The following is a 41319-nucleotide window of genomic DNA, read 5'->3' as shown; positions in this document are numbered from 1 at the left end:
CGTCCAAGAAACTCACTGAAAGAGTGAGCGGCACAACCATAAAGATGGGCAGTAGAAAAGCTACCGCAACTTCTTAGTTTGTTGATACATGTCTGTGTAAAACAAGAGAATGTTACTTTCATAATAATAATAATTTAAAAAGTGAATTACAAAAATACAAATCAAAAACCAATAAAAAGAAAGTACAAACCCATTTACAATTAAATAACAGACGAATCTTTGGTATTTAAGTACAGATTATATTAGGTCTATTCAAAATAATAGACAAAGCCGGGGAAAGCAAATTTATTTTATAGTTATGTATATTGCTATCTGCGGGAGACTTTGAAGTTTATTCTTTGAGGATTGATTGAGTACGCTTGCGTGTTATTCTCTCGCAGATCACGCAGAGGAATGCAGCAGGGCTGCATTATTTCGCAGAGAAAGACAGTTTGGTGTGATTAATGTTATTATTATTGTTTCGTCAGCGATTATCTGCGCCATAATATTCACTTAGGCTTACTCAATTAATTTGCATGAACTTCTGACATATAATGAGGGTAGGGAATTTTAGGGGGTGATTATATCAAATTGCTCTTATAATGAATATAATCTTTTCAAAAAGCTTGTATTTCCCTTTTTTATGACTATATTTGCAACCAGAACATTAATTGAAGATAAAAAATAACATTTTGTTATATATATGCTATTTTATTTATCAATTATGTTATGATACAACCTAATTAAGTTAATTCATGATGTTGGAAAAAGAAATATATCTGGTTCTAACGTTATTAAATGCATTGAAATATGAAACGAATTTATTTTTTAGTCTTGTTGTCAATTGTAAGCCTGTCTGCTTTTACGCAACATGTTAGCGGATTAGACAAAAGCGTGAAAAAAATGATGAAGCAAGCTGAAAGCAATATACCAGATTTTCATCGTAAATCTGTCACGGTATTATATCCTATATATAACGTATTTATCAAAAAAGAGTGTCATAAGATGACTTTCTCTCAGATTCCTACTTATAGTCAGTTTGAGAAATACTTGGATTTTGACCATATAAAACTTGATCATATTTTGGCGAAGACTCCTGAAGGTATATGGGATTTTGCAAGCATATGTGATAGTTATAATTCTTTTTACCATTCCAAAAGTGCGAATAGTAGAATATTTGATTATTTGGATAGCATTAAGCCTGATCGTGTGTATAAACTTTTCGGCCGAAGCTATTTGATACTGATAGAAAAAAATGGTCATTGCTATTTAATTAAGGAGATAAACAAGCAGTATCAGCCATGCGAATTAATTGATTTTATTCCTGATATTGCATATTTCAATACGTGGTATTTTCCTAACGAGACAAAAAAGAGTCCAATCAATGCAAACTAAATTCTAATTTATTGTTTCAAGGATAATGTCATAGGATAACGACCTAATGAAACAAAAAAAACGAACTTCATTATGCTTTTGCAACCTAGTTGCAAGAAAGAGTTTGTATATTTGCACAACATAACAAAAATAGTTTGTATAAATAATGAGATTTTTAACAGTCATATTCACCGTCTACATTATGCTGCTGGCAATAGTTCCTTGCCATTGTGATACTGCAAATGGAGATTGCTCGGAAACCAAATTGGTATCAGAGATTACTGTTGACAATCATACAACCTATAAATATGTGGATTTGTGTACGCCATTTTGTATTTCGTCTGGATGTGTACATGCTCCTATATTCTTCTTGCCATCTAGCCATGTTGTATTTAATAAGACAGCAGTAGTGATTGATAAAATGTTTGTTTATCAAGATGAAACGCCTGTTGGATATCATGGCACTTTTTGGCATCCGCCAGTAATGTAATAACAGATACTTTATTGTTATGAACATCCGCATTTATATGATTATAGATGCGTTGATAATTGTGTCGTTATACATAAAAATCTTATGAAATGTTTCAGAAAATAATCGATTATTCAATAAAGAATAAATTGGTTGTTGGCATCATGACGTTAGCTCTCATTGTATGGGGAGTCGTGTCTTTGAGCCAATTGCCGTTTGACTCTACACCGGATATTACAAATAATCAGGTGCAGGTAATTACACAAGCTCCAACACTTGGGGCGCAGGAAGTAGAACAATATGTGACAACACCGCTTGAAATGTCGTTTGCCAATATTCCTGATATTATAGAACGTAGAAGTATCAGCAGAAGTGGACTGAGCGTAGTGACATTGGTGTTTTGTGACAATGTAGACATATACTGGGCACGTCAGCAGGTAAGTCAACAGATGAAAGAGGCTGAGGAACAGATTCCTTCAGGTGCAGGTAAAGTGAGTCTTGCACCAATCAGTACTGGACTTGGAGAGATCTACCAATACACAATTCATCCAAAGAAAGGATACGAAAAGAAGTTTACGCTGACTGATATACGAACAGTGCAAGACTGGATTGTGCGCAAGCAGTTTGCCGGTACAGAAGGAGTGGCAGAAGTAAATGGATGGGGTGGATATGTGAAGCAATATGAGGTGGCAATAAACAGTGATAGGCTGGCTTCGTTTGGCCTTACTGTGAGCGACCTTTATAATGCGATAGAAAAGAACAACAAGAATACTGGTGGAAGCTATATAGAACAAGGTAACAACCAATATTTCATACGAGGAATAGGATTGGCACACACGCTTGAAGACATTCGACAGATACCAGTGAAGACGGTTAACAGTATACCTGTTCATGTGGAAGATGTAGCGGATGTGCGTTTCGGTACTGCCATGAGGTATGGAGCTGTGACGAGAAACGGCGAAGGGGAAGTTGTAAGCGGTATCACACTGATGTTGAAAGGAGAGAACTTTCAGCAGGTGATGAAAAACGTGAAAGCTCGTGTGGCTCAGATTCAGAAAACTCTGCCAAAGGGATTGGTGATAGAACCATTTATAGATAGAACGCAATTAGTGGATAGAGTAACGGCGACGATATCACGCAATCTTGTAGAGGGATTATTGATCGTGATGTTCATTCTTGTGCTATTTCTTGGTAATGCTCGTGCAGGACTGGTTGTAGCATCAGTGATTCCACTGTCAATGCTATTCGCCTTTGGAATGATGAAGGTGTTTGGCGTTGGTGGAAACCTCATGAGTCTGGGTGCTCTGGATTTTGGTATTATTGTAGACGGAGCAGTTATCATTGTGGAATGCGTGAGTAATTATGTAGCCACACATGGGGTGAAGTTCGGGAGAAAGCGACTCTCGCAAGCCGACATGGACAAGGTTGTGACACATAGCGCAGGAAAGATGATGAGTAGTGCTGCTTTTGGTGAAATCATCATCATGACGGTTTATGTTCCGCTCTTCACATTGGTTGGCATCGAAGGTAAGATGTTCAGACCAATGGCAATGACGGTATTCTTCGCAGTGCTTGGTGCATTTATCTTGTCGCTTACCTATGTTCCAGTAGCCAGTTCGCTATTTCTCTCAAAGAACGTGAAGCAAAAGGAGAATTTCTCTGACCGTATGATACAGGCTATACAACGATTCTATTATCCGATCGTTAGAATGAGTCTTAAACATTGCAAGACGATCATTGTTTCTGGTGTGGCATTGCTGGCGTTGTCTTTACTGATATTCAGTAGGATGGGCGGTGAATTTATTCCTAATCTTGAAGAAGGTGACCTGTGTGCCGAACTGAGTATGAAACAAGGTACATCATTAACTAAAATGATAGAGTCGACTACTGCAGCAGAAAAGATTCTGAAGAAGCAGTTTCCTGAAATCAATCAGGTGGTGACACGTATAGGTAGTTCGGAAATACCCACAGACCCAATGCCAATGGAACGAGCAGACATGATGATTTCGCTGAAGCCAAAAGACGAATGGACTAGCGCGAAGACACAGGCAGAGTTGTCTGACAGGATGGAAGAAGCCATGAGCAAGGTTGATGGGTTAAACATAGAAATGTCGCAACCGATACAAATGCGCACCAACGAATTGGTGACAGGCGTGAAACAAGATGTGGCGATAAACATATATGGTAATAGCATTGATTCTCTGGCGAGCATATCAAAACACGTGGCAAAGATCATCAATGATGTTGATGGGGTGGGAACACCGGTAGTAGAAAGAGTTTCAGGATTACCACAATTACAAGTGATTTATGATCGTGCACGTCTTTCAGCTTATGGCATATCAATAGAGGAAGCCAACAATACATTGCAATCGGCTTTTGCAGGTGCAACGGCGGGATCGATATTTGAAGAAGATAAGCGATTTGACATCGTGTTGAGACTGAATAAAGAAATACGTGACAATGTAGAGACCTTACAGAATCTGTTGCTCACTGTGCCCGATGGAAGTACGGTTCCGCTGTCGCAGGTCGCAGAAATAAAATATGTGAGTGCTCCGTCGCAGATTACCCATGATGAAGGTCAACGACGAATTTATGTAGGGTTTAATGTGCGTGGGCGAGATGTAGAAAGTACAATCAGTGATATTGAACATAAACTGGATGCAGAACTGAAGTTGCCGGTGGGGTATCACTATACATACGGCGGTCAGTTTGAAAATCTGAAGGAAGCAAAGTCAAAATTGTCTGTGGCAGTTCCGATAGCACTTGTGATTATACTGTTTCTGTTATTCTTCACCCTTAGGAGTTTGCGCGAAGTATTCATCGTATTCACTGAGATTCCACTTGCTGCAATTGGAGGAATTATGGCTCTATGGTTGCGAGGAATGCCATTCAGTATTTCGGCAGGTGTAGGGTTTATAGCGCTGTTCGGCGTAGTGGTGCTGAATGGTATCGTATTGATAAATCAGTTTGACGAGTTTGAACGTCATGGAATATCAGATATCAACAGAAGAATACTCAATGGATGTATGCTTAGGCTTCGCCCCGTGTTGATGACGGCACTAGTGGCATCGCTAGGATTTCTGCCTATGGCAATATCTACCGGTGATGGGGCAGAGGTGCAGCGGCCTTTGGCAACAGTAGTGATTGGTGGATTGTTGATATCCACAATACTTACCCTCGTCGTTTTGCCGGCAATATATAAACTGTATTCAAAGAAGAACAAACAACTATGAAAAGAATAATAATTATCGCGCTCGCCATTATCGGGATTTCGCAAAGCATGATGGCTCAGGAACGCCGAATGACTCTGAACGAAATACTGAAACTGGCGATGGAAAACAATCTAGGATTGCAAAGTTCGCGCATGGCAGTAGAGAGAGCTAGTGCATTGCAAGGAACGGCATTTAGTCCAGACCCAACATCAATAAGTCTTTCACAGGACCCCACGAGTGGAGGAAGTCCTGATAATGCAATCACAGTGAGTCAGAATATTGCACTTCCCAGTGTTTACTCTGCCCACAAGTCATTACTCAAAGCACAGACAAACGTGGAAAGAAGCCGATTGGCTGTTGACGAGAATGAACTGAGACGCGAGGTGAGCAGTGCTTTTTATGATTTGCTGTATGCCCACGACGTGCTGAATATCTATTCACGACAGAGCAGTATTTACAATGACTTCAATCGTGTGGCAGTGGCTAAGTTCAGCGCAGGCGAAACAGGACGATTGGAGCGGATGAACGCAGAGCGACTGAAACGTGAAAACGAAATAAAAAGTAAGAATGCAGAGAGAGACTTTCGCACAGCACAACTCAATTTGATGAAATGGTTGAATACCGATACGCTGATTATACCGATAGATTCTATTGATGACAAATCTGTGTTTCCGAGTAATCCGTATATCGAGTCGCCGCTTCTGATGCTTGCAAAGGCAGATGTAGACGTGGCTAATCGACAGTTGAAACTTGAAAAGAAAGGATATCTGCCAACGTTTTCAATTGGTGCAAGTGTTCAGGCTGTTATCAAAGGATTTAATCCTTATAATATAGACAGACGAGCCTATTCAAAAGGTGACTTTATGGGATTTTCTGTCGGAGTGAACATTCCGTTGGCATTTGGAGCACAGAAGGCCAGAATGAATGCAGCACGCAAAACTGTAGACATGGCTTCGCTGAATGCAAAGAATCAGGAGTACATGCTGAGAAAGGCTTATGAGGCGGCATATAATGACTACATCAGTGCGCAAAACTCTCTGGAGTATTATCAAACTCAAGGTGTGCCTCAGGCTCGTGAGATGGAACGTATTTCAAAGATAAGTTACGAAAACGGTTCGATAGGTTACGTGGAACTGATGCAGAATATGCAGAGCGCTGTTGACGTGTGGAAAGAATATGCTGACGCAGAGCGCAGATATAATAAAACAATTGTGGAATTAAATTATCTGAAAGGAGACAATAAATGAAAAAAATGAGTAGATATATAGTGATGCTTTTTGCAATAGCAGTGTTGGCATCATGTGGAAATGGTAAGAAGGAAGGTGTTAGCGAAAAGGCTAAGACAGAAAAAGCTGATGACGAGGCTACGGAAGAGAAAGAATCGGCAGATGCAGATCAGGCTCCGGATATAAATAAGACAAGCAATAGCGTGAGGATGACGGGTAAACTGGCATTGGATCCGCAGAATCGTGCTGATATCTCACCAATAGCAGGTGGAGTGGTGCGAAGAATACTTACACGAGAAGGATATCGAGTAGGGCGTGGGCAGATTGTTGCTTATATAGAAAACACAGAGGTTGTGGCTCTGCAACGTCAATATATAGCCGCAGTGAGTGAACGCTCAGCTGCACGACTGGAACTAAATCGCCAGATAACTCTTACAAGTCAGGGGGCAGGTGTTCAGAAAACTCTTCAGCAGGCAGAGGCTGCTTATGCTATGGCAAACGCAAGTGTGCTAGGTATTGGCAGACAACTGAGACAGTTGGGCGTGAATCCATCGTCGGTATCGTTGGGGCGTATCACAACACTGATACCAGTGAGTTCGCCAATCAGCGGAATTGTGGGTAAAATCAATATCAGTATGGGTAGTTATGTAGATATGACAACATCGTTGATGACCGTTGTTAACAATGTAAATCTGCATTGCGACATGAAGGCTTTTGAGAAAGACTTGCCAAAAGTGCGTATAGGACAGATAGTGAATGTATCGCTGACAAATAGTCCAATGGTTAAGTTTCGTGCACGTATCTACGATATTAATTCTACATTTGACGATGGTTCTAAATCAATCACTGTTCATGCAAAGATTATCAAGCAACCAGAATCAAAGTTGTTACCGGATATGTTTGTGACAGGTACCATTGAATGAAGTAAGTGAATTGATGTCTTCATTGTTTTGTGCCATATTTTGATTATGGCACAGAGCAATGGAAGTAATAAGTTTATATGCTATTGCTTGGCTGATGTTCGGCTTCAGCGATAAGAATTATAATAACATGATTAAGCTGCCGGCGGAGATAAACAATGCACCTAGAATGACTTTCAATGTTACAGGTTCTTTCAATATAATAAAAGAGAGTATTATTGTTATTACGACACTGAGTTTATCAATAGGGGCTACTTGTGACACATTTCCGTTTTGTAGTGCCTTGAAGTAGAAAAGCCATGAGAGTCCTGTTGCAGCACCAGACAGAATAAGAAAGATCCAAGTATGGCTTGTAATCTGTTTCATCTCTCCAAAATGATTGCCGATAACAACTATTCCCCAGGTAATAAACAATATTATCGTGGTTCGGATGGCGGTAGCTAAATCAGAATTAATATCCTTGACTCCGACTTTAGCAAAAATTGCAGTCAGTGCAGCAAAGCATGCTGACAATAAAGCATAATATTTCCACATATTTTTATATCTTGTTCCCTTCTTATTAGTTAGGAAATTATCTGTTTTAAAGATAATTTGATGCAAAGGTAGTGCTAAATTATATACTATTGCATGTTTTTTAAAAATTTAATATTACTTTTGTAACCGAATTAATTATTTAGGTATGAAGATATTATTAATGTTGTTGATTAGCTGTGTGACAACATGCAAGGCTATAGCACAGAATGACAGTCTGGAATACAGCAGCGCAAAAACTGTATATGTTGATAACACACATGATTTAAAACTAAAGCATTTTATAGTTCCTACTGTTTGTCTAGGTGTAGGAATATTGAGCATTGGAAGTGATTGGTTGAATCATCAAAACCATGAAATAAACGAAGAACTTCGAGAGGGCATTGATTCTAAATTTAGTATTGATGACTATTCACAATATGTGCCGGCATTGTCTGTCTACGGACTGAACCTTTGTGGAATAAAAGGTGTTCATGACTTTAAAGATAGAACAATGATATTAGCTATGTCAGCTATTATGATGGGCATCGTATCAAATACAATGAAACATACAATCAAAGAGATGCGTCCTGATGGAACAACAAATAATTCTTTTCCTTCAGGTCATACGGCTATGGCTTTTATGGGCGCAGAATTTTTATATCAGGAATATAAGAATGTGTCACCATGGATTGGCGTAGCTGGATATGCAGTGGCAGCAGGAACTGGATTCTTTAGAATGTATAACAATAGACATTGGTTGAATGATATCTTGGCTGGTGCAGGTATTGGTATATTGAGTACTAAATTCTCGTATTGGCTTTATCCTAAAATATTCAAGAATGCAGATTGCATGAAAAAGAAACGTAGTATGCAATTTGTTGCTATGCCATATTATGATGGCAATGGGGCAGGATGTGCCGGCTTAGTTAGATTCTAATGATGAATTTTAACTCAGTTTGTCACCTGAATGTTATAAAAAACGACATACTTGTTTATAGTTTCTTACAAATGTTAATCTGTGCAAAAGCACAGTGCTGTTTAAGTATTTGGAAGTTATATTTATGTACCTTTGCCACTAAATGCAGGATAGACATATAATACGGCATTTTGAACGCATAAATGAAAATTAGAATACTGAAATTTATCAAGTTATATATGGTTCTGGTGGGATTGTTCCTTATCCAGAAACCACTTTTTATGTTGGCTTATTATAAGCGTTTCTCTGACGTTGGCGTTATAGAATGGTTTAGAGTAATGCTTCATGGGTTACCACTTGATTTATCCATGTCGGGCTATCTTTGCGTATTACCTGGATTGCTGCTTATAGCAGCTATATGGACAAGGAGTAATGTACTGAAATGGATAGGACACGTATATATGGGAATAGTGGCACTGTTTATTTCTCTTACGTTTTGCCTGAATATAGCGTTGTATGAATACTGGGGATTTCCATTGGATTCAACACCGCTGTTTTATTTCTTCTCGTCACCTTCTGACGCCGTTGCAAGTGTGAGTGTGGTTACTGTTATCTTTGGTGTATTATTGGCATTGGCAATAGCCGTTGGCATATTCTATGCCTTGCGCTGGACTTTCCTTGAAAGGGATAAAAAACCACTCGGAAGTGGAGCATATAGGGTGAAGAGTACCGTGTTGATGACTGTATTGGTAGGACTTTTGTTTTTGCCTATTCGTGGTGGTATCACGGTTTCGGCTATGAATACCGGAGAAGTATATTTCAGCACTGATATGAAACTGAATCATGCAGCGGTAAATCCTTTTTTCAGTATCATGGAGAGTTTGAGTCATCAGGAAGATTTCGCTGAACAATATAGATTTATGGGCGGTAAGAAGGCTGATAAGCTCTTTGCCAAAATGATTTATACAAAGAGCGATTCCACAAAAGAGGTGATTAATAATGACCGACCAGATGTGTATATCGTAATCATGGAGAGCTTCTCTGAAGCCGTGATGAAAACCAATGCACTGCCGAATATAAACAAACTAAAGAACGAAGGTATATATTTCACCAACTTCTATGCCAACAGTTTTAGAACTGATCGTGGCACGTTGGCTATATTAAGCGGATATCCTGCACAGCCAACAATGAGTTTGATGAAATATCCAAAGAAGACAAACGATCTACCTTCTATATCAAAAAAGTTGGGTAAGGTTGGATATGGTCTCAAATATTACTATGGGGGTGATGCCGACTTTACAAATATGCGCTCGTACCTTACTAGTATGGGTTTTGCCGATATCGTTGCTGACGTTGATTTCCCTATTAATGAAAGACTAGGCAAATGGGGTGTGCCAGATCATCTTGTATTTAATAGATTGGAAAAAGACTTAAAGACAGAGAAGCAGACTAAGCAGCCAATGATGAGAGTGTTGCAGACAAGTAGTTCGCACGAGCCTTTTGACGTGCCATATCATAAGTTGGGTAACAAGGTGCTCAATGCTTTTGCTTATGCAGACAACAGTGTTGGAAACTTTATTTCATTCCTGAAGAAAAGCGGACGCTGGAAGAAGTCATTAGTTATCCTTGTTCCTGATCATTTGGGATGTTATCCTGAGGGTATTAGTAATTTTGAGATTAAACGATACCAGATTCCTATGATTTGGCTTGGTGGAGCGATAGACTCACCACAAAAGATAAATGTATATGGTTCGCAGCAAGATATAGCAGCTACTTTGCTAGGACAGTTGAAACTGAACCATTCTGACATAAAGTTCAGTAAGGATATGCTTGACGCAAAAGCTCCACACTTCGCATTCTTCACAGTTCCAGATGCATGGGGAATGGCGACAGCCGACAATCATATTATATATGATAACACATCAAACAAGATAATGCTTAATGAAGGCAAGCGAAAAAGCCTTCTGCTAAACAGTGGAAAAGCATATCTTCAAAAACTATATGACGATATTTCTAAAAGATGATAGTTGAATTACTAGATATTATGCAGGAACTGAAGTCTGTTGATACTTCAATATTCCTTGCCGTAAACGGTTGCCACAATTCGTATTGGGACACGTTCATGTGGTTGGTCAGCGGCAGATTGATTTGGGTACCACTTTATTTATCATTGCTATACGTGATGTTGCGCAACTACTCGCCAAAAGTGGTTTTTGGTATATTGCTTACTGTGGGAGTGATAATCCTGTTTACTGATAGTTTTAGCTCACATATCATTCGTCCCTGGGCAGCACGTCTACGACCAAGTAACTTGCAAAATCCAATTAGTAGTATGGTGCACATTGTGGACGGACATCGTGGTGGAAGATACGGTTTGCCATCATCACACGCAAGTAACACGTGGGGACTTGTGTTCTTCATGGCTTATCTTCTACGGCGTCATTGGCTGACTGGTTTTCTTGCGGTATGGGCTGTGATAGTCTGTTATAGCAGAATGTATCTTGGTGTACATTATTTCGGTGATCTCGTAATTGGTACTTTGTTCGGATTGGTTGGCTCTTCTATTGTATATTATGTATTTCAGCGACTGAGCGGAAAGAAATATGCACAAGACCTTAAACAGATTTATGTGCCAATATGTGTTGGACTTTCAACTTTTGTGATAATAATCATAACATCTATTTTCTATAGAGTATGACAATAGAGCCAATAGCATATTTTCACTCTCCGTTTAATTCTAAATTTGGTATTCCCAAACAAAGCGGTATTATTGAAAGCCTCAAAGGATACATCGTTTTTGAGCCAAAATTTAGAAACGCTGATGCTTTAAGGGGGATGGAAGGCTTTGACTATATTTGGCTTATATGGGAGTTTTCGGCAAATAAAGATTATTCGTCAAGTCTTATGGTAAGGCCTCCAAGATTGGGGGGTAATGAAAAGGTTGGCGTGTTTGCAAGTCGTAGTCCTTTCAGACCAAACAAATTGGGACTGTCTTCTGTAAAGATAGACTTTATAGATTATGATGACAAAGACGGACCGATAATACATGTTCTCGGAGCAGACATTATGGACGGAACTCCTATTTATGATATTAAACCTTATGTTACTTATGCGGATTCGCATGATAACGCAAGATGCGGTTTTGTTGATAGAAACAAATGGACAAAACTGGATGTTGCCATCACTGATGACGATAGGGTAAAGCTTATCCAAGCAGGAATGAATGAAGAGTTGATTGCCGAACTTACAGAGGTGATAAGTGAAGATCCTCGTCCACAATATCAGGATGATAAAGATAAGGTTTACGGTATGAGTTTTGCCGGACTTGATGTTCACTTTGTAGTGAGTTCTGGTAAGGCTGCACTTATCTGGTAACTATTTTTTTGCAATTTTGTCCTATTTTTACATGCGTTGTAAATGCCCGTTTGAAAAGATTTGTTTAACTTTGCATGTCATAAAAGAAAAGGAAAATGAAACCGATAAATAAGTTCAATAAGTATATAGTTTTGGCTTTTGCTGTGGCTCTTTTCGTAGGATGTAAGGGTGGTGATAATAAAAAGGCAAAGGAAAATACTGTTCAGAGAAAAGATATACCTGTAGACAAGGATTTGCGTAGTAAATTGAATGAGTTTGCTACAAAACCAAGAACAAAGGGTAATTTTGCTTTCTCTGTTTATGACCTTACAGCAGATAAACCTGTTTACGGATATGATGAAAACAAGACATTACCTGTTGCGTCATGCCTTAAATTGCTTAGTGGTGTGGCTGGACTTCATTTGTTGGGTACTCATTATATGTATGCCACGTCTCTTTATACCAGAGGAAAAATAGATAATGGCACTCTTCATGGCGATATTGCTTTTAAGTGTGGACTGGATCCACAACTTAATGAACCTGATTTGGCGATGTTTACAAAGCAGTTGGCAAAGAAGGGTATTCAGAAAGTTGACGGTAAACTTGTTGTCGACCTTGTCTTAAAAGATCCTGTAAAGAGCGAACAGCATTGGTATCCCTGGGATTTGTCGTTCTCTAAATATGGCTTGTTCTATAAAGGTTCTCCAAAGGTGATGAAGGCATTGAAGGCAGCATTGCTGAAGCAAGGCATTCATTTGGCAGATAGTCAGGTTGTGCTTGCTAGAGTTCCGAAAGGCTCAAAGTGTCTTTTCCGTTTCCGTCGTCCTGTTGAACCAGTAATCAGACGTATGTGGAAGAACAGTTCAAACACTCAGGCTACATCATTATTATATACTATCGGTCACCACATCAATCCAAAGGGAGTTCCTACTGTTGTAGGTGTTGAATATCTTAAAAAGTTCCTCAAACAAGAACTTAAACAGACCAATAAAGCGATTGTTGTTCACGACGGATGCGGATTGTGTATTCATAATCATCTTTCTCCGGCTGTACTTGTTGCTGTATTGCGCTATGGATATATCCACAAACCTATTCATAAAGTGTTGATGCGTGAACTTTCTATATCAGGAGTCGACGGCACTTTGCGCAGTGAGATGAATAGTCCTAAATTGAAAGGATTAGTACATGGCAAAACGGGAACACTTTCACACCCTTATGGTATCAGTTCACTTGCAGGATATTGCACGGGTGGAAATGGACATTTGTTGGCATTCTCTATTGTAGACAGCGAAATGTCAGTGCTTGATGCACGAGTGCTGCAAAAACGTCTTTGCGAAGCACTCGTGAATAAGAATAAAGATTAACGTGCGGGATATGTGACAAGTTTAACATTGTCTAACTTGATGTCACAATCGGTGTCAATATCTTTTGCCTTGTTGGTGTAGAAAATTGTAGAATTGCTGATTGTGATGTCGTGAATCATTCCCTTCTCACCATGAGCTGTTATTCCATTTCTTGCGTCACGGCATATAACATTTGATATGTGAATGTCTTCAAAGTTAGGCACAAAATCCATAGCAACTGCCATGCCTGGCTTTTTGCTTCCTACGTGATTATCAAAATAGGTGGTTTCAAAAACTATTGCGTCGTCTTTTATATCGCTCATATAGATGTTGCTGATATAAATGTTTTCGGTGGTTCCTCCACGTCCTATGGCACTCTTGAAGCGAAGCCCTGTATCAGTTCCGCTGAAAGTATTGTTGTTCACAAAGATATTCTTCATTCCACCAGAAAATTCACTACCTATTACAAATCCTCCATGTGCATGATACACCTTGTTATCCTGTATATTGATGTTTTCGCATGGACCGTTTTCAAGTCCAGACTTTCCAGCACCACCTTTCATGCATATACCGTCATCGCCAGCATCAATAGTATTGTTTATGATAAGAACGTTGCTGCAGTTGCCAACGTCTATTCCATCCCCATTCTGTGCATTCCAGGGACAGCGTACTGTTACTCCGTCTATAATCACGTTATTGCATCTTTGAGGAACAATATGGAACTTAGGTGAGTTCTGTATCGTTACGCCCTGAATGAGTACATTCTCACATGCTGTAAGTCTTATAAGGTGAGTGCGCATGTTCTCTTGTGCTTCAGCAGAGTTTGCAATATTATCGAAGTTTTTTAAGTTGTATGGATACCATAGTTCTCCGTTTGCAGAAACAGTTCCACCTAGTAGCTTAAATTGGTTCCATTCAGCATCGCTAACCTTTGAATGTTTCACAACTCTCCACCATTTACCATTACCGTCAATAGTGCCTTCACCAGTTATTGATATGTTCTTGCGATTGCTTGCGTTGATACCAGGAGTAGGTTTGTTGTCAGTCGCTCCGTCTTCAGTCTTGAAATGATCTTTCTTGTCAGGAGAAAGCAGAATCATGGCATTGCGCTCTATGTGAAGATCGATATTATCTTTGAGTGAAATCAAACCAGTGAGATATATTCCCGCAGGAACATTAAGATGTCCTCCTCCAAGTTTGCTTAACTTACTTATTGCTTTTTGGAATGCAAGGGTATTCATCGTTATTCCGTCACCAATACCTCCACATTCTGTAATTGAAACATTATTGTCAGGAATTGTAGGCGCGACAACTGTTTGCATAGGCTTTGGTAATCCTTGATAGTATTTTGCATAATTGTTTCCGCCAAATGCAGCCATACTGATGATTAGAGAAAGACAGAATAAGATGTATTTTTTCATTTGTTTTATTATTAAGTTTGTTTATTGTAAAAATGATATTGCAAATATAGTATAAAACAAATGTTATTATGCGGTAGGATATTATCTTTTAAGAGATAATAACAAACAGACAACAAAAAAGCTCGATACAAAAAATGTATCGAGCTTTTTGTGGTACCACCAGGAATCGAACCGGGGACACAAGGATTTTCAGTCCTTTGCTCTACCAACTGAGCTATGGCACCTTGTTGCTTAATTGCGGGTGCAAAGGTATGAATTAAATTGTAAATTAAAGAATCAAGAAATAAAAATATTCCTGTGATTAGTATTTATTAACATCTATGGGGCTTAATCAATATTTTTAATGGATTACAAGTAATGTTAGGAAACATAATAACGTTAAAACGTAGACTTATTTATATAATATGTTTACGTAATAACGTTACTAAGTATATGTCGTTAAATCAAGTTCTCAATTTAACCATATAACACTATTTCTTGTCACGAATAGGATTCCATCCTTGTGCCTCTAGCTGAAATTCATTGTTGTCGCGAGTAGATAGAATGCATCCTAGACTTTCTTTTGTGATGTAACCTATTTGGCGTATGCCTTTTATATTCTTAATCTTCTCGTGATCTCCAATAGGAACTGTGAATAGTAGCTCGTAATCTTCACCACCATTTAATGCACAGGTAGTGAGGTTCATGTTGAACTGTTCGGCAGCAACCGCAGTTTGATAGTCAATAGGTATTTCTTTTTCATATACACGGCAACCGCAATGACTTTGATTGCAGATATGCAGAAGTTCACTGCTAAGTCCGTCAGAGATATCAATCATTGCAGTTGGCTTTATATTAGCTTTGCGCAATTCATCAATAATATCGCCGCGTGCTTCAGGTTTCAGTTGTCTGTCAAGAAGATATTCCTTTCCTGCAAAATCAGGTTGGAAGTCTTCCACTTCTTTTCTCTGTGCTCTTAGAGCAGCAAGCTTAGCCTCATCTTTTGCAGCTTGAGCTTCGCGTACCTTTTTATTATATTCTTCAATTTGCGAATAATATACTGCTTTTTCTCTTTCAAGAATTTGCAGACCCATGTATGATGCACCGAGATCACCAGAAACACATATGAGATCGGTTTCGTTGGCTCCGTTTCTGTATACGATATCCTCATCAGCAGCTTCACCAAGACAAGTGATACTAATGGCAAGACCAGTCTTTGATGAAGTGGTGTCACCACCGACAACATCTATATTCCATTTGGCACATGCTTCATGCAGTCCTGCATAGAATTCGTCCAAGTCTTCTACAGTGAATCTTTTTCCAAGAGCAATGCTCACCACAATTTGATTCGGTGTGCCATTCATGGCAAATATGTCGCTAATGTTTACCATTGCAGACTTATAGCCAAGAGTGTGCATGTCGATATAAGTTAGATCGAAATGTATGCCCTCCATTAACATGTCACTAGTGACAAGAACTTTCTTATTGGGATAATGAAGTACGGCGCAGTCATCACCTACGCCATACTTAGTACTTGTATTCTTTGGTTCTATATCTTTTGTGAGTCGGTGAATAAGTCCGAACTCTCCAAGTTTAGAAATCTCAGTCATTTAATATTCCTATTCAATAATATAATAATAGTAGTGTTATGAGCGACGAATCATTTCACGCATGATTTCTGTCATCTTTGGCTGTGCAGCATTTGCTGCTTTCTGGACATCCTCATGACTAACTTCAACAGGAACGTCGAAGCCTCCAAGGTCTGTGATGATACTGATACCAAATACCTTTATGCCACAGTGATGTGCAACGATAACCTCAGGAACTGTACTCATACCTACTGCATCGGCACCAAGCAAGTGGTACATTCTGTATTCAGCAGGAGTCTCGAAAGTAGGTCCCTGAACTCCCATGTAAATGCCATGCATAAGGCGAATACCTTTCTCCTTTGCAATTTCGTTAGCCAGTTCAATAAGAGTGTGGTCGTAAGCCTCGTGCATATCAGGGAAGCGTGGACCAGTAGGGAAGTTCTTTCCGTGAAGTGGATGCTCTGGGAAGAAATTGATATGGTCGTTGATAACCATGAGGTCACCAATCTTGAAATCAGGATTCATACCTCCAGATGCGTTGCTGACGAAGAGGGTGTCGATACCCAATTCATACATTACACGCTCAGGGAAGGTTACTTCTTTCATGTTGTAGCCCTCATAGAAATGGAAACGTCCCTCCATAGCCATGATGTCTTTGCCACCAAGTTTACCGAATATCAGTTTGCCTGCATGGCCCTCGACTGTAGAAACAGGGAAATTAGGAATTTCACTATATGGGAATTCGTAACTATCGGTTATTTCTGAAGCTAATTGTCCCAGACCCGTTCCCAGAATTATCGCTGTCTTTGGACTTGTTGTCATCCTTTCCTTTAGCCAGGATGCTGTTTCTTGAATTTTTTCGTACATAGTCTATGATTTTATCATTAAAAACACTTTCTTGGTTGAGCATGAACCTTACTTTGATAGGTAGAACATAAATATGACTTTTCACTTCATCATCAATTCCTTCGATATCTTCAAGTCGGGTTGCGTCTTTTTCCGTTGTTATAATAATCTTGTTTCCCTTGATGTTTGCGAAAGCTTGATTTATTCTTTCTGCATCTTTTGACGTAAACTGATGGTGATCGGCAAAAGACAAAGGAGTTATGCTTGTGACATATTTTTGAATGTCGATGATTATCTGCTTTGGTGAAGCTATTCCTGAAACAAGCAGTACGTTTTTACCTTTCAACTGCTGCTTCGTGATTTTATTTTCTTCCTTATTGAATAATGGATACGGCGTATCATAGTCAATCGTAGAGAAGAACAGACTTTGATATGGATAAAGGTCCATTGACTTTGTCAGGACTCTGAATTCCATAGGCTTCAAGTCTTTTGGGCACTTCGTGATGATAACGATGTCTGCACGGTTCTTTCCTGATAATGGTTCACGCAGTCTTCCAGCAGGCAACAACTTGTCATAGATGATGAGTCGATGATAGTCTACTAAAAGAATGTTTATACCAGGTTTTACATATCTGTGCTGAAAAGCATCATCAAGCAATATCACATCAGTATCCTTACGATCATTGATGATATTCTCTATACCTCTTGTTCTTTTATGGTCAACTGCAACATTTATGCCAGAAAATTTCTTCTTCATCTGAAAAGGTTCATCGCCAATATCTCTCATCGTACTGTTTTTGTCAGCCAAGATATATCCATGTGTCTTTCTTTTGTAGCCTCGTGAAAGTACGGCAATTTTAGCTTCATCTTGAAGAAGCCTTATCAAATATTCCACATGAGGAGTCTTACCAGATCCTCCAACAGTGATGTTGCCAACTGATATAACCGGTATATCATAGGAGTGTTGTTTAAGCACTCCTATTTCAAATAGTTTATTGCGAAAGCCGACTCCTATTCCATAGAGCCAACTAAGTGGCAATAACCAATCGTATATGTGAATAAAATCTCCTTCAGTTCTCATAATAATTATTTAATCTTGATGATATATGGCAGGCGTGCCTGAACTTTGTCCATGTGTTCAAAATCACTAACGATTTTAAATGGCTCATAATATTCGCCAAGCAACATCTGTAAATGTTCGTCCAGATTATTATAATCGTTTTGTTCTGTATTTAATATTTGCTCAAAAATACTTTTTGGTGCAGGATAAGAACATGTCTTATAATCATTATCCTTTGCTAGTTTGGCAGCTTTCGCGATAGCTTTGTCAAGTCCGCCCAACTCGTCGACAAGTTTAATCTTTACAGCATCTTCGCCAAGCCAAACTCTACCTTGTGCAATATTCTCAACTTGATCTAAAGTCATGTGTCTTCCTTCAGCAACTCTTTTCTTAAAGATCATGTATCCATGATTTACATTATTCTGCAATAGTCCCACCTGTTCAGATGTGAATGGATGACCATTTGCTCCAAACACAGAATTGCGATTGGTCTTTACTTCAGCATAGTTTATTCCGAGCTTCTTTGTATATAATTCGCTCATATCTCCAAACAAACCGAAGATACCAATGCTACCAGTAATCGTTGAAGGGTCGGCAACAATCCAGTTTGCAATGCTGCTGATATAATATCCTCCAGATGCAGCAGCACCACTCATGGAAACTACTACAGGCTTAACTTTCTTAAGTTCAGCAATCTGATGCCATATCTGTTCAGAAGCGTAAGCAGAGCCTCCACCTGAATTGACACGTATTACAACAGCCTCTACATTATTATCGTTTGCAAGGTCTTCCAGATCCTTGCACATATCTTTTCCTACAATCTGATGTCCGTTACTGAAAACGCTTTGAGGAGAAGCCTCGTCAACGATGTCACCATAAGCATAATATACCGCAATATGTTTGCCTGTTGCAATATCATCGCTTCCAGCCATATCATCTACACTAACCTGATTGACAGTCTCGTCTTGGTCAATAGCCAGCATCTTCTTGATTTTTGATTTCACCTCATCGTTATACATCAGGCCATCAACCATCTTGTATTTTACAATGTTTTCTGCGTCTTCAAGCATAATAGCTCTGTCGGCATAAGCATTAAGGGAGTCTTTGTTTATGTTTCTGTTTTTTGAAACTGTATTTAGAATAGTACTCCACCATCCATTGATATATCTTTCTGTCTGTTCGCGGTCAGCAGCGCTCATGTTATCAGCGGTGAGAGTTTCGACAGCACTCTTATATTTACCAACTTTAGTAGTGACAAATTTAATTCCGAATTTAGCCAAAAGATTCTTGTAGTAAACTTTTTCGCCACCGATACCAATCCAGTTTACCATGCCCTCTTTGTTCATATAAACTTTATCAGCAGCAGAAGATATATAATAACTCAATGTGCTGAATTGCTCTCCGTAGGCAACAATCCATTTTCCAGATTTCTTGAAATCAAGTAGCGTGTTTTGTATTTCTTCCGCCTGTGCCAAATCAGCACCTAGTTGGCCAGCCTCGATATATATACCTTTGATATTTTTATCGTCTTTAGCCTTACGTATAGCTTTCACTGTGTTTTCAAAACTCAGTCCTGATATACCGTTGATATTGTTCATTATCTTGTCTTCAGACTGTTCTGTCATCTGACCGTCAAGTTTTATTACCAATACTGATTTGTCTTTAATGTCATTCGTGGCAGTAGAAGCAACGCCGATACCAATAATACATAATATCCCAAAGAAAGACATTACAACTCCAAAGAGAAATATGCCTAGCATAGTGGCAAAGACGTTTTTAAAGAAATCTTTCATATGTTTTATTTTCCAGTTTAAATTAGTTATTATATATACTATGTGCAAAGATAAATAAATTAATTTATAAATTACGATTAGTTGTGTTTATTTTAATAAAAATCATTATCTTTGCGCTATGGAAACAAACAAAAAAATACTATTTACATTGTCATTATTGTTGTATTTTGTGTGTTGTAATGCTCAAAACACGACTCGTAATTTTGTGTTGAAAATATCTGAAGATGGCGAGTCTACACTTGCCGCTTATCTTCCGACTAAACCATCTGGTAGGGCGGTCGTTTGTTTGCCTGGTGGTGGGTACACTCATCTTGCAATAGATAACGAGGGAAATAACTGGGCTGATTTCTTTAATCGCAAAGGAATCGCTTTTTTTGTGTTGAAATATAGAATGCCAAAGGGTGATAGAAACATCCCGATATCAGATGCAATGAAATCAATGGAAACTGTAAGAGACAGTGCTGCGTGTTGGAATATAAATCCTTATGATGTAGGTATTATGGGTTCTTCAGCAGGTGGTCATTTAGCATCAGTTATTTCAACAAAAGCTGATTTCTATGCACGTCCAAATTTCAGTATTTTATTCTATCCTGTCATCTCGATGGATAAGAGTAAATCACACGTAGGCTCATGTGATAATTTCTTGGGTAGTGGTGTGAATAATAAAGAACTTGTAAATGAGTTCTCAACTGATATGCAGGTACGTACTCATCTTACTCCAGAGGCTGTGATATTCTTGGCTAATGATGATGGCGGAGTTCCACCATTGACAAATGGACTTGCTTATTATGCTGCTATGCGAAGAAACGGTAATAAATGTTCGCTGCATATATACCCTACAGGTGGACATGGATTCGGATTCAAAAAAGAATTTGCATATCATGAACAATTGCTAAATGATCTTTCTACATGGTTGGATAATCATAAATCTCCGTCAAAGGATGCCATAAGAGTGGCATGTATCGGAAACAGTATAACTGATGGTTATGGAATAGACATGGCAGATGAAAAGGGATACCCTGCTATGCTTCAGGATCAACTTGGTGATAAGTATGATGTGAAGAACTATGGAGTAAGTGCACGCACGCTGATGAAGAAGGGTAATTTGCCTTATGTTAAAGAACTTGCTTGGCGTGATGCTAAGGCTTTCAATCCAAATATTGTGATTGTTAAACTGGGTACAAATGACAGTAAACCAGAAAACTGGCAGTTTAATTCTACTTACCAAAAGGATTTGGAAGCTATGGTAGATACATTGAAATCACTTCCTGCAAAGCCTCAGGTGTATTTGGCAACTCCAATACCTGCTTTTAAAGGAACATGGAATATCAATGATTCTGTTATTGTGAATGGAATTATTCCTATTATAAAGAAGGTCGCAAAGAAAAAAAGATGTAAAATAATAGACCTCCACACTGAATATTCTCAATATGGAGGTCTGGTTCAGGCAGACGGAATACATCCGAATGCCAAAGGTGCAGCCAAAATGGCTGACATAATATTTAATTCCCTCTCTTGCGAGTCACAGAGAAAGACTGTCTGCGGAAAATAAAAATAGGAATAACGCATCCTGCAACCATTCCGAACATTACCAATATAGTGAGCGTAGAGTTATGGAAGAAATCACCAACATTTTTGATTGTGAATTCTGTAGATTGTCTTACTATATTGATAGTGTTTATGATTGATTTATATGCAAACATACCAGGAACCATTGGAAGAAGTGCAGGGAAGGCAAAACCTTCAGCAGGGTAGTGGAGATGCATAGCGAAAGGAATTGCTAACAGTCCGATTGTAAATCCAGCTATTGTAGAGGCTGAAACTTGGTCAAGCATCAATGAAGGATAGTGCATGAGGAAGTATCTTATACCATGACCTACACATGCTAAGAATGCTGAATAGGCAAGGGCTTTGCGCGGTGGATTTGATATTACTGCAAATCCTAAACCTGCAATGGCTGCATACAAACCGTCGGCAACAGATGCTAAAAGTATGTTTGGACGAACTACCTTCGTAACTATAGTTATATCAATACCCAAAACCATTACCGTTATTGAAAGTCCCAATGCAATACATATAATAAGAAGTGAGGCATTGGTAATTCTCGCTATTCCGTTAAGTGCATTGTGATCAATGATGTCCATGACTCCATTGATAAGGGGAACTCCCGGAACAAGGTAGAGCATAGACGTACCTAATGATATGTCTTCTGTGCCTCCATGAATAAACAAAATATCTGTTGCTCCAATCAAAGTACTGATGAATGAACAAATGGTGAATATTGCGAGAACATTCCATTTTCGTTTAGTGAGTTGTTGTCTGACGAAGAATCCTATAAATGTAGCAATCCAGACGATAGCCATAGAAGTAAAATTACCGTCGAAAAGTCTACAGAAACATGCGTTAGCAAATGAAACAAGTATTAATACTGTCCATGGACTTTCACGTGGTTCGCTAATTACATTATTGAACTTTTTCCATAATTCAGAAAGTGATAGTTTTTTATCAACAGCTTCCCATGATAAATGTGATAGCTTCATGTTGATTTTGAAGTTCAGTCCCATAGACGGAGTCTTCTTCACATAAGTGTATGAATGCTCTCGCCCTTCGTCATGCAACGTAATGCTGATGGTTTTAGGGAACATCATTATGTTACACCAATATCCAAAAGACTTAGCGATACGTATCGTGTTAGCTTGGATACGTGATGTCTGAACTCCTACGGCTTCCAGAGTGGATGCGTATTCTGCAAGAAATATCGTTGTTTCTTTTAGAGATTTGTGAGCTTCATTACTGATTTCAGTAGGCTCGCTTGATTGTGAAAAATTGCTCATGAAAGTTTAATACCTATGTTATATTTTATAATTTGCTGCAAAATTAGTAAAAATCTGCCAAATATGACATATAATTTACTGCCAATTTTGTCAGATATGTTAATTGGCACATTTTTAGCATATAGTTTGGCATATAAATATTAGTTTAAAATTTAAAAACATAAGAATTATGAACATTAAACCATTATCAGACAGAGTGCTGGTACTTCCTGAACCAGCTGAAGAAAAAGTAGGTGGAATCATCATTCCTGATACAGCTAAAGAAAAGCCACAACGTGGTAAAGTCGTAGCTGCCGGTCATGGTACAAAGGACGAACCTATGATTCTAAAAGAGAATGATGTCGTGCTTTATGGAAAGTATGCTGGAACAGAATTGGAATATCAGGGTGAAAAGTATCTTATGATGCGTCAGAGTGATATACTTGCAGTTCTTGCAGAATAATTTAATGTGTAATTTTAATTTATAATAATCATGGCAAAAGATATTAAGTTTGATGTAGAGGCACGTGACCTCTTGAAGCAGGGTGTAGATCAATTGGCTGATGCCGTAAAAGTAACATTAGGTCCTAAAGGACGCAACGTAGTAATCGAAAAGAAGTTTGGTGCTCCTCAGATTACAAAGGATGGTGTTACCGTAGCAAAGGAAATTGAACTTGAAAATCATTTCGAGAATACTGGTGCACAGCTTGTAAAGAGCGTAGCCAGCAAGACTGGTGATGATGCAGGTGACGGAACAACAACTGCAACAATACTTACTCAGGCTATTGTAGCAGAAGGCTTGAAAAATGTAACTGCAGGCGCTAATCCAATGGATTTGAAGCGTGGTATCGATAAGGCTGTTAAGGCTGTTGTTGATTTCATTAAGAATAATGCAGAACTTGTAGGTGACAACTATGATAAGATTGAGCAGGTAGCAACAGTTTCAGCAAACAATGACCCTGAAATAGGTAAGCTTCTTGCTGATGCAATGCGCAAAGTTTCTAAAGATGGTGTTATCACTATTGAGGAAAGCAAGAGCCGTGATACTCATATCGACGTTGTTGAGGGTATGCAGTTTGATCGTGGTTATCTTTCTGGATATTTCGTAACAGACGCAGACAAGATGGAGTGTGTTATGGAAAACCCATATATCCTTATTTATGATAAGAAGATCAGTAACCTTAAAGACTTCTTGCCAATTCTACAGCCAGCTGCAGAAAGTGGACGTCCATTGATGGTTATTGCTGAAGACGTAGATTCTGAGGCTCTTACAACATTGGTTGTAAACCGTCTTCGTGGTGGTTTGAAGATTTGTGCTGTTAAGGCTCCTGGATTTGGTGATCGTCGCAAAGCAATGCTTGAGGACATCGCAGTTCTTACAGGTGGTGTAGTTATCAGTGAGGATAAGGGCTTGAAACTTGAGCAGGCTACTCTTGAAATGCTTGGAAGCGCAGAGAAAGTTACCGTCACAAAGGATAACACAACTATCGTAAGTGGTCATGGTGTAAAAGAAAATATACAGGAGCGTGTAGCTCAGATTAAAAATGAAATTGCTAACACAACAAGTTCTTATGATAAGGAGAAACTTCAAGAGCGTCTTGCTAAACTTTCAGGTGGTGTAGCTGTACTCTATGTAGGTGCTAACTCTGAGGTTGAGATGAAGGAAAAGAAGGATCGTGTAGACGATGCTCTTTGTGCAACACGTGCTGCAATGGAGGAAGGTGTTGTTGCCGGTGGTGGTACAACATATATCCGTGCTCTTACTGCGTTGAAAGACCTTAAAGGTGACAGCGCTGATGAGCAGACAGGTATTAACATTGTTGAACGTGCTATCACATCTCCTCTTCGTCAGATTGTTGCAAATGCAGGTGGAGAAGGTTCAGTTGTTGTTAACAAAGTAGCTGAAGGCAAGGGTGATTTCGGTTATAACGCACGTACTGATAAGTATGAGGATATGCGTAAGGCTGGTATTATTGATCCTGCTAAGGTTGCTCGTGTTGCACTTGAAAATGCAGCTTCAATAGCTGGATTATTCCTTACAACAGAATGCTTGATTACAGATAAACCAGAACCTAAGTCTGCTGCTCCTGTAGCACAGTCAGGAATGGGTGGAATGATGTAATGAAATTTGTAAACTGAATATAACATAAAAAGGGGCTAATCATAAGATTACGCTCCTTTTTTTTATTTATTTGCTAATAATTATAAAAAAAAGCCACAAACCTTTTGAATGTATTGGAAAAAACTATATCTTTGCAATAGTTAAGATAAAAAAGTATCGGATTAAATCCGAAAAAGATATTTTTTTGATTTGTTTTAGTAGATTAGTTTTTAAGTAGTTTGTTTTTGAAAATCGGTTGTCGTGATGACATCCGATTTTTTTTTGTATCTTTGCAGAATGAAAATGAATATCAATTGGAAGCGATGGGCTGTTATGGCACTTGTTGCCTTTCTGCTTATAATATTAACAAGGTCATTCTTTATGTCCTTAGGTATATTTATGATATTGTTGCTAATAGACAATTTGTTAGGACAGTGGGAGGAAAAACGCAAGAACAAAGATAAAGACTGATGTTCTTGTACATGTAGATGAATAAACAAAATATCACTTATGCAAAAGTTAACGAAATTATATGTTGATTATAAAGGAGAAGAACCTGTAAATATAGAAAAGCTTCCTGGAGCTGGAAGCAACAGACAGTATTATCGTTTTGTGGATAAGGATGGGGGAACTATTATCGGCGTTGTTGGTACGAGTAGAGATGAGAACCATGCTTTTATATATTTGGATAATCATTTCTCAATGAGAAAACTTCCTGTACCAAAAGTTTTGGCTGTTAGCAATGATGAGTTGCGCTATTTACAGACCGATCTGGGAAATTCATCTTTATTTGATGCAATAAATGGCGGAAGAGAAGCTGACGGAAGATATAATCAGAAAGAACAGCAACTGTTGGTAAAGACTATTAGGGAATTGCCTAAGATTCAGATTGAAGGCGCACGCGAACTGGATTGGGCTAATTGCTATCCACAACCTGAATTTGACAAAGAAGGCGTACTCTTTGATTTAAACTATTTCAAGTATTGTTTTCTTAAAGCTACAGGACTAGACTTTCATGAGCTTAAACTTGAAGCTAATTTTAGAATGTTTGCCAAAGATTTGACTTCTGAAGATTGTGACAGTTTTCTTTATCGTGATTTTCAGGCGCGCAATATAATGCTAGATGAAAATGATAATCCATACTTTATTGACTTTCAAGGAGGACGAAAGGGGCCTTATTATTACGATGTCGCTTCTTTCTTATGGCAGGCTTCAGCAAAGTATTCGTTCAAACTTCGTCGTAAACTTGTCTATGAATATTATGATTCGTTGAAAAATTACACAGAGGTTCCTTCTGAACGTCATTTCGTTGATAGATTGAGCTTGTTTGTTTTGTTTCGTACTCTTCAGGTTTTAGGAGCGTATGGTTTCAGAGGATATTTTGAACGTAAAAAGCATTTTCTGGATTCAATACCTCCAGCAATGGATAATCTGCGTGAACTTCTAAAGCTTAATCCCAATATATTCCCTTATCCATATATGATGGATATGTTGAAGAAACTTACTGAAATGCCACAGTTCTCACATATTGAAGAGCCTGCACACAACAGAGCTGATGGATATAAGATAACAGACAGTAACGTTTATGTGGCACATTCGCAAGACGGTCCTGCAACATTCTCAAGTTATGACGATAAAGGACCTTTGGTTGTAAATGTGAATAGCTTCTCATTTAGAAAGGGAATCCCTGATGATCCTTCTGGAAACGGTGGAGGTTACGTGTTTGATTGCCGTAGTACTCATAATCCAGGTCGTTACGAACCATATAAGAAACTTACCGGACTTGATGAACCCGTTATTCGATTCCTTGAAGATGATGGTGAGATATTGACGTTCCTTGATGAAGTGTATAAACTCGCTGATCATCATGTCATGAGATATATTCAGCGTGGATTCACTAACTTGATGTTTTCTTTTGGTTGTACAGGTGGTCAGCATAGATCTGTATATAGTGCACAGCATCTAGCAGAGCATATTCATGAGAAATTTGGAATAGAAGTACATGTGAATCATCGTGAACAGAATATACAGCAGATATTACAGAAAAAGTAAAGAGAAGTCTGCTCACTATATTTATTATTCTTGATTCAACATTTTCATATTTAAAACAATGTATACAGAATTATTTTCCAAAAGGAAAAACTCTTGTATGCGTAAATGATAATAATCAGTATATCCTTACATAATATGGCGGATATACTGATTATCGTATATAGACATAACGCTGTTTATAAAAGAATAGAGTTCTTACGCATATTGCCGAATGATGTAGTGGTAGGGATAAAATCAATTACTCTACAATAAATTTTGTCATCTCGTGAAAAATGGTTATATTTGCACGCATTAAAAAAGAAAATGATGCAAGCAATGATTTTCGCAGCAGGATTGGGTACTCGCCTAAAACCTCTTACCGATAGTATGCCAAAGGCGTTGGTAAGAGTTGGAGGAGAGCCGCTGCTCAAACGCGTAATCTTTCGATTGAAAGATGCCGGATTCAATTCAATAATAATTAATGTACATCATTTTGCAAGTCAGATAATAGATTATTTAAAGGAGAATGATAATTTCGGACTTGATATAAAAATCAGTGATGAAACTTCAGGATTGCTTGAAACCGGTGGTGGTATAAAGAAAGCCATACCTTTATTTAATCCAAATGATCAGATACTCATACACAATGTAGACATCTTGAGTAATGTAGATTTAAAGAAATTTTATAGTGTAGATCGTCGTGTCATGTGTAAGTCTTGTGGAGTTCCGCATCGTCAGGCTGGGGCAGTATTGCTTGTTAGCTGGCGAAAGACAAAGAGGTATCTGATGTTTAATGATGACATGCTTCTTGTCGGTTGGGTTAATATCGAAACCGGTGAGATTAAGAGTCCTTATGCAGAAGTTATATCTTCTACGGTAGATAAGCTTCGTGAAAATTATAATATGTATGCTTTTTCGGGTATACATTCTTTCTCTCCTCAACTGTTCCCATTCATGTCTGATTATCCAGAAAAGTTCCCTATCATGGATTTTTATCTGCAAAACTGCGATAAGATAGCTATTAAGGGATACGTGAAAGATGACCTGAAACTGATGGATGTCGGAAAACTCGATACGATTGATAATGCGGAAACTTTTCTTGAGGAATTGAATCAATAAAGAAACTATATATTTAATCAAACAATTAATATGCAACAGAAGATTATTATTCTTGACTTCGGTTCACAGACAACACAACTTATTGGTCGTCGTGTACGTGAATTGGACACCTTCTGCGAAATCTTACCTTACAACAAATTCCCAAAGAATGATCCAAACATCATTGGTGTAATTCTTAGTGGAAGTCCTTATTCTGTTCATGATAAGGAGGCGTTTACGGCTGATTTGAGCCAATTTATAGGCAAGTATCCTGTTTTGGGTATATGCTATGGTGCTCAGTTCATCTCATTTGCCAATGGTGGAAAGGTTGAGCAGACCGGTACCCGTGAGTACGGTCGTGCAAATCTTGAGACAATAGACTTGGAAACTCCTATTTTCAAGGATTTCAAGAAAGGTTCACAGGTTTGGATGAGCCATGGTGATACGATCACCGCTATTCCTGAAGGCTTTCATATCACAGGTTCTACAGCCGACGTGAAATATGCAGCTTTTGCTAATGAGGAGAAACGTGTATGGTGTGTACAGTTTCATCCGGAAGTATTCCATTCTACTCAGGGCACACAGTTGCTGAAAAATTTCGTTGTTGATATTTGTAAGAGTAAGCAGGAATGGAGTCCAGCTTCATTTGTTGAAAGTACTGTTGAGGAACTGAAAGCACAATTAGGCAATGATCGTGTTATTCTTGGTCTTTCAGGCGGTGTAGACTCTTCTGTTTGCGCTACATTGCTCAATAAGGCTATAGGCAAAAACCTTACTTGTATATTCGTTGATCATGGTATGCTTCGTAAGAACGAGTTTGCTAAGGTTATGGAAGCATATAGTGGACTTGGTTTGAATGTAATTGGTGTTGATGCGAGCGAGAAGTTCTTTAAAGATCTTGAAGGCGTTTCTGATCCAGAAACAAAGCGCAAGATTATAGGACGTGACTTCGTTGAGGTATTTAATGCTGAAGCTAAAAAAATTGTTGACGCTAAATGGTTGGCACAGGGTACAATATACCCAGACCGTATAGAGAGTCTAAGCATTACTGGTATGGTTATCAAGAGTCATCATAATGTAGGCGGACTTCCTAAAGAAATGAAACTTCAACTTTGTGAGCCATTGCAATGGTTGTTTAAGGATGAAGTTCGTAGAGTTGGTCGCCAGTTGCAGATGCCAGAGCGCTTAATCAATCGTCATCCTTTCCCTGGACCTGGACTTGCAGTTCGTATCCTCGGTGATATTACGCGTGAGAAAGTGCGTATTCTTCAGGATGCTGATGATATATATATTGAGGAAATGCACAACTATGTATGTGAAGACGGAGACTCTTTATATAATAAAGTTTGGCAGGCAGGAACAGTTCTTCTCTCTACTATCCGTAGCGTAGGAGTTATGGGTGATGAGCGAACATACGAGCATCCTGTAGCATTGCGTGCAGTTACTAGTATGGATGCAATGACAGCAGATTGGGCTCACCTTCCTTATGATTTCATGGCTAAAGTGTCAAATGAGATAATTAATAAAGTCAAGGGTGTGAACAGAGTATGCTATGACATCTCTTCAAAACCACCATCTACAATAGAATGGGAATAAAATTCCGTTATAAATAAAAATGACCTCAATTCTTTGGTTGAGGTCATTTTGTTTATTTATATGTTTTATTAGAATTGATATCCTACAATAATTCCGGCAGAGATATTAACCGTATTTATTTTAAAAAGTTCATCAAGGACCTTTCCAAAATCGTTGTCAGACTGATACAATTTCTTGAAACCGCTTTCCACAAAAGCTCCAAGTTTGATCTTGTTTTTGTAAGTGTATTGTAATTCTGAATCAAATCCGTAATCCCAACGGCTTGTAGACATACCGTTATTTTCAAACGGACTATACTTTGTCTGACGCCTAATGCCATTCTCTATTTCTGTCATAGTTCCATTTCCGTTAGTTCCGTAAGCGATATAAGGGCCTACAAGAATTTGCCATTTGCTATTAATAACATTTAGTCTGCCAATCCTTATGCCTAGTCGTAATGGTAAAGTGATGTAATTTGCATGAAAAAAAGACTCCTTGGAATTTGTATATTGTGTTCCATCCTCTTCATAACTGTAATTTTCTTTTGTCACTCTATGCCTGTTTGATAAATATAATCCTGGCACAACAGATAGTCTGCTTGATATAGGAATGTCCGCATTACCACCTATACGCCATGAAAAATTTGGAGAATACTGTGGTCCTGCTTCAACACTGAATTTGGTCTGTGAGTTCATGTCTGATGTTGCCATTATCATCAATAATGCAATAATTACTTTTTTCATTCGGTTGTTTGTTATAGTCTCATAACGTTAGTCATAGTTTTCAATTATTTTTGTCAGTATTCTGCTTTTCTTTCAATAGATCACGTATTTCTGATAGCAATTGTTCTTCTTTTGAAGGAGCTGCTGGCTTCTTGTCTTTATTGTTATTAGTGATCCTGTTTATGGTCTTTACGATCAAAAATACGCAGAATGCGACAATGATGAAGTTAAGCAGAGCTTGTAGAAAATGCCCATAGTTTATTGTTACAGAAGGAATCTTTTCCATTCCAGGAATGTATACAGAAGGCAATTTGAATTTTAAGTCAGAGAAGTTTACTCCTTTGATTAGCCAACCAATAGGAGGCATTATGATGTCATCTACAATACTACTTACTATTTTGCCGAAAGCGGCGCCGATGATGATACCGATAGCCATGTCTACAGCATTGCCTTTTACGGCAAACACTTTAAATTCACTGATGAATTTACCCATAAATATACTTTTTAAATTAATTACTAAATGTTTTTTTGTAATATAGAGTTGTCACTTTTGGATACAACAAAACCAAAGTTTGTTATAAGGTTTAATGAACTCGCCTTTTTTATATAAATTAATATAGCTTTGAAGTGCAAATATAGAAATAATTTTGTATCTTTGCGCTCGGAAATACGAAAAAAAGCAATGCGGTGTTATATTTTTGATGTTTCGACAATAACAAGTTTCGCTGCTATTTGCTTAAATAGGTATTAAGTTTAAGGATATATATTTTTAACCCTTTAAAATATAAAAGTAAAATGATTAAAATTGGTATTAACGGTTTCGGTCGTATTGGCCGTTTCGTTTTCCGTGCAACTCTTGAAGAGGCAAACGCAAAAGATGTAGTAGTAGTAGGTATCAACGACCTTTGTCCTGTTGATTACTTGGCTTACATGCTTAAGTACGATACAATGCACGGTCAGTTCCAGGGAACTATCGAGGCTAATGTTGAGAAGTCTCAGCTAATCGTTAACGGTAACGTTATCCGTGTAACTGCAGAGCGCAACCCAGCTGACTTGAAGTGGGACGCTGTTGGTGCTGAATACGTTGTTGAGTCTACAGGTCTTTTCCTTACAAAGGAGAAGAGCCAGGGTCACATCGACGCAGGTGCTAAGTATGTAGTTATGTCAGCTCCTTCTAAGGATGATACCCCAATGTTTGTTTGTGGTGTAAACTTCGACAAATATGTTAAGGGTGCTAAGTTCGTTTCTAACGCTTCTTGTACTACTAACTGTCTTGCTCCTATCGCTAAGGTTCTTAACGATAAGTTCGGTATCGCTGATGGTTTGATGACAACTGTACACTCTACAACAGCTACACAGAAGACTGTTGACGGTCCTTCTGTAAAGGATTGGCGTGGTGGTCGTGCTGCTTCTGGCAACATTATCCCTTCTTCTACTGGTGCTGCTAAGGCTGTAGGCAAGGTTATCCCTGAGCTTAACGGTAAGTTGACTGGTATGTCTATGCGTGTTCCTACTCTTGATGTATCTGTTGTTGACCTTACAGTTAACTTGGTTAAGCCTGCTACATACGCAGAGATTTGTGCTGCAATGAAGGCTGCTTCTGAGAAAGAGCTTGCTGGCGTTCTTGGTTATACTGAAGAGGCTGTAGTTTCTTCTGATTTCCTTGGTTGCCCATTGACATCTATCTTCGACGCTAAGGCTGGTATCGCTCTTACTGATACATTCGTAAAGGTTGTATCTTGGTATGACAACGAGATTGGTTATAGCCACAAGGTTGTTGAGCTTATCAAGCACATGGCTAAGGTTAACGGTTAATTCTCGGTTAATCCTATCCAAAAATAAAATTACTGCCGTTCAGCATTGCTGAACGGCTTTTTTTTTATAATTTTGTACCATGAACAAAATGATTACCATTCTAGGACCTACTGCAAGTGGAAAGACAAGTCTTGCCGCAGCTCTTGCTTTTGACCTTGATGCCGAAATTATAAGTGCTGATAGCAGACAGGTATATAAAGGTATGGATATAGGCACAGGAAAGGATTTGGATGACTATGTTGTGAATGGTCGCCACATTCCTTACCATCTTATAGATATATGTGAACCTGGTAGCAAATATAATTTATTCAGATATCAGGAAGATTTTATGTGTGCCTATAATGACATAACTGGTAGGGGAGTGACACCTATTTTATGTGGTGGCACAGGACTTTATATAGAATCGGTATTAAAGGGATACAGCTTGTCACCTGTTCCACAGAATGAGGAATTACGTAAAAGTCTTTCGGGTAAGTCTCTTGATGAACTTACCTTGATGTTGAGTGACTTGAAGAATCAAAATCATAGCGTAATGCATAATAAGACGGATGTAGATTCTTGTCAAAGGGCTATAAGGGCAATAGAGATAGAGACTTATAATCTTGATAACCCGATGCCTAAAAGAGCTTGTCCGCCTATAGATTCTGTGATTATAGGTGTTAATATAGACCGTGAAGTGCGTCGTGCCAAAATATCAGACAGACTTGTAAAGCGTCTGGATGAAGGTATGGTTGATGAAATAAAAAGTATTCTTGCAAGTGGAGTCCCTGCTGAAAACCTTATTTATTATGGTTTGGAATATAAGTATATCACAGAATATGTAATAGGTAAGACTAGTTATGACGAAATGTTGCATGGCTTGGAAATCGCAATTCATCAGTTTGCTAAACGACAGATGACATGGTTTCGCGGTATGGAGCGAAGGGGATTTGGCATTAATTGGATTGATGCCCTTTTGCCTATGGACGAGAAAATTAATAAGATAAAGAAAATAATGAATTTATGATGACAGAAAACCGTTGGGGAGTGCTTTATTGCCCAAAGCATGAAGGGCTTTCAAATCCATCTAAGCGATGGGAAAAGATAGAGAAGGCATTGCACGACAATAATGTTGATTATGATTTCGTGCAGAGTGAGAACTCAAAGAGTGTCGAGCGTCTTGTGAAGATGATGATCAATAATGGTTATAAAACTATCGTTATTGTTGGTGGTGACTCTGCTCTGAATGATTCCGTGAATTGTTTGATGGATGTAGAGAAAGATGTGCGCGATCAGATTTCACTGGGCGTTATCCCAAATGGTTTGATGAATGACTTTGCTCATTTCTGGGGATTCTCTGAAAGTGAGTATGATCAGTCAATAAAATGGATTAAGCAACATCGTGTGCGCAAGATTGATCTTGGGTGCATTCGATATTATAATAAAAGTGGTGAAGCATGTCATCGCTATTTTCTGAATTGTATTAACATAGGACTTATTGCTGCCATTATGAACTTGCGTCGTAAGACTCGTCATTTCTTTGGATCACGTACTGTGTCTTTCATGTTTTCTTTTGCCATGATGATATTCCAGCGTTTGGAATACAAAATGCACATGAAGATAAACACTGATGAATTGCAACGTAAGATGATGACAGTCTGTGTGGGTAATTCTACAGGTTATGGTCAGACTCCTAATGCAGTTCCTTATAACGGTATGCTTGATGTATCAGTAGTCTATCATTCAGAGTTGACCCAGATATTGGAAGGATTATATTTATTCTTGCGTGGTAAGTTCCTTAATCACAAGAGCGTGCATCCATATCGAACACGAGAGATTGAAGTCTTTGACGTTCAAAGAGCTATGGTGGGTGTTGACGGACGATTGATGAATACACCTGTTGGTCCATTCAAAATTAATGTAGAGCAGGAAGTGATAAACTTTCTTATTCCGGAATAATCGTATAGATTATCCCATTTGGCTTATTCTTAATATCTCGTCGCTGTTAATGAGTTTGATTTTTCTACCATCAATAGCGATAAGTTTTTCGTTGGCGAAAGCCGAAAGTGTGCGGATAGCGTTGCTTGTAGTCATGTTTGACAGATTTGCCAAATCTTCACGACTTAAGTATATGCTTAATGTATATCCGTCTTCCTCAATACCATAACTTTCTTTGAGGAAGATAAGTGATTCTGCAAGACGCCCGCGTATATGTTTTTGGGTTAGATTGACTGTACGATCGTCGCTATATCCTAGTTGCTTTGATAAGTATTTAATGAAGAACAGACTAATGTTAAAGTTGCTCTTCATTAGTTTCATTATTACAGGCATTGAAAAGAATGCAACAACAGAAGGCTCAAATGCCATAGCAGCAGTTTTGTAGTCTTCATCTGCAAAATAGGCTCTGAATCCAAAAAACTCTATTGGTTTTATGATTCTTAAAATCTGATTGCGTCCACCTATGCCAACCTTGAATATCTTTACCTTGCCCTGCACAAGACACATCATTCTTGTAGGACCGTCAAAGTCTTTGTAAATTAGTTGGTTTCTCTTGAATTTTTGGACACAGATATCATCGGAGAGAATATTTATCTCTTCGTCTGTAAGCGGTTGCCATAGCTCGGAAATGGCTCGAACTATAGCCGAATTGTTGTTGTCCTTTTTAAAAGCCATATATATCTAGAGAGATGTAATATAAATATTACCTTGGCAAAATTAATAAAAAAACTTAGAAATGAGTATTTATTTTGACTAAAAATATATTGTATAACATAAAAATAAGCGTTTTTACAAAAAAAGTTTGACACTAAATTTGTAGACTGAACATTTTTTGTTAACTTTGAACTCATGTAGAGTTTATCTAATGTAAAGGTAAATACTCGCAAAACACAATATAAAATATTTTAAACCTTAATAGAGAACTATGAGTTATTTAAAATTTGAAAAAGCTCTGATGACGAATCTCCAAGAGTCATTACCTAGAGAGTTGCTTCGCACCAACCGCTCTGGAGCTTACTCTTGTTCCACTATTGTCGACTGTAATACCAGGAAGTATCATGGTCTGCTTGTCGTTCCGGTTCCTGAACTGGATGATGACAATCATGTATTGCTTTCATCACTGGATGTTACGGTGGTTCAGCATGGCGCTGAATTTAATATGGGACTTCATAAGTATCAAGGTAATAACTACAGTCCAAAGGGACATAAGTATATCAAAGAGTTTGATTGCAATAAGGTTCCTACTACTATTTATCGTGTAGGTGGAGTAATCTTGAAAAAGGAAGTCGTGTTTCAGCATTATGAGGACAGAATTTTGATTCGCTATACGCTTGTTGATGCCCATTCTTCTACAATATTAAGAATACGTCCGTTCCTTGCTTTTCGCAGTGTAAGACAGTTTACTCACGAGAATTCCGTTGCTAGCAGAGATTATCAGTCTGTCGACAATGGAATAAAGACTTGTATGTATCCCGGTTATCCGGAATTGTTTATGCAGTTCAGTAAGGAAAACGAGTTCATGTTTAAGCCTGATTGGTATCGTGGTGTGGAATATCCAAAGGAGCAGGAACGTGGATATGCCTCTGATGAGGATCTTTATGTTCCAGGATATTTCGAGTTAGACATAAAGAAAGGCGAAAGCATTGTCTTTGCTGCTTCTATTTCTGAAAGTTCTACAGACACTTTGAATGAACTGTTTGATACCGAGGTAGATAAACGTACGCCAAGAGATAACTTCTTTCATTGTTTAGTCAATGCCGCTCATCAATTCCATATTCATGAGAAAAACGATGACAGGTATATTCTTGCAGGTTATCCATGGTTCAAATGCCGTGCTCGTGACATGTTTATCTCTTTACCGGGACTCACTCTTTCTATTGAAGAGCAGTATTATTATGAACTTGTGATGAAGACCGCCCAAAAAGGACTTGATGAGTTTATGGAAGGTAAACCGCTTTCGGTAAAGATTTATGAAATGGAACAGCCTGATGTACCGTTGTGGGCTATATGGTGTCTGCAACAGTATGCAAAGGAAGCCGGTATGCAGAAATGCTTAGAGATGTACGGACCTTTCATGAAGCGTATAATGACGTTTATAGAAAAAGGTAATCATCCTAATCTTAAGATTATGGATAATGCTCTTGTCTATACCAATGGTACTGATAAGGCCGTAACTTGGATGAACTCTACTGTGAATGGCAAACCTGTTGTGCCTCGTACTGGATATATTGTTGAGTTTAATGCTTTATGGTATAATGCACTAAAGTTTTGCGCATCAATAGCCATTCTTGCTAAAAAGAATAAGGAAGCCGAACACTTGGAAAAAATGGCTGAAAAATGCCGCAAGTCTTTCCTTGATATGTTCATGAATGAATATGGTTATCTGTTTGATTATGTAGGTGGAAATGACAAGGACTGGAGTGTAAGACCAAATATGATTTTCGCTGTTGCCTTGGATTATTCTCCTTTAGAGCAGGACCAGAAAAAGAGCGTGTTGGATGTCTGTACACGTGAACTTCTTACTCCTAAGGGATTGCGTTCGCTGTCTCCAAAGAGTGGAGGATATAATCCTATGTATGTAGGTCCGCAGCCACAACGCGATTATGCTTATCATCAAGGCACAGCGTGGCCTTGGCTTGGAGGTTTCTATATGGAAGCCTGCCTTAAACTCTATAAACGTACTAGACTGAGCTTCATTGAGCGACAGATGGTAGGATATGAAGATGAAATGCTTAATCACTGTATAGGTACTATTCCTGAACTCTTTGATGGCAATCCACCTTTCAATGGTCGAGGGGCTATATCATTCGCAATGAATGTGGCAGAGATACTTCGTACTCTCGAGCTTCTTGAAAAGTATAACTTTAAATAAATAGGAGGAGATACAATATGAAAGTATTAATGTTCGGATGGGAATATCCTCCTCACGTATATGGTGGACTGGCAACAGCTAATTATGGAATTACCGAGGGACTACATGCCCAAGGTGATGTTGATATAACTTTATGCCTTCCTAAACCTTGGGGAGACGAGGATAAGACGCCAGCAAAGATTGTGGCAATGAACTGCGTGCCGATTGCTTGGCGTGATGTTGATTATGACTACGTAAAGAATAAAATCGGTAACATAATGTCACCGGAGCTTTATTATAAACTTCGTGATCATATCTATGGCGACTTCAATTATATGGGTGTCAATAATTTGGGTGCTATGGATTTCGCTGGTGGATATCCTGCTAACCTTCATGACGAGATAAACAATTATTCTGTAATTGCCGGAGTCGTGGCTAGGACAATGGATTTTGATATCATTCACGCTCACGATTGGCTTACTTATCCTGCTGGTATACATGCTAAATATGCTAGTGGCAAACCATTGTGCATACATGTTCACGCAACAGACTTTGATCGTAGCCGTGGACACGTTAATCCTACAGTGTATGGGATAGAAAAAAACGGTATGGATAATGCCGATTGCATCATGTGTGTGAGCGAACTCACACGCCAGACAGTTATAAATCAATATCATCAGGACCCACGTAAAGTGTTCACGGTTCATAATGCGGTGTATCCGTTAGAGAAAGAATTGCAGGATATTCCACGCCCAGATCATAAGGGTAAGGAGAAAGTTGTAACTTTCCTGGGACGACTTACAATGCAGAAAGGACCAGAGTATTTTGTTGAGGCTGCAAATATGGTTCTTCATCGCACTCGCAATGTACGTTTCTGTATGGCTGGTTCGGGTGACATGATGGATCAGATGATTTATCTTGCAGCAGAAAGAGGAATTGCAGATCGTTTCCACTTCCCTGGCTTTATGCGTGGAAAACAGGTATATGAATGTCTTAAGGATTCTGATGTTTATGTAATGCCTTCTGTGAGTGAGCCTTTTGGTATATCTCCGCTTGAAGCTATGCAATGCGGAACACCTACCATCATATCAAAACAGAGTGGATGTGCCGAAATTCTTACCAACTGTATAAAGGTAGACTACTGGGACATCAATTCGCTTGCTGATGCCATTTATAGCATCTGCCACAACGAGAGTCTATTTGATTATCTTTCTGTCCAAGGAAAGAATGAAGTTGATCAGATTACTTGGGAAAAGGTAGGCTTATGGATACGTGAACTCTATGAACGCACTTTGGGGTGGCGCTAGATAAACAAAATAAAGTTAAACAGTAAAAGTATATATAGCATGAAGACAATTTGTTTATATTTCGAAATACATCAGATTCTACATCTGAAAAGATATCGTTTCTTTGATATCGGTACTGATCATTATTATTATGATGATTACGAGAATGAAAGAACCATTACAGAGATTACAGAGCGTTCATATATGCCTGCGCTCAATGCGTTGCTTGATATGATCAAGGCTAATGGCGATTATTTCAAGGTAGCTTTCTCTCTTAGTGGTGTAGGCGTAGAACAGTTAGAGATGCATGCTCCACAAGTCTTGGAAAAGTTACAGGAACTCAATAATACTGGCTGCGTTGAATTTATTGCCGAACCTTATTCACATGGTCTGTCTTCACTTGTAAACGAGGATGGATTTGCCGAGGAGGTGAAGCGACAGTGCGCAAAGATGAATGAGTATTTTGGACAGTATCCAAAGGTGCTGCGTAACTCGTCGCTTATTTATAGTGATGATATCGGACTGAAGGTTTCTCAGATGGGATTCAAAGGTATGCTCACTGAGGGCGCAAAGCATGTATTAGGTTGGAAGTCTCCACATTATTTATATACTAGTGAGTTGGCTCCAAACTTGAAACTTCTGTTGCGTGATATAAATTTCAGCGATGACATTTCACTTCGTTTCAGCAATAAGGACTGGAGTGGCTATCCATTGTTTGCTGATACTTATATCAATCGTATTGCAGGGTTACCTCAAGAGGAACAGGTAGTAAACATATTTATGGAACTTTCTGCTCTTGGTATAGCTCAGCCTTTGTCTAGCAATATCCTTGAATTCTTTAAGGCTTTGCCTGCTTGTGCTAAAGCTAAAAATATAACATTCTCTACGCCGACAGAGATTTGTGAAAATGTAAAGGCTGTCGATTCGCTTAATGTACCAGACACGCTTAGTTGGACTGATGAAGAGCGTGATGTTAGTTCATGGCTAGGTAATCCTATGCAGCGTGAGGCTTTCAATAAGTTGTATAGTGTTGCCGATCGTGTACGTATAGCTAACGATCCTCGTATAAATCAGGATTGGGATTATTTGCAGGCTAGCAACAACTTCCGCTTTATGACGACGAAGCCTGCTGTTGTTGGTGTTGATCGTGGCATCTATAGCAGTCCTTTTGATGCCTTCACAAACTATATGAATATCCTTGGTGATTTCATCAATCGTGTCAACAATCTCTATTCTACCGACATTGATAATGACGAACTTGAAGGCTTGCTCACAACGATCAAGAATCAAGGTGATGAAATTGAGATGAAGGATAAGGAGATTTCTCGTCTTCAGGCTAAGATTGAAAAGATTGAGACTGAAGGCGATAAGTTCCGTGAACAGGTAGAAGGGAAGTGTACTACAAAAAAAGGTACTCCAAAGAAAGATACTACCAAGAAGTCTGCGGCAAAGAAATCTGCAACGAAGAAAGTCGGGAAGGAGCCTGTTACGAATTCTTCTAAAGAGTAATATATATAATTACTCTGATGTGATGATTTCGTCGTAGCTCAGTTGGGCTTATTCCCAATATGAGCTTATTATTTTATAGTGATAATTATTTTGAGATGGGAAGTCAGTAAAAACTGACTTCCCTTTTTTATTTATAGTTTAGTAAGGGTTGTATCACCGCCACCTATTTATATATCTTGTGTCAGTCATGATTCCCTTATTATCAGCTAAAAGAAAAAGCAATATATATTAAAGTTCACAGCACATTAGAATTTTGAAATTTTGTTGTTATGATTTTTTATTACGTTCCCACTAGTAATTGAAACTCAAAAAAATAAAAATACTAAAATGTTTATAACAACAAAAAAACTCCACTTTATATGTAAATTATTATATAATAGTTTGTTAACCCGTGGAGGTGTACCTCCACTGTCATCCACCTTTTTTGACCAAAAAATCTATTATTTCATAAGAGCCATATCATATAATGCAAATGGCCTAAAATATAATAAAGTAAAAATTATATGCTTATAAGTATTTCTAAAACATTTCTCCAATAAATTAAAAACGTTTGATCGATACGATGGAAACTTTATGTCGTAGGAATAGATACGTTTGATAATAGAAACAGAAATAAGAGTAAGTACAATAGTAGAATGGTATTGTATATGAAGCTTTATAAAAAAGTAATAAAGCACATAAACATAACGAACTCTGTATTTTTATTTTCGAAATACAAGATAGTAATAAGGGCCTTATCACTCTGCAGTTTACGAAGCAATAGCGAGTGATAAGGGCCATATCACTAAATGGATACATAGACTTTTATTTGATAGCCTATGCCTTAGATCTGTTAACAACAAAAAAAAGTCAGACAGATATAATAACTCTGTCTGACTTTCATTATTTGTATGATTTATCTTCTATTCTTTATTTAAAATATCTTTGAGTAAATCAGGTAACTTAATGTTCTCACAATTAATTACTGATAGAGCCTTTTTGCCCTTAGGTGTCAATGAAAAATACATTTGTCGCTTGTCTGTATTTCCAATAACACGTTTGATCATGCCTTTATTTTCTACAGACTTAATAACTTTGGATGTGTTAGATGTTGTCAATCCAAGAGAGTCGGCGATTTCACCAGATGAAAGTTTCGAGGTTTTTGATAGACAACATAATAACATGCCTTCATTGAGACATAAGTTATATGTTTTTTCCATCTCAGCTTCAAATGCTGCTACGGCTCTATTTATTTCTCTTATTTTACATAATGTTTCCATCTTGTTTGGGTACGTCAACTGAACTGTGTCATAGTATCTGATTTCTTTAGTCCTTAACCTCAGATGGGGGATGCGATTTTTAATCGCATTTCACAGATGAGGAGAAAATCACGGCAGCAAAGTTACATAATCTGAAACCTATCACCAAATTTTATAGCTAGTTGTTGCGCACTCTGTCCCCAATTTACCAATGGTCTTATCCATTTCTTCTTTATATTTCGGTATGCCAGATACACTAATTTCTCCAATGCTGCATCACTAGGAAACACACCTTTGGTCTTTGTAATC

General features: G+C 38.3%; 34 protein-coding genes, 1 tRNA gene and 1 pseudogene. 23 read left to right on the top strand and 13 right to left on the bottom strand.

Annotated elements, in window-relative coordinates:
- Window positions 1–789: 789 nt before the first annotated feature.
- The 5 genes from B045_RS0108100 (at window position 790) to B045_RS0108080 (ending at window position 7183) form a co-directional block, all read left to right on the top strand.
- Window positions 790–1374, top strand: coding sequence for a hypothetical protein (locus tag B045_RS0108100; RefSeq protein ID WP_154650132.1), 585 nt, complete (start codon window positions 790–792; stop codon window positions 1372–1374).
- Window positions 1375–1519: 145 nt separating this feature from the next.
- On the top strand, window positions 1520–1843 hold the full coding sequence (locus B045_RS0108095) for a DUF6660 family protein (protein ID WP_018463772.1): 324 nt from the start codon (window positions 1520–1522) through the stop codon (window positions 1841–1843).
- Between the two features lie 89 nt (window positions 1844–1932).
- Window positions 1933–5055 carry an efflux RND transporter permease subunit gene (locus B045_RS0108090; RefSeq protein ID WP_026234372.1) on the top strand — a complete coding sequence of 1041 codons (3123 nt, stop codon included), beginning with the start codon at window positions 1933–1935 and terminating at the stop codon, window positions 5053–5055.
- The gene (locus tag B045_RS0108085) at window positions 5052–6281 is read left to right on the top strand and encodes a TolC family protein (RefSeq protein WP_026234371.1); all 1230 of its coding nucleotides are present in this window, start codon (window positions 5052–5054) and stop codon (window positions 6279–6281) included. The genes B045_RS0108090 and B045_RS0108085 overlap by 4 nt, the downstream gene beginning before the upstream one ends.
- A 5-nt stretch (window positions 6282–6286) precedes the next feature.
- Window positions 6287–7183 (top strand): efflux RND transporter periplasmic adaptor subunit, encoded by an 897-nt coding sequence (locus B045_RS0108080; protein WP_238312189.1) that lies wholly within the window; start codon window positions 6287–6289, stop codon window positions 7181–7183.
- Window positions 7184–7300: 117 nt separating this feature from the next.
- Here B045_RS0108080 and B045_RS0108075 read toward each other — a convergent pair whose 3' ends face one another.
- Complete coding sequence (locus B045_RS0108075; RefSeq protein WP_025884171.1) at window positions 7301–7714, bottom strand: EamA family transporter; 414 nt, start codon at window positions 7712–7714, stop codon at window positions 7301–7303.
- A gap of 145 nt (window positions 7715–7859) precedes the next feature.
- Between B045_RS0108075 and B045_RS0108070 the strand changes: the two genes are divergently transcribed.
- The 5 genes from B045_RS0108070 to B045_RS0108050 all read left to right on the top strand — a co-directional run bounded on the left by B045_RS0108070 (window position 7860) and on the right by B045_RS0108050 (window position 13327).
- Entirely contained in the window at window positions 7860–8630 is a 771-nt protein-coding gene (locus B045_RS0108070; RefSeq protein ID WP_018463769.1) for a phosphatase PAP2 family protein, read from the top strand.
- 182 nt (window positions 8631–8812) lie between these two features.
- A complete protein-coding gene (locus tag B045_RS0108065) occupies window positions 8813–10633 on the top strand; it encodes an LTA synthase family protein (RefSeq protein ID WP_018463768.1) in 1821 nt (606 codons plus the stop codon).
- Window positions 10630–11307: a phosphatase PAP2 family protein gene (locus B045_RS0108060; protein WP_018463767.1), complete on the top strand. Its 678-nt coding sequence runs from the start codon at window positions 10630–10632 to the stop codon at window positions 11305–11307. Before B045_RS0108065 ends, B045_RS0108060 begins: the two co-directional genes overlap by 4 nt.
- A complete protein-coding gene (tsaA, locus tag B045_RS0108055; RefSeq protein WP_018463766.1) occupies window positions 11304–11984 on the top strand; it encodes a tRNA (N6-threonylcarbamoyladenosine(37)-N6)-methyltransferase TrmO in 681 nt (226 codons plus the stop codon). The genes B045_RS0108060 and tsaA overlap by 4 nt, the downstream gene beginning before the upstream one ends.
- A 95-nt stretch (window positions 11985–12079) precedes the next feature.
- A complete protein-coding gene (locus B045_RS0108050; RefSeq protein WP_018463765.1) occupies window positions 12080–13327 on the top strand; it encodes a D-alanyl-D-alanine carboxypeptidase/D-alanyl-D-alanine-endopeptidase in 1248 nt (415 codons plus the stop codon).
- On the opposite strand, the gene B045_RS0108045 is transcribed toward B045_RS0108050, so the two are convergent.
- The 6 genes from B045_RS0108045 to sppA form a co-directional block, all read right to left on the bottom strand.
- Window positions 13324–14727, bottom strand: a complete 1404-nt coding sequence (locus B045_RS0108045; protein ID WP_018463764.1) for a glycoside hydrolase family 28 protein — start codon at window positions 14725–14727, stop codon at window positions 13324–13326. The two genes, B045_RS0108050 and B045_RS0108045, sit on opposite strands and share 4 nt — an antisense overlap.
- 151 nt (window positions 14728–14878) lie before the next feature.
- Window positions 14879–14951: transfer RNA gene (locus B045_RS0108040), tRNA-Phe, on the bottom strand.
- A gap of 246 nt (window positions 14952–15197) precedes the next feature.
- A complete protein-coding gene (gene thiL, locus B045_RS0108035) occupies window positions 15198–16316 on the bottom strand; it encodes a thiamine-phosphate kinase (protein WP_018463763.1) in 1119 nt (372 codons plus the stop codon).
- A 36-nt stretch (window positions 16317–16352) separates the two neighbouring features.
- Window positions 16353–17162, bottom strand: coding sequence for a purine-nucleoside phosphorylase (locus tag B045_RS0108030; RefSeq protein WP_081618614.1), 810 nt, complete (start codon window positions 17160–17162; stop codon window positions 16353–16355).
- Complete coding sequence (gene lpxK / locus B045_RS0108025) at window positions 17044–18222, bottom strand: tetraacyldisaccharide 4'-kinase (protein WP_018463761.1); 1179 nt, start codon at window positions 18220–18222, stop codon at window positions 17044–17046. Before lpxK ends, B045_RS0108030 begins: the two co-directional genes overlap by 119 nt.
- A 5-nt stretch (window positions 18223–18227) precedes the next feature.
- A complete protein-coding gene (gene sppA, locus B045_RS0108020) occupies window positions 18228–19994 on the bottom strand; it encodes a signal peptide peptidase SppA (RefSeq protein ID WP_025884167.1) in 1767 nt (588 codons plus the stop codon).
- Window positions 19995–20112: 118 nt separating this feature from the next.
- On the opposite strand from sppA, the gene axeA1 reads away from it, so the two are divergent.
- Window positions 20113–21546, top strand: coding sequence for an acetylxylan esterase AxeA1 (gene axeA1, locus B045_RS0108015; RefSeq protein ID WP_018463759.1), 1434 nt, complete (start codon window positions 20113–20115; stop codon window positions 21544–21546).
- On the opposite strand, the gene B045_RS0108010 is transcribed toward axeA1, so the two are convergent.
- Window positions 21497–22828, bottom strand: a complete 1332-nt coding sequence (locus tag B045_RS0108010; RefSeq protein WP_018463758.1) for a threonine/serine exporter family protein — start codon at window positions 22826–22828, stop codon at window positions 21497–21499. The two genes, axeA1 and B045_RS0108010, sit on opposite strands and share 50 nt — an antisense overlap.
- 169 nt (window positions 22829–22997) lie before the next feature.
- On the opposite strand from B045_RS0108010, the gene B045_RS0108005 reads away from it, so the two are divergent.
- The 6 genes from B045_RS0108005 to guaA all read left to right on the top strand — a co-directional run bounded on the left by B045_RS0108005 (window position 22998) and on the right by guaA (window position 29633).
- A complete protein-coding gene (locus tag B045_RS0108005; protein ID WP_018463757.1) occupies window positions 22998–23270 on the top strand; it encodes a co-chaperone GroES in 273 nt (90 codons plus the stop codon).
- 30 nt (window positions 23271–23300) lie between these two features.
- On the top strand, window positions 23301–24929 hold the full coding sequence (gene groL, locus B045_RS0108000; protein WP_018463756.1) for a chaperonin GroEL: 1629 nt from the start codon (window positions 23301–23303) through the stop codon (window positions 24927–24929).
- 276 nt (window positions 24930–25205) lie between these two features.
- On the top strand, window positions 25206–25379 hold the full coding sequence (locus B045_RS15440) for a hypothetical protein (protein WP_018463755.1): 174 nt from the start codon (window positions 25206–25208) through the stop codon (window positions 25377–25379).
- Window positions 25380–25418: 39 nt separating this feature from the next.
- Window positions 25419–26960 (top strand): RapZ C-terminal domain-containing protein, encoded by a 1542-nt coding sequence (locus B045_RS0107990; protein ID WP_018463754.1) that lies wholly within the window; start codon window positions 25419–25421, stop codon window positions 26958–26960.
- 303 nt (window positions 26961–27263) lie between these two features.
- The gene (locus tag B045_RS0107985) at window positions 27264–28058 is read left to right on the top strand and encodes a sugar phosphate nucleotidyltransferase (RefSeq protein WP_018463753.1); all 795 of its coding nucleotides are present in this window, start codon (window positions 27264–27266) and stop codon (window positions 28056–28058) included.
- A 30-nt stretch (window positions 28059–28088) separates the two neighbouring features.
- Window positions 28089–29633 (top strand): glutamine-hydrolyzing GMP synthase, encoded by a 1545-nt coding sequence (gene guaA / locus B045_RS0107980; protein ID WP_018463752.1) that lies wholly within the window; start codon window positions 28089–28091, stop codon window positions 29631–29633.
- Window positions 29634–29701: 68 nt separating this feature from the next.
- Here the strand turns inward: guaA and B045_RS0107975 are convergent, their stop codons facing one another.
- Both B045_RS0107975 and mscL read right to left on the bottom strand, forming a co-directional pair.
- Window positions 29702–30355 (bottom strand): outer membrane beta-barrel protein, encoded by a 654-nt coding sequence (locus tag B045_RS0107975; RefSeq protein WP_081618613.1) that lies wholly within the window; start codon window positions 30353–30355, stop codon window positions 29702–29704.
- A gap of 40 nt (window positions 30356–30395) precedes the next feature.
- A complete protein-coding gene (gene mscL / locus B045_RS0107970; RefSeq protein ID WP_018463750.1) occupies window positions 30396–30827 on the bottom strand; it encodes a large-conductance mechanosensitive channel protein MscL in 432 nt (143 codons plus the stop codon).
- Between the two features lie 302 nt (window positions 30828–31129).
- On the opposite strand from mscL, the gene gap reads away from it, so the two are divergent.
- From gap to B045_RS0107955, 3 genes are all read left to right on the top strand, one after another.
- Window positions 31130–32149, top strand: coding sequence for a type I glyceraldehyde-3-phosphate dehydrogenase (gene gap, locus B045_RS0107965; RefSeq protein WP_018463749.1), 1020 nt, complete (start codon window positions 31130–31132; stop codon window positions 32147–32149).
- A gap of 79 nt (window positions 32150–32228) precedes the next feature.
- Window positions 32229–33155, top strand: a complete 927-nt coding sequence (gene miaA, locus B045_RS0107960) for a tRNA (adenosine(37)-N6)-dimethylallyltransferase MiaA (protein ID WP_018463748.1) — start codon at window positions 32229–32231, stop codon at window positions 33153–33155.
- A complete protein-coding gene (locus B045_RS0107955) occupies window positions 33152–34087 on the top strand; it encodes a diacylglycerol/lipid kinase family protein (protein ID WP_018463747.1) in 936 nt (311 codons plus the stop codon). The genes miaA and B045_RS0107955 overlap by 4 nt, the downstream gene beginning before the upstream one ends.
- Before the next feature lie 9 nt (window positions 34088–34096).
- Here the strand turns inward: B045_RS0107955 and B045_RS0107950 are convergent, their stop codons facing one another.
- Window positions 34097–34801 carry a Crp/Fnr family transcriptional regulator gene (locus B045_RS0107950; protein WP_018463746.1) on the bottom strand — a complete coding sequence of 235 codons (705 nt, stop codon included), beginning with the start codon at window positions 34799–34801 and terminating at the stop codon, window positions 34097–34099.
- A 250-nt stretch (window positions 34802–35051) separates the two neighbouring features.
- Here B045_RS0107950 and B045_RS0107945 point away from each other — a divergent pair, with 250 nt between their 5' ends.
- The 3 genes from B045_RS0107945 to B045_RS0107935 are packed head-to-tail and all read left to right on the top strand — an operon-like array spanning window position 35052 to window position 39772.
- Window positions 35052–36998, top strand: coding sequence for a glycogen debranching enzyme N-terminal domain-containing protein (locus tag B045_RS0107945; RefSeq protein WP_205619112.1), 1947 nt, complete (start codon window positions 35052–35054; stop codon window positions 36996–36998).
- Between the two features lie 17 nt (window positions 36999–37015).
- On the top strand, window positions 37016–38284 hold the full coding sequence (locus B045_RS0107940; RefSeq protein WP_018463744.1) for a glycosyltransferase family 4 protein: 1269 nt from the start codon (window positions 37016–37018) through the stop codon (window positions 38282–38284).
- Between the two features lie 39 nt (window positions 38285–38323).
- Window positions 38324–39772, top strand: coding sequence for a glycoside hydrolase family 57 protein (locus tag B045_RS0107935; protein WP_018463743.1), 1449 nt, complete (start codon window positions 38324–38326; stop codon window positions 39770–39772).
- A gap of 902 nt (window positions 39773–40674) precedes the next feature.
- On the opposite strand, the gene B045_RS0107930 is transcribed toward B045_RS0107935, so the two are convergent.
- Both B045_RS0107930 and B045_RS15080 read right to left on the bottom strand, forming a co-directional pair.
- On the bottom strand, window positions 40675–41031 hold the full coding sequence (locus tag B045_RS0107930) for a MarR family winged helix-turn-helix transcriptional regulator (RefSeq protein WP_018463742.1): 357 nt from the start codon (window positions 41029–41031) through the stop codon (window positions 40675–40677).
- A 122-nt stretch (window positions 41032–41153) separates the two neighbouring features.
- Window positions 41154–41319: pseudogene (locus tag B045_RS15080) on the bottom strand (IS256 family transposase); the annotation flags it as partial.

Origin of the sequence: Segatella paludivivens DSM 17968 = JCM 13650, assembly GCF_000373185.1 — a bacterium.
GTDB classification, from domain to species: Bacteria; Bacteroidota; Bacteroidia; order Bacteroidales; family Bacteroidaceae; genus Prevotella; species Prevotella paludivivens.
The sequence above is the reverse complement of the archived record's forward strand: the minus strand, read 5'-3'. Positions and strand labels throughout refer to the sequence as shown.

What these genes read in the sequence shown, in the direction of transcription:
- B045_RS0108050 (WP_018463765.1), top strand. Translation starts at nt 12,080, where the DNA reads ATGAAACCGATAAATAAGTTCAATAAGTATATAGTTTTGGCTTTTGCT.
- B045_RS0108060 (WP_018463767.1), top strand. Translation starts at nt 10,630, where the DNA reads ATGATAGTTGAATTACTAGATATTATGCAGGAACTGAAGTCTGTTGAT.
- sppA (WP_025884167.1), bottom strand. Translation starts at nt 19,994, where the DNA reads ATGAAAGATTTCTTTAAAAACGTCTTTGCCACTATGCTAGGCATATTT.
- B045_RS0108010 (WP_018463758.1), bottom strand. Translation starts at nt 22,828, where the DNA reads ATGAGCAATTTTTCACAATCAAGCGAGCCTACTGAAATCAGTAATGAA.
- miaA (WP_018463748.1), top strand. Translation starts at nt 32,229, where the DNA reads ATGAACAAAATGATTACCATTCTAGGACCTACTGCAAGTGGAAAGACA.
- lpxK (WP_018463761.1), bottom strand. Translation starts at nt 18,222, where the DNA reads ATGAGAACTGAAGGAGATTTTATTCACATATACGATTGGTTATTGCCA.
- B045_RS0108080 (WP_238312189.1), top strand. Translation starts at nt 6,287, where the DNA reads ATGAGTAGATATATAGTGATGCTTTTTGCAATAGCAGTGTTGGCATCA.
- B045_RS0108100 (WP_154650132.1), top strand. Translation starts at nt 790, where the DNA reads ATGAAACGAATTTATTTTTTAGTCTTGTTGTCAATTGTAAGCCTGTCT.
- gap (WP_018463749.1), top strand. Translation starts at nt 31,130, where the DNA reads ATGATTAAAATTGGTATTAACGGTTTCGGTCGTATTGGCCGTTTCGTT.
- thiL (WP_018463763.1), bottom strand. Translation starts at nt 16,316, where the DNA reads ATGACTGAGATTTCTAAACTTGGAGAGTTCGGACTTATTCACCGACTC.
- guaA (WP_018463752.1), top strand. Translation starts at nt 28,089, where the DNA reads ATGCAACAGAAGATTATTATTCTTGACTTCGGTTCACAGACAACACAA.
- groL (WP_018463756.1), top strand. Translation starts at nt 23,301, where the DNA reads ATGGCAAAAGATATTAAGTTTGATGTAGAGGCACGTGACCTCTTGAAG.
- B045_RS0108095 (WP_018463772.1), top strand. Translation starts at nt 1,520, where the DNA reads ATGAGATTTTTAACAGTCATATTCACCGTCTACATTATGCTGCTGGCA.
- B045_RS0107945 (WP_205619112.1), top strand. Translation starts at nt 35,052, where the DNA reads ATGAGTTATTTAAAATTTGAAAAAGCTCTGATGACGAATCTCCAAGAG.
- B045_RS0108065 (WP_018463768.1), top strand. Translation starts at nt 8,813, where the DNA reads ATGAAAATTAGAATACTGAAATTTATCAAGTTATATATGGTTCTGGTG.
- B045_RS0108030 (WP_081618614.1), bottom strand. Translation starts at nt 17,162, where the DNA reads ATGTACGAAAAAATTCAAGAAACAGCATCCTGGCTAAAGGAAAGGATG.
- B045_RS0108075 (WP_025884171.1), bottom strand. Translation starts at nt 7,714, where the DNA reads ATGTGGAAATATTATGCTTTATTGTCAGCATGCTTTGCTGCACTGACT.
- B045_RS0107930 (WP_018463742.1), bottom strand. Translation starts at nt 41,031, where the DNA reads ATGGAAACATTATGTAAAATAAGAGAAATAAATAGAGCCGTAGCAGCA.
- mscL (WP_018463750.1), bottom strand. Translation starts at nt 30,827, where the DNA reads ATGGGTAAATTCATCAGTGAATTTAAAGTGTTTGCCGTAAAAGGCAAT.
- B045_RS0107940 (WP_018463744.1), top strand. Translation starts at nt 37,016, where the DNA reads ATGAAAGTATTAATGTTCGGATGGGAATATCCTCCTCACGTATATGGT.
- B045_RS0108045 (WP_018463764.1), bottom strand. Translation starts at nt 14,727, where the DNA reads ATGAAAAAATACATCTTATTCTGTCTTTCTCTAATCATCAGTATGGCT.
- B045_RS0108085 (WP_026234371.1), top strand. Translation starts at nt 5,052, where the DNA reads ATGAAAAGAATAATAATTATCGCGCTCGCCATTATCGGGATTTCGCAA.
- B045_RS0107955 (WP_018463747.1), top strand. Translation starts at nt 33,152, where the DNA reads ATGATGACAGAAAACCGTTGGGGAGTGCTTTATTGCCCAAAGCATGAA.
- B045_RS0107985 (WP_018463753.1), top strand. Translation starts at nt 27,264, where the DNA reads ATGATGCAAGCAATGATTTTCGCAGCAGGATTGGGTACTCGCCTAAAA.
- axeA1 (WP_018463759.1), top strand. Translation starts at nt 20,113, where the DNA reads ATGGAAACAAACAAAAAAATACTATTTACATTGTCATTATTGTTGTAT.
- B045_RS0108005 (WP_018463757.1), top strand. Translation starts at nt 22,998, where the DNA reads ATGAACATTAAACCATTATCAGACAGAGTGCTGGTACTTCCTGAACCA.
- B045_RS0107990 (WP_018463754.1), top strand. Translation starts at nt 25,419, where the DNA reads ATGCAAAAGTTAACGAAATTATATGTTGATTATAAAGGAGAAGAACCT.
- B045_RS0108090 (WP_026234372.1), top strand. Translation starts at nt 1,933, where the DNA reads ATGTTTCAGAAAATAATCGATTATTCAATAAAGAATAAATTGGTTGTT.
- B045_RS0107950 (WP_018463746.1), bottom strand. Translation starts at nt 34,801, where the DNA reads ATGGCTTTTAAAAAGGACAACAACAATTCGGCTATAGTTCGAGCCATT.
- tsaA (WP_018463766.1), top strand. Translation starts at nt 11,304, where the DNA reads ATGACAATAGAGCCAATAGCATATTTTCACTCTCCGTTTAATTCTAAA.
- B045_RS0108070 (WP_018463769.1), top strand. Translation starts at nt 7,860, where the DNA reads ATGAAGATATTATTAATGTTGTTGATTAGCTGTGTGACAACATGCAAG.
- B045_RS0107935 (WP_018463743.1), top strand. Translation starts at nt 38,324, where the DNA reads ATGAAGACAATTTGTTTATATTTCGAAATACATCAGATTCTACATCTG.
- B045_RS15440 (WP_018463755.1), top strand. Translation starts at nt 25,206, where the DNA reads ATGAAAATGAATATCAATTGGAAGCGATGGGCTGTTATGGCACTTGTT.
- B045_RS0107975 (WP_081618613.1), bottom strand. Translation starts at nt 30,355, where the DNA reads ATGAAAAAAGTAATTATTGCATTATTGATGATAATGGCAACATCAGAC.